This window comes from Lactobacillus colini, from assembly GCF_017874575.1.
In the GTDB taxonomy this organism is placed as follows: Bacteria; Bacillota; Bacilli; order Lactobacillales; family Lactobacillaceae; genus Lactobacillus; species Lactobacillus colini.
Genome location: NZ_JAGGLU010000004.1, coordinates 57,672 through 115,342 on the forward strand (window position 1 = coordinate 57,672; position 57,671 = coordinate 115,342).

Annotated in this window: 57 protein-coding genes (2 of these 57 cut by a window edge); 6 read left to right on the plus strand and 51 right to left on the minus strand. The window is 34.6% G+C overall.

Annotation, left to right across the window (positions count from 1 at the left end; translation table 11 throughout):
- The 7 genes from yihA to rpsO form a co-directional block, all read right to left on the minus strand.
- Positions 1-308, minus strand: the 5' portion of a protein-coding gene (gene yihA, locus J2Z60_RS04615; protein WP_209686506.1) for a ribosome biogenesis GTP-binding protein YihA/YsxC. 277 nt of this gene lie to the left of the window's left edge; 308 of the gene's 585 nt are visible here — the first part of the coding sequence; the start codon lies at positions 306-308; the stop codon falls past the left edge of the window.
- Positions 308-1,561, minus strand: coding sequence for an ATP-dependent Clp protease ATP-binding subunit ClpX (clpX, locus tag J2Z60_RS04620; RefSeq protein ID WP_209686507.1), 1,254 nt, complete (start codon positions 1,559-1,561; stop codon positions 308-310). The genes yihA and clpX overlap by 1 nt, the downstream gene beginning before the upstream one ends.
- Before the next feature lie 153 nt (positions 1,562-1,714).
- Complete coding sequence (tig, locus tag J2Z60_RS04625) at positions 1,715-3,046, minus strand: trigger factor (protein WP_209686508.1); 1,332 nt, start codon at positions 3,044-3,046, stop codon at positions 1,715-1,717.
- A 227-nt stretch (positions 3,047-3,273) separates the two neighbouring features.
- A complete protein-coding gene (gene tuf / locus J2Z60_RS04630; protein ID WP_209686509.1) occupies positions 3,274-4,464 on the minus strand; it encodes an elongation factor Tu in 1,191 nt (396 codons plus the stop codon).
- Positions 4,465-4,639: 175 nt separating this feature from the next.
- The gene (locus tag J2Z60_RS04635; protein ID WP_209686510.1) at positions 4,640-5,500 is read right to left on the minus strand and encodes a hypothetical protein; all 861 of its coding nucleotides are present in this window, start codon (positions 5,498-5,500) and stop codon (positions 4,640-4,642) included.
- Positions 5,500-7,290 (minus strand): ribonuclease J, encoded by a 1,791-nt coding sequence (locus J2Z60_RS04640; protein ID WP_209686511.1) that lies wholly within the window; start codon positions 7,288-7,290, stop codon positions 5,500-5,502. Before J2Z60_RS04640 ends, J2Z60_RS04635 begins: the two co-directional genes overlap by 1 nt.
- Positions 7,291-7,454: 164 nt before the next feature.
- Positions 7,455-7,724, minus strand: a complete 270-nt coding sequence (rpsO, locus tag J2Z60_RS04645) for a 30S ribosomal protein S15 (RefSeq protein WP_209686512.1) — start codon at positions 7,722-7,724, stop codon at positions 7,455-7,457.
- A 196-nt stretch (positions 7,725-7,920) separates the two neighbouring features.
- Between rpsO and rpsT the strand changes: the two genes are divergently transcribed.
- Positions 7,921-8,184 (plus strand): 30S ribosomal protein S20, encoded by a 264-nt coding sequence (gene rpsT, locus J2Z60_RS04650; RefSeq protein ID WP_209686513.1) that lies wholly within the window; start codon positions 7,921-7,923, stop codon positions 8,182-8,184.
- A 63-nt stretch (positions 8,185-8,247) separates the two neighbouring features.
- Here the strand turns inward: rpsT and holA are convergent, their stop codons facing one another.
- From holA to typA, 9 genes are all read right to left on the minus strand, one after another.
- Positions 8,248-9,237, minus strand: coding sequence for a DNA polymerase III subunit delta (gene holA, locus J2Z60_RS04655; RefSeq protein WP_209686514.1), 990 nt, complete (start codon positions 9,235-9,237; stop codon positions 8,248-8,250).
- On the minus strand, positions 9,234-11,237 hold the full coding sequence (locus J2Z60_RS04660; RefSeq protein WP_245328718.1) for a DNA internalization-related competence protein ComEC/Rec2: 2,004 nt from the start codon (positions 11,235-11,237) through the stop codon (positions 9,234-9,236). The genes holA and J2Z60_RS04660 overlap by 4 nt, the downstream gene beginning before the upstream one ends.
- A gap of 244 nt (positions 11,238-11,481) precedes the next feature.
- The gene (locus tag J2Z60_RS04665; RefSeq protein ID WP_209686516.1) at positions 11,482-12,174 is read right to left on the minus strand and encodes a helix-hairpin-helix domain-containing protein; all 693 of its coding nucleotides are present in this window, start codon (positions 12,172-12,174) and stop codon (positions 11,482-11,484) included.
- A 67-nt stretch (positions 12,175-12,241) separates the two neighbouring features.
- On the minus strand, positions 12,242-13,267 hold the full coding sequence (locus J2Z60_RS04670; protein ID WP_209686517.1) for a SepM family pheromone-processing serine protease: 1,026 nt from the start codon (positions 13,265-13,267) through the stop codon (positions 12,242-12,244).
- Positions 13,268-13,747 (minus strand): pantetheine-phosphate adenylyltransferase, encoded by a 480-nt coding sequence (gene coaD / locus J2Z60_RS04675; protein WP_209686518.1) that lies wholly within the window; start codon positions 13,745-13,747, stop codon positions 13,268-13,270.
- A 2-nt stretch (positions 13,748-13,749) separates the two neighbouring features.
- Positions 13,750-14,298 (minus strand): 16S rRNA (guanine(966)-N(2))-methyltransferase RsmD, encoded by a 549-nt coding sequence (gene rsmD, locus J2Z60_RS04680; protein ID WP_209686519.1) that lies wholly within the window; start codon positions 14,296-14,298, stop codon positions 13,750-13,752.
- Positions 14,295-14,630: a DUF2129 domain-containing protein gene (locus J2Z60_RS04685; RefSeq protein WP_209686520.1), complete on the minus strand. Its 336-nt coding sequence runs from the start codon at positions 14,628-14,630 to the stop codon at positions 14,295-14,297. The genes rsmD and J2Z60_RS04685 overlap by 4 nt, the downstream gene beginning before the upstream one ends.
- Complete coding sequence (locus J2Z60_RS04690) at positions 14,630-15,820, minus strand: FtsW/RodA/SpoVE family cell cycle protein (RefSeq protein WP_209686521.1); 1,191 nt, start codon at positions 15,818-15,820, stop codon at positions 14,630-14,632. Before J2Z60_RS04690 ends, J2Z60_RS04685 begins: the two co-directional genes overlap by 1 nt.
- A gap of 108 nt (positions 15,821-15,928) precedes the next feature.
- Positions 15,929-17,794 (minus strand): translational GTPase TypA, encoded by a 1,866-nt coding sequence (gene typA, locus J2Z60_RS04695; RefSeq protein WP_209686522.1) that lies wholly within the window; start codon positions 17,792-17,794, stop codon positions 15,929-15,931.
- A 271-nt stretch (positions 17,795-18,065) separates the two neighbouring features.
- Here typA and def point away from each other — a divergent pair, with 271 nt between their 5' ends.
- The 4 genes from def to J2Z60_RS04715 all read left to right on the plus strand — a co-directional run bounded on the left by def (position 18,066) and on the right by J2Z60_RS04715 (position 21,699).
- Complete coding sequence (def, locus tag J2Z60_RS04700) at positions 18,066-18,620, plus strand: peptide deformylase (RefSeq protein WP_209686523.1); 555 nt, start codon at positions 18,066-18,068, stop codon at positions 18,618-18,620.
- A 170-nt stretch (positions 18,621-18,790) separates the two neighbouring features.
- Positions 18,791-19,018 carry a DNA-dependent RNA polymerase subunit epsilon gene (locus J2Z60_RS04705; protein ID WP_209686524.1) on the plus strand — a complete coding sequence of 76 codons (228 nt, stop codon included), beginning with the start codon at positions 18,791-18,793 and terminating at the stop codon, positions 19,016-19,018.
- Positions 19,018-20,703, plus strand: a complete 1,686-nt coding sequence (rnjA, locus tag J2Z60_RS04710; protein ID WP_209686525.1) for a ribonuclease J1 — start codon at positions 19,018-19,020, stop codon at positions 20,701-20,703. Before J2Z60_RS04705 ends, rnjA begins: the two co-directional genes overlap by 1 nt.
- A gap of 54 nt (positions 20,704-20,757) precedes the next feature.
- Positions 20,758-21,699, plus strand: coding sequence for a diacylglycerol/lipid kinase family protein (locus J2Z60_RS04715; RefSeq protein ID WP_209686526.1), 942 nt, complete (start codon positions 20,758-20,760; stop codon positions 21,697-21,699).
- Between the two features lie 34 nt (positions 21,700-21,733).
- On the opposite strand, the gene recD2 is transcribed toward J2Z60_RS04715, so the two are convergent.
- The 26 genes from recD2 to J2Z60_RS04845 all read right to left on the minus strand — a co-directional run bounded on the left by recD2 (position 21,734) and on the right by J2Z60_RS04845 (position 47,119).
- Positions 21,734-24,091: an SF1B family DNA helicase RecD2 gene (gene recD2 / locus J2Z60_RS04720; RefSeq protein ID WP_209686527.1), complete on the minus strand. Its 2,358-nt coding sequence runs from the start codon at positions 24,089-24,091 to the stop codon at positions 21,734-21,736.
- Positions 24,078-24,722 carry a tetratricopeptide repeat protein gene (locus J2Z60_RS04725; RefSeq protein WP_209686528.1) on the minus strand — a complete coding sequence of 215 codons (645 nt, stop codon included), beginning with the start codon at positions 24,720-24,722 and terminating at the stop codon, positions 24,078-24,080. Before J2Z60_RS04725 ends, recD2 begins: the two co-directional genes overlap by 14 nt.
- Complete coding sequence (locus tag J2Z60_RS04730; RefSeq protein ID WP_209686529.1) at positions 24,722-25,381, minus strand: histidine phosphatase family protein; 660 nt, start codon at positions 25,379-25,381, stop codon at positions 24,722-24,724. The genes J2Z60_RS04725 and J2Z60_RS04730 overlap by 1 nt, the downstream gene beginning before the upstream one ends.
- Positions 25,382-25,491: 110 nt before the next feature.
- A complete protein-coding gene (mnmA, locus tag J2Z60_RS04735) occupies positions 25,492-26,619 on the minus strand; it encodes a tRNA 2-thiouridine(34) synthase MnmA (RefSeq protein WP_209686530.1) in 1,128 nt (375 codons plus the stop codon).
- A gap of 16 nt (positions 26,620-26,635) precedes the next feature.
- Complete coding sequence (locus J2Z60_RS04740; protein ID WP_209686531.1) at positions 26,636-26,971, minus strand: DUF1831 domain-containing protein; 336 nt, start codon at positions 26,969-26,971, stop codon at positions 26,636-26,638.
- 61 nt (positions 26,972-27,032) lie between these two features.
- A complete protein-coding gene (locus J2Z60_RS04745; RefSeq protein WP_209686532.1) occupies positions 27,033-28,190 on the minus strand; it encodes a cysteine desulfurase family protein in 1,158 nt (385 codons plus the stop codon).
- A gap of 123 nt (positions 28,191-28,313) precedes the next feature.
- Positions 28,314-29,012, minus strand: a complete 699-nt coding sequence (locus J2Z60_RS04750) for a 5'-methylthioadenosine/adenosylhomocysteine nucleosidase (RefSeq protein WP_209686533.1) — start codon at positions 29,010-29,012, stop codon at positions 28,314-28,316.
- 13 nt (positions 29,013-29,025) lie between these two features.
- A complete protein-coding gene (locus tag J2Z60_RS04755) occupies positions 29,026-29,301 on the minus strand; it encodes a hypothetical protein (RefSeq protein ID WP_209686534.1) in 276 nt (91 codons plus the stop codon).
- A complete protein-coding gene (locus tag J2Z60_RS04760; protein WP_209686535.1) occupies positions 29,294-29,857 on the minus strand; it encodes an NUDIX hydrolase in 564 nt (187 codons plus the stop codon). The genes J2Z60_RS04755 and J2Z60_RS04760 overlap by 8 nt, the downstream gene beginning before the upstream one ends.
- Positions 29,858-29,864: 7 nt before the next feature.
- On the minus strand, positions 29,865-30,083 hold the full coding sequence (locus J2Z60_RS04765; protein ID WP_209686536.1) for a cold-shock protein: 219 nt from the start codon (positions 30,081-30,083) through the stop codon (positions 29,865-29,867).
- Positions 30,083-32,872: an isoleucine--tRNA ligase gene (ileS, locus tag J2Z60_RS04770; RefSeq protein ID WP_209686537.1), complete on the minus strand. Its 2,790-nt coding sequence runs from the start codon at positions 32,870-32,872 to the stop codon at positions 30,083-30,085. The genes J2Z60_RS04765 and ileS overlap by 1 nt, the downstream gene beginning before the upstream one ends.
- Positions 32,873-33,088: 216 nt before the next feature.
- Positions 33,089-33,952, minus strand: a complete 864-nt coding sequence (locus J2Z60_RS04775) for a DivIVA domain-containing protein (protein WP_209686538.1) — start codon at positions 33,950-33,952, stop codon at positions 33,089-33,091.
- Positions 33,953-33,956: 4 nt separating this feature from the next.
- Positions 33,957-34,754 carry a YlmH family RNA-binding protein gene (locus tag J2Z60_RS04780; RefSeq protein WP_209686626.1) on the minus strand — a complete coding sequence of 266 codons (798 nt, stop codon included), beginning with the start codon at positions 34,752-34,754 and terminating at the stop codon, positions 33,957-33,959.
- A 10-nt stretch (positions 34,755-34,764) separates the two neighbouring features.
- Positions 34,765-35,058 (minus strand): YggT family protein, encoded by a 294-nt coding sequence (locus J2Z60_RS04785; protein ID WP_209686539.1) that lies wholly within the window; start codon positions 35,056-35,058, stop codon positions 34,765-34,767.
- Entirely contained in the window at positions 35,058-35,486 is a 429-nt protein-coding gene (locus J2Z60_RS04790) for a cell division protein SepF (RefSeq protein WP_209686540.1), read from the minus strand. The genes J2Z60_RS04785 and J2Z60_RS04790 overlap by 1 nt, the downstream gene beginning before the upstream one ends.
- A gap of 18 nt (positions 35,487-35,504) precedes the next feature.
- The gene (gene ftsZ / locus J2Z60_RS04795) at positions 35,505-36,842 is read right to left on the minus strand and encodes a cell division protein FtsZ (protein ID WP_209686541.1); all 1,338 of its coding nucleotides are present in this window, start codon (positions 36,840-36,842) and stop codon (positions 35,505-35,507) included.
- Between the two features lie 15 nt (positions 36,843-36,857).
- A complete protein-coding gene (ftsA, locus tag J2Z60_RS04800) occupies positions 36,858-38,240 on the minus strand; it encodes a cell division protein FtsA (RefSeq protein ID WP_209686542.1) in 1,383 nt (460 codons plus the stop codon).
- Positions 38,241-38,312: 72 nt separating this feature from the next.
- Positions 38,313-39,176, minus strand: coding sequence for a cell division protein FtsQ/DivIB (locus tag J2Z60_RS04805; RefSeq protein WP_342590243.1), 864 nt, complete (start codon positions 39,174-39,176; stop codon positions 38,313-38,315).
- A 7-nt stretch (positions 39,177-39,183) separates the two neighbouring features.
- The gene (gene murG / locus J2Z60_RS04810) at positions 39,184-40,302 is read right to left on the minus strand and encodes an undecaprenyldiphospho-muramoylpentapeptide beta-N-acetylglucosaminyltransferase (RefSeq protein ID WP_209686544.1); all 1,119 of its coding nucleotides are present in this window, start codon (positions 40,300-40,302) and stop codon (positions 39,184-39,186) included.
- Position 40,303: 1 nt separating this feature from the next.
- Positions 40,304-41,686, minus strand: coding sequence for a UDP-N-acetylmuramoyl-L-alanine--D-glutamate ligase (gene murD, locus J2Z60_RS04815; RefSeq protein ID WP_209686545.1), 1,383 nt, complete (start codon positions 41,684-41,686; stop codon positions 40,304-40,306).
- Between the two features lie 9 nt (positions 41,687-41,695).
- Positions 41,696-42,655 (minus strand): phospho-N-acetylmuramoyl-pentapeptide-transferase, encoded by a 960-nt coding sequence (gene mraY / locus J2Z60_RS04820; RefSeq protein ID WP_209686546.1) that lies wholly within the window; start codon positions 42,653-42,655, stop codon positions 41,696-41,698.
- A gap of 21 nt (positions 42,656-42,676) precedes the next feature.
- Positions 42,677-44,836 carry a penicillin-binding protein gene (locus tag J2Z60_RS04825; RefSeq protein ID WP_209686547.1) on the minus strand — a complete coding sequence of 720 codons (2,160 nt, stop codon included), beginning with the start codon at positions 44,834-44,836 and terminating at the stop codon, positions 42,677-42,679.
- Positions 44,836-45,204 carry a cell division protein FtsL gene (ftsL, locus tag J2Z60_RS04830; protein ID WP_209686548.1) on the minus strand — a complete coding sequence of 123 codons (369 nt, stop codon included), beginning with the start codon at positions 45,202-45,204 and terminating at the stop codon, positions 44,836-44,838. Before ftsL ends, J2Z60_RS04825 begins: the two co-directional genes overlap by 1 nt.
- 22 nt (positions 45,205-45,226) lie before the next feature.
- Positions 45,227-46,174, minus strand: a complete 948-nt coding sequence (gene rsmH / locus J2Z60_RS04835) for a 16S rRNA (cytosine(1402)-N(4))-methyltransferase RsmH (protein ID WP_209686549.1) — start codon at positions 46,172-46,174, stop codon at positions 45,227-45,229.
- A gap of 2 nt (positions 46,175-46,176) precedes the next feature.
- Positions 46,177-46,608 (minus strand): division/cell wall cluster transcriptional repressor MraZ, encoded by a 432-nt coding sequence (gene mraZ, locus J2Z60_RS04840; RefSeq protein WP_209686550.1) that lies wholly within the window; start codon positions 46,606-46,608, stop codon positions 46,177-46,179.
- Positions 46,609-46,780: 172 nt separating this feature from the next.
- Positions 46,781-47,119: a DUF3397 family protein gene (locus J2Z60_RS04845; protein ID WP_209686551.1), complete on the minus strand. Its 339-nt coding sequence runs from the start codon at positions 47,117-47,119 to the stop codon at positions 46,781-46,783.
- Between the two features lie 110 nt (positions 47,120-47,229).
- Here J2Z60_RS04845 and J2Z60_RS04850 point away from each other — a divergent pair, with 110 nt between their 5' ends.
- The gene (locus J2Z60_RS04850; protein WP_209686552.1) at positions 47,230-47,349 is read left to right on the plus strand and encodes a DUF4044 domain-containing protein; all 120 of its coding nucleotides are present in this window, start codon (positions 47,230-47,232) and stop codon (positions 47,347-47,349) included.
- Positions 47,350-47,415: 66 nt separating this feature from the next.
- On the opposite strand, the gene mreD is transcribed toward J2Z60_RS04850, so the two are convergent.
- The 9 genes from mreD to J2Z60_RS04895 form a co-directional block, all read right to left on the minus strand.
- A complete protein-coding gene (gene mreD, locus J2Z60_RS04855; protein WP_209686553.1) occupies positions 47,416-47,952 on the minus strand; it encodes a rod shape-determining protein MreD in 537 nt (178 codons plus the stop codon).
- Complete coding sequence (mreC, locus tag J2Z60_RS04860; RefSeq protein WP_209686554.1) at positions 47,952-48,803, minus strand: rod shape-determining protein MreC; 852 nt, start codon at positions 48,801-48,803, stop codon at positions 47,952-47,954. The genes mreD and mreC overlap by 1 nt, the downstream gene beginning before the upstream one ends.
- Positions 48,804-48,852: 49 nt before the next feature.
- Positions 48,853-49,854 (minus strand): rod shape-determining protein, encoded by a 1,002-nt coding sequence (locus J2Z60_RS04865; protein WP_342590244.1) that lies wholly within the window; start codon positions 49,852-49,854, stop codon positions 48,853-48,855.
- 126 nt (positions 49,855-49,980) lie between these two features.
- A complete protein-coding gene (locus J2Z60_RS04870; RefSeq protein WP_209686555.1) occupies positions 49,981-50,604 on the minus strand; it encodes a JAB domain-containing protein in 624 nt (207 codons plus the stop codon).
- Positions 50,605-50,641: 37 nt separating this feature from the next.
- On the minus strand, positions 50,642-51,322 hold the full coding sequence (locus J2Z60_RS04875; RefSeq protein WP_209686556.1) for an HAD family hydrolase: 681 nt from the start codon (positions 51,320-51,322) through the stop codon (positions 50,642-50,644).
- Position 51,323: 1 nt separating this feature from the next.
- Positions 51,324-52,565: a bifunctional folylpolyglutamate synthase/dihydrofolate synthase gene (locus J2Z60_RS04880; RefSeq protein ID WP_209686557.1), complete on the minus strand. Its 1,242-nt coding sequence runs from the start codon at positions 52,563-52,565 to the stop codon at positions 51,324-51,326.
- Complete coding sequence (locus J2Z60_RS04885; protein WP_209686558.1) at positions 52,565-55,204, minus strand: valine--tRNA ligase; 2,640 nt, start codon at positions 55,202-55,204, stop codon at positions 52,565-52,567. The genes J2Z60_RS04880 and J2Z60_RS04885 overlap by 1 nt, the downstream gene beginning before the upstream one ends.
- Before the next feature lie 263 nt (positions 55,205-55,467).
- Positions 55,468-57,186 carry a cell division protein gene (locus J2Z60_RS04890; RefSeq protein ID WP_209686559.1) on the minus strand — a complete coding sequence of 573 codons (1,719 nt, stop codon included), beginning with the start codon at positions 57,184-57,186 and terminating at the stop codon, positions 55,468-55,470.
- Positions 57,187-57,369: 183 nt separating this feature from the next.
- A protein-coding gene (locus J2Z60_RS04895; protein ID WP_209686560.1) for a pseudouridine synthase crosses the window boundary here: on the minus strand, positions 57,370-57,671 show its end. The gene runs 409 nt beyond the window's last position; 302 of the gene's 711 nt are visible here — the last part of the coding sequence; its start codon lies beyond the right edge, outside the window; its stop codon occupies positions 57,370-57,372.

Sequence of the window (57,671 nt, forward strand, 5' to 3'; positions counted from 1 at the left end):
CGTGTTTCAAGGTAATCTTGAATCATCTCACCAAACTTCTCACGTTGCTTTTTAGAAACTTTAGCATAGCCATAACCAGGAACATCAACTAAATATAGTAGATTGTTTACTTTGTAAAAGTTTAAAGTCTGTGTCTTGCCTGGCTGCTGAGATGTTCTAGCAAGCTTACGACGATTTACAATAGTATTAATTAAACTTGATTTTCCTACGTTAGAACGTCCTGCTAAAGCAAATTCAGGCAAGTCATCATTAGGGTACTGTTTTTCAGAAACTGCACTAATAACAAATTCACTATCTGTAACCTTCATTATTTAGCCGCCTGTTCTTCAAGATTACCTTTGTAGCTAACTTCTGGTTTAGCATGGTTAAGGATAACATCCTTATTAATTGTAACTGTATCAATAGAATCATCACTAGGAGCCTTGTACATTATGTCCATCATTGAATTCTCAATAATAGATCTCAAGCCCCTAGCTCCCATATGGCGACTTAAAGCCAAATCAGCAATTGCCTTCAAGGCATCATCAGTAAATTCTAAATCAACACCATCTAAACTCATTAAACGTTGGTATTGCTTAGTTAAGGCATTTTTTGGCTCAGTCAAAATTCTTACCAAGGATTCTGAGTCTAATTTGTCCAAAGTAGAGATAATTGGAATGCGTCCAATAAATTCTGGTATTAAACCAAACTTGACTAAATCTCCAGTAGTAAGATAATCTTGCCACTTAGAGGCATCAACTTGATTTAATTCATTTTCAGCACCAAATCCTATTGTCTTTTTACCTAAACGGTTTTTAACAATATTTTCAATACCGTCAAAAGCTCCACCCACAATAAACAGAATATTAGTAGTATCCATTCTAATCATTTGTTGCTGTGGATGCTTTCTGCCGCCTTGTGGTGGGATAGATGCAATTGTTCCTTCTAAAATCTTCAATAATGATTGCTGAACACCTTCACCTGATACATCGCGAGTAATTGATACATTTTCTGCCTTTTTAGAAATTTTATCAATTTCATCAATATATATAATTCCGCGCTGAGCACGTTCAAGATCATAATCAGCATTTTGAAGCAGCTTTAATAAAATATTTTCTACATCTTCACCAACATAGCCAGCTTCTGTTAAGGTAGTCGCGTCTGCAATTGCAAATGGAACATTTAAAATTCGAGCTAAAGTTTGGGCTAAATAGGTCTTTCCAGACCCCGTAGGCCCAATTAATGCAATGTTGGATTTTTGTAGCTCAGTTCCATCATCAATATCCATTTGACTGATTCTCTTATAGTGATTATAAACCGCAACTGATAACACGCGTTTAGCACGGTCTTGACCAATTACGTATTCATCCAATTGCTTTTTAATCTCCATAGGTTTAGGAAGATCTTTAGTTTCTTTTAAAGAGTCTGCACGTAATTCATCGTCAATGATTTTTTGGGAAACTTCAATACATTCATTACAAATATATACACCATTTCCTGCCACAATTTTTCTTACTTGTGATTGTGATTTACCGCAAAAAGAGCATCTTACTTCTTCCGGTTGAGTGACATCATTAGTCAAATTATATGACCCCTTTCTTACTCAACTAACTAAAAGATAGTTTATCATTTTTACACAATAAGGTAAAAAAATAGAATTCTTGGTTTTAGTTTTCATTATAAAAGGGCGACTATTCAGTCGCCCTTTTATTAACTTCAAATTGGCAAGAACTAACTATTTATCTTCTTTTTCAGTTGAAGATTTTTTTGATGATGCTTTCTTCTTGGCAACTTGCTTAGCCTTATCAGTAATTAAATCAATAGCTTTTCTTACAGCGATATCATGCTTAAGCATATCATCAGTCAAAGTACGACGTACAACCTTTTCATCCATGTTGTAATCATGTGCTAAATCTTTGATTTCTTGCTTAATTTCATCTTCAGTTGCATCAAGCTTTTCTTTAGCAACAATAGCTTCTAAGACAAGGTTAGTCTTAACACGGTCAGCAGCATCCTTAGCGAATTGTTCACGCAATTGAGCTTCAGTAGTACCAGTTAATTTGAAGTAAGTTTGTGGGTCAATTCCTTGACGTTGCATATTACCTAAGTATTGATTCATTTGAGTGTTGATATCGTCTTGAATCATTGCATCTGGAATTTCATCAATTTCGGCATTATCAACAGCACCACGAATAGCAGCATCTTGAATAGCATCCTTAGCACTATCTTCTTTTTGCTTCTTTAAATCCTTCTTGATTTTGTCTTTTAATTCATCAAGTGATTCAACGCTGTCATCAACATCCTTAGCAAATTCATCGTCTAACTTAGGCAATTCTTTAGACTTAACTTCATGAATCTTAGTAGCAAAGTGAGCTTCTTTACCAGCTAAATCTTTAGCACCGTAATCTTCTGGGAAGGTTACAACAACATCTACATCATCGCCGGCTTTATGACCAATAAGTTGATCTTCAAAACCTGGAATGAAGGTACCTGAGCCTAATTCTAATGAGTAGTTTTGTGCACTACCACCATCAAATGGCTTGCCATCAACAGTACCCTTGTAGTCAATAGTTACAGTATCACCCTTAGCAGCTTCGCCGTCTTTTAATACTAATTCAGCATTTTGTTCACGACGCTTATCTAATTCAGCATCAACATCTTTTACTAATACACGGGTACTTTGCTTAGGAACTTCAATCCCCTTGTAGTCGCCTAGTTTAACTTCAGGCTTAACACTAACAGTAGCTTTCATAACCCAATCTTTACCTGCATCCATTGAATCAGGAACAATTTGTGGTTGACCTACTGGATCAATACCTGCTTCTTTCACAGCACTGCTGTAAACATCTGGTAAAACAATATTTAAAGCATCTTCATAAAGAGCTTCTTCACCATAGTATTGATCAAAAATAAGACGTGATACGTGACCTTTACGGAAGCCAGGAACACGTAAATTCTTCTTTACACGTTTAAAAGCTTGATCTAAAGCCTTTTTTACTTGATCTTGTGAAATTTCAAAAGTTAATTCGCCGGTTGTCTTGCCGGTCTTTTCCCATTTTACAGACATTAATAATACCTCCGATGTCAAATTTGGGTTGCTCTTGCACACTCAACTATCTTACCTTAAATACCGCCAAAACACAAATTCACAGCGGTTTTTTATGCTAAATTTATTATAAAGATTTTCAAATAATAAATAATTTATAGTTAAAATTTATTACACTTATATAAAATAATTTAATGTATAAAAAAAGACATGTCCAACGACATGTCTTTCTCCAATCCATTAAAGGATTAGTCAAGAATTTCAGTTACTTGACCGGCACCAACAGTCTTACCACCTTCACGGATAGTAAACTTAGTACCCTTTTCAATGGCAACTGGCTTGATCAATTCAACAGTGAATTCAACGTTATCACCAGGCATAACCATTTCAGTACCTTCTGGCAATTCAATCTTACCAGTTACGTCAGTAGTGTGGAAGTAGAATTGTGGACGGTAATCTGAGAAGAATGGAGTGTGACGACCACCTTCATCTTTGTTCAAGATATATACTTGACCCTTAAAGTTCTTGTGGGTTTGAATTGAACCAGGTGCAGCTAAAACTTGACCACGTTCAACTTGGTCACGGTCGATACCACGAAGTAATACACCAACGTTATCGCCGGCTTCACCTAAGTCAAGAGTCTTGTGGAACATTTCCAAACCAGTAACAGTTGACTTTTCAACCTTGTCAGTTAAACCAACGATTTCAACTTCGTCACCAACTTTAACAGTACCACGGTCGATACGACCAGAAGCAACAGTACCACGACCAGTGATAGTAAATACATCTTCAACTGGCATTAAGAATGGCTTGTCAGTGTCACGTTCTGGAGTTGGAATGTATTCGTCAACAGTTTCCATTAATTTTCTGATAACGTCTTGTTGTTCCTTGTCACCTTGAAGTGCCTTCAAAGCTGAACCACGGATAACTGGTACATCATCACCAGGGTAATCGTATTCAGTTAACAAGTCACGAACTTCCATTTCAACCAAGTCGATTAATTCTGGATCATCAACTAAGTCAACCTTGTTTAAGAATACAACGATGTATTGAACACCAACTTGACGAGCAAGTAAGATGTGTTCACGAGTTTGTGGCATAGGACCATCAGTTGCAGCAACAACTAAGATAGCACCATCCATTTGTGCAGCACCAGTAATCATGTTCTTGATGTAGTCTGCGTGGCCTGGAGCGTCCATGTGTGCGTAGTGACGGTTAGTAGTTTCGTATTCAACGTGAGCAGTGTTGATAGTAATACCACGTTCTTTTTCTTCTGGAGCTGCGTCGATTTGTGAGTAATCTTCAGCTTTTGCTAAACCATCTTCTGCCAAAACAGTAGTGATAGCTGCAGTTAAAGTGGTCTTACCATGGTCAACGTGGCCGATAGTACCAATGTTAACGTGCGGCTTAGTTCTTTCGTAATGTTCTTTTTCTGCCATTTAAAATGACCCTCCTGTAAATATTTGCAAGAAGTCCGTTGAGTAAGTAACGGATAATTCTCTGTTGATTATTATACTACTTTCAAAGGCAAATGCATAGCCTGTACCCCTTTGAAAATATCCTCTATTGATTATACTAGATAAGACAAAAAAGTAAACCTTTTTTGCTCAAAACTTAATCAAAACTATTATTTATTAATTCTTCATAAGACATATATTGGTAGACTTTATCAAGTAGGTTTTGATTTGTACCGCCGTGTTTATTTTCTAGATAATGGCGAAAATCATGAGTAAATTGATCTGGATCGGAAATATAATCATGCAATTTAGGATAAAGCATTCCTAAACAAATATTCAATTCACCTATCATTAATTCAATTTTATTTGGATCACGTCTTAAATAGTCAGCTAAACTTGCACAGCATTCTTGATAGATGGGATCTTTTTGCAAAAGTACAGTTTCTTTAGGAATAAAGAATTTATTTTCACCCATTATAGAAACCGTCACTTCTTTATCGTAACCTAATTTTATTAGGTCTTCACAAAAAGACAATTTTAGAGCAAAACTTTGAGTAGGATCAATAAGTAGACTTTGAGCCAATTGAATGAAATTAGCCTTACTTAGACGATATAGTTCGTGATAATCTTGCTCGCTAACTGACCTTAATTCCTTGAAGTTTTTCATTAGAGATCGTTGAGTACGTTCACTAGCTGGAAAAATATTCACATCTATTTTTTTGCCACTTAAATTTTCTATTTCTAAAGCTTCAATATTGAAATCTAAACCCTTTAATATTTTTAAATATAAATTATAGGTTCTAGAATCTGAAAATAAGTCTGGCTCTTCTTTTATCAGAGTGTATGCTTGTTGAAATTTGTTTTGCTTTAACAATAAATTACATAGCTTATAAACAATTTCAGAGCTATATCCTATCCTTAAAGCTTCTAATAAATGCTGAATGGCATTATCTATATTATCTTTTTGAATTTCTAGATCAGCCAAACTTAATAAGTTGCTTTGACTAGCGTTAGGCATTAAGACTCAGCCTTCTTTAATTTGATTGTAACTTTTTTATTTGGTCTATGCTTTTTATCGTGCGAATCCTTAGTTTGCTTAAGGTTATCTTTAGCGGCATTTCTTTTTACCATTGCACGATGACGATTTTGATTTACCTCCATCACTACTGGCAAGACTACTGGTCGACGACCAGTTTCTTTATAAAGATATTTTTCAACTGCATTACGCACATCCTGCTTCAATTCAGTCCAATCAAAGCGCTTATTATTGAAATTATTATTAATTGCTTCCTTGATAACCTCTACTGATCCATCCATCAATGCATGATTAGCTTTAATGTAGACAAATCCACGCGTAGAAACAAGCGGTTTAGCAACTATCTTTTTCTTTTTGCGATCAATAGTTACTGCTGCGATAAAGATACCATCATCAGATAATACTTCACGGTCACGTAAAACAATATTGCCTACGTCACCTATTCCTGAGCCATCAATCATAATATCCTCTCCTGGGACTGGATCACTTAAATAAAAGCGACCTTTTTCCAAAGCTAAGGTATCACCATTCTTAGTAATAAAGATATTATGACGATCCATACCAGCTTGAATAGCTAGATTTTCTTGTATTTCAAGTAAACGATATTCGCCAATTACTGGTACTAAGAACTTAGGCCTCAAAGTATCAATTAATAACTGTAAGTCTCTACCCGTTGCATGCCCACTCGTATGACGATCAAGTCCTAGTTGCTTAACAGTTCCACCAGCTCGATAAACCATATCACTAGTTTGAGCAACCATAGTCTCTACTGAATGAGAAGGAGTAGTTGCAATAAACACTAAATCTCCCTTCTTAATCTTAATCATTCGGTGTCGATTAGTAGCCATCTTCTGCAATGACTTAAGCGGTTCACCCATTCTTCCCGTTTCAAGAATTACTAGCTCATCAGCTGGGATTTTTTTCAGATCTTTGCCGTGAGCTAACAATCCTTTAGGGACATCTAAGTAACCTAACTTCATAGCAGTATATACAATTCGACCAATATCACGACCAGTTAAAAATACCTTACGACCGGTCTTATAAGCTGCCGTAAAAATTTCTTGCACCCGATTAATATTAGAAGCCTTTGCTACAGCGACGATCCTACCATCATGATTTTGAAAAGTTTCTAAAATATATTTCTCAATAGATGTCTGCTGATCATTAGGAAATACTGCTTCAGCGTTAGTAGAATCTGCTAACAGTGCTAATACGCCTTTTTTAGAAATTTCAGATAACCTTACAAAGTCTGTCTTATATCCCTGTTTAGCTGATGGATCAAATTTAAAATCTCCAGTATAGACTATTTCGCCTTCTTGAGTAGAAATATCAATTCCTAAAGAATCCGGTACTGAATGTGTTGTTGAAAAAAATGATACTGTAGCATTTTTAAAGTCAATTTCTGTATCAGCATCAATTATATGAAATAAATCATTCTTTCGATGCTTATTTTCACGTTGAACAGCAATTTTTGCTAATTCGACCGTTAATTTTGATCCAAATACTGGAATATCATAGTAGCGCAGAATATAAGGAAGCGCGCCAATTGAGTCTGCATGTCCATGGGTTAAAAAAATACCCGCAATGCGATCACCGTATTCTTTAAAGAAATCTAAATTTGGAATAACTACATCTATTCCAAGTAATGAGCTATCTGGATACTTTAGTCCTGCATCCATAATGAAAATTTCATCATTAACCTGAACAGCGTACATGTTTTTTCCATTTTCACGTACTCCGCCCAAAATCATTAATTTTATATTTTGTGCCATAAAATTTCTTCTTTCTAATAAATATTCAATTTTTTGTTATTAGGATCGGAATGATCAAAACGAAAGTTTATCTAATTAATTTTAGCATATTGTATTAGGTATTTAAAAGCATGAAAAAAGCCAGCTCAAATGAACTGACTTAGTGTGTGCAAAAAGTATTAATATTAACGACGTAAACCTAATTCTTTAATTAATTCACGGTAACGAGTAATATCCTTGTTCTTTAAGTAACGAAGTAAGTTACGACGGTGACCGATCTTCTTAAGCAAACCAACGTATGAGTGGTGGTCTTGCTTGTGAGCCTTTAAGTGGGCATTCAAGTTGTTAATATCATCAGTAAGCAATGCAATTTGTACTTCTGGTGAACCAGTATCGCCATCGTGGCGTGCAAACTTCTTGATTAATTCGTCTTTCTTTTCTTTAGTAATAGCCATTAGAAATAACCTTTCTTTCTTTTAAATTGCCATTAACAACGTTAACCGTCGGCAGCGAGGAAACAGCGTTAATGGTTCTGACAAGAATATATATTACCTGTATTTTTTTGAAAATGCAAGCTCAATTTTACTTGCACCTTTACCCTGTATTAAGTATAATTAATTGGTAAATCTGATTTTATCGAGGTGAATTTTGATGCCACAAATTAAACAAGCAATTAAGCGTGTTAAAACTAATGCAGTTGCTAACAAGCGTAATGCTTCTGAATTAAGTAAATTGAGAACCGCTGTAAGAAAGTTCAACGAAGCTGTTGAAGCTGACGCAAAAGATGTCCTCGATTTAGAAGTTAAAGCTGCTCGTGCTTTAGATAAGGCTGCAAGCAAGCACCTTATTTCTAAAAACAAAGCTAGTCGTGATAAGTCACGTATGGCTAAGAAAGTTGCTGCTAAGAAGAACTAATTTTAGCGAAAAAGTAATTAAAAAGACAAGAACACTTTATCGGTTCTTGTCTTTTTTGTTTATCTAAATATTTAGCAAAAATAACTTTAAAAATTCATTACCACGATAGGTTCCATTTTTATAATTAAAATCTAAGTCAATAACTTGTTTCATTAATTGCTTTAACTTATTTAACGAAACTCTATTTTGCATAGCAAACTTAACTCGATAAGGATTAGCTACCAGCTCTTTAGTTATTTGGTCCCTATTCCATCTTCTACTTTCTAAGACTTTCACACATAATAGAAACTCTATTTGACTTTCAAAAATTGCTACTAATTGTAGCGCATTATTGCCTTCACGCAAATGATCATTCAGACGTTGTAAGGCTTCGGAAGCATCACCTTTAAATGCCGTCAATAATATTTCGAAAATATTTTCTGATAAAGAGCGATCAATATTTTGCTCAACTATAGTCTCAGTAATTCGTTTGTCTTCGCCAGTGATATTTTTTAATTTAATATAATTACTCAATATCGTATCTAGAACTTGATCGCTACGCTGCAATAGCATTTGTAAGGCCTGAGAAGTAAACTGATAACCTTCCTCTTTAGCAATAGCCTTGATAACACCGCTAATTTCATAAGGTTTTAGAGTTGTATTTATTACATTTACCTGCTTGCTAATAATTTTTGTGATTTTTTTTCGTCGATCTAATTTTTCATAATTAGCTACAAATATCACTATATCGTCTAATTCATCCAAATGATCTAATACTTTTTCTAATTGTACAATTTTTTTCTTAAATTTCGCCGGTGATTTTGGCGTTAAGAAAAATGGATTCTTTACTAAAATTAGCTTACGCTGACTAAATAAAGATGATTCTGTTAATGTAGCAATTAATTCATCAATCCCATCTTCATTGCAGTCTATTGTAATAAACTCAAAATCATTAAACTTAGATAAATTACGATAATTTTTTGATAAATAATCATTTAAAAATGCATCCCCACCCTCAATTAAAATACTTTCTTTTTGAGGTTGAGATTGCCTAAAAAGTGTCAGTAAAGTCATTCTTTTTCCTTTTTTAAAAAAGTAGTTAATTTTTTATTGCCCAAAATAGAATAAGTCCAAGTTATTGTACCACTATCCTGAGTATTTAAATATGGGATACTTAACTTTTTTAGTGTATCTAAAGTTTCGGGATGTGGATGACCAAAGCGATTATTTCTCCCTGAAGAAATAAATACTACACTAGGATTAATACTATGCAAAAAATCAGTATTTGAGGATGTCCGACTACCATGATGTCCCAATTTAAAGTAATCAACCTTTAATAGTGGATAGTGCTCAAGTATCTTCTTTTCACCTTCTTGGTCTAAATCCCCTGTCATTAGCCATTTCTTTTGACCTATTTTAAAGAACAGAGACAGTGAGTCTTTATTTTCTCCTAATCCTTCTTCAAATGGATATACTACATTAAAAACTATTCCCGGTTCTACTACCTTATCACCTGCTAACAATGGTACTAACTTAGTATGTTGGATCTTACCTCTTATTCTTTTTTGGAAACTCAAATTATTTGTAAGCCCCTTAGCAAAATAGAGCTTCTTTACTTTAACTTGTTTTAGTAAAGGAGCCAAATCACCAATGTGGTCAGCATCTTGATGAGAAAGAAAAACTCCATCTATCTTATCTATCCCTTGAGCATGTAATAGTGGGATGGTAATTCTATTAAGTTGAGGATCATTCTTAGCAAAATTGCCGAATCTTAACTTTCCACCCGTATCAATTAGATAAACTTTTCGCTTTAAAGGTGTTGTAATTAGAATACTATCACCTTGACCTACATCAATAAAAGACACCTGACCATACAAAGGAAAATGTATTAAAGTAAAATAAATACCATAAGCGCCAACTAAAATTGATAATAACTTTCTGTTAATTTTCTTACTTTCAAAATATATTAGAAATGACAGAGTAATTACCAAAATAATTATTGTTTGCCACCAATTTATTTGACCAAAAGTTACCTTTCCTAAGTTAGTTTTTGCTAAGTAATCAATAAACATAATGATATTTTTAAAGATACGCTCAATTATATCTACCAATCTTGGTAAAATTGGAAAAATTACTACCGCTAAAAAAGTTAAAGGCAACAAAACAAAATTAAAAATTGGCACAATCAATAAATTAAAAACAGTTGTTAAAAAGTTTACTTGATAAAAATAGTGTAAAACAATAGGTAATATCAATAAATTCAATAAACTACCTTGTTTTAACTGACTAGTATTTTGGGTCAATTCTAGCCCCAATACCAACAAATAACTCAAAATAGCACCAGTTGATAAAAATAATCCTGGATTAATAAACAAATGCGTTAAAACAACTACTCCTAATTTATCAATACTAGTAATTGGAATCTTTTTTTGATTAAAAAGAACCCCATAAATATAGCTTAAGCTCGCTCTTACAAATCCTGGCTGAAAGTTTGAAAAAAATACCTCTAAAATTAAAAATATAATACAAGATACTATTATCTCACTTTGAACCCTTTTAAAAACTGTCGCTAATATTGCAATTGCACTCGTATATAACGCTACATGTAGCCCAGAAATACTCAGCAAATGAATCACACCTAAATCACGATAATTATTGAGAATATCTTTATTATCTTTAGATGGATTCTCAGCTAGGATCATCTCACTTGCAAAAAATGATACCAATTTAGGTAGACTTCTCAAATAATTCTGAATTTTAAAACGAAAGTAATGCAACTTATCAAAAAAAGTTTGCTTTTTTAAAACTATGCGGTAATTACTAATTTTTAAACGGTAATTTATCTTTTTGCTTTTATAATACTGAGCAAAATCGAATTCTCCAGGATTAGTAGCTGGTTCAACCTGGCTAATATCAGCTTTCAAATTAGCTAAATATAAACTTTTACCAGATTTAATTAATCTTTCAAGTTCTGAATTAGTTTTCAAGGAAATTAAAACGCGCTGCTTCCCTAAACAAGCTTCTCCCGATAAGAAATGATCTGATATTTTTATTTGATCACAGGTAATCTTCAATGGTTTATTCAGATCCAGCTTTAAAACTTTACTTTTCTGTTGATATGAAAGTAAACAAAATAGCGCTACTATCATTAATGCACTTATCTTCAACTTGGGAAACTTATAAATTATCAGGCAAGCCAAATATAATAAAAGTATCGTTACTACCAAAAAATGCGCTAAGCTCTTAGTTTGAAAAAATAGAAAAGATACAATTATACAAAAAGCGGCCGTCAAAAATATGAAACCAGGTTGTAAAAAATTATAATTCCAATTGATCTTTGAGCTTTGCAAGAGTCTTTTCTCCAATACCGGATATTTTGGTTAAATCTTCTAGCGATTTAAAACTGCCATTCTGCTCACGATAACTAATAATCTGCTGAGCACGTTTTTCGCCAATTCCAGAGAGCTTTTGTAAATCTTGAACCGATGCGGTATTAATATTTATTTTTTCACTTGCATTGTTAGATGAGGATGCTGCTTCTGATGATGAAGCAGATGTTGCATTTGTAAGTGAGGCATTGCTTTCAATCTTTTCGCCTTTATAAGGAACATATACCTTATCTTGATCTTTTAATAGCAAAGCCCGGTTAACAGTTTTTAGATTTGCACGCTTAGTTATTCCGCCGGCAGCTGCTAGCAAATCATTCAAACGTGCACCGTTTTTTAATGTATATACCCCTGGGTGTTTAACTGCACCTGAAATGTCACAAGTTACTGTGGTAGACTGAGTTTGGCTAGGATTGTTAGAACTTGCTGTATCACTCTTTTCAATATTATTTACATTCTCATTATCGTCTTTTTTACTAGCTTGTTCAGTTACTAATTCAGAATTATCTACACTACTTTCTCTATTATTTTGAAAATATAATAATCCACCTATTACTAACAAAACAATGACAACTACATATTTCTTTTTTTCGATAAGATATTCTTTTAATTTTTCGAAATCCATATTTAATCACCTCACTATACTTATACGCAAAAACACGATGATATTTTTTCAATCATCGTGTTTTTTCTTATTTTTTTAAATATTTTAAAGCATCGTCAAAATTAGCTACCGGAATAATTTTCATCTTAGTATGAATTTTTTTAGCAGTTTTAACTGCTTGTGCATAGTTAGTTTCACTCTTTTTAATACCAACAGGTCGATCAGTCGGCGCAAAGAAAATTTTTATTCCCTGTCTACTTGCGGCAACAACTTTCTTATCAATGCCACCAATCATTCCTACTTTGCCATTTTCATCAATAGTCCCTGTTCCCGCTATTTTTTGATTGTTACTTAAATTCTGTTTAGCAAAAATCTGATAAAGTTCAAGAGTAAACATTAATCCAGCTGATGGACCACCAATCCCATCAACATCAATTTTAATTTTTGGCTTAGTAATAACCTCGGTATGATCGACCAATTGGATACCGATTCCATTTTTATTAGTGGTTTTTAAATGTACAACTGACCCAGTAAGCTTGATGTATTTTCCATTACGTTTAACCACTATAGCAATTTTACTTTTAACTTTTTGCTTTTGAATATAAGCTATCAATTCTTTAGTTGATTTAAACTTATGTCCATTAACCTTGACAATAGTATCACCTATTTTAAGTTTGTCTTTAAAGGTAGAGTTAGGCATAACATTCATCACATAGACGCCCAAATATTTTTTACTATGGTATGCACCAGCCTTTTTAGCTGCGTAATACTTAGCATTGTTTTGACTACTTTGCATGTAATACTGCTGCATTTGATTATATGCTTCAGTACCTTGTCTTCCCATCAATTCATCTTGAGAGTAACGAGTTTCATTTTGATTAAAAAAGCTAGCCAAGTAATCTATTACTACTGCTCTTCGCTCACTTACCGTAACTAAATAAAAATTAGGATTCGCTCCTTTAGCGGGAGATTTAATATATTGACTTACTTGATCCGCACTCCCTGGCGCTTCAATATAATAATTAGTTGGCCACAAGCAAATTACAACTACTGCTAAAAAAATCGCTAATCCTAATAGCCATTTTAGTAGTTTAGACTTATCATGTTTTTTCATTTATGACCACTTTTTCTTTAATGCTTTAGCAACTATATTAGGTACTAATTTAGATACATCCCCACCAAACATGGCTGTTTCCTTAATCATACTTGAAGAGATAAAACTATTCTCTGGACTAGTTAAAAGCAAAACAGTATTTAACTCTGGAGCCAAAGTTTTATTAATTGCAGCTATTTCTCTTTCGTAATTAAAGTCTGCATCATTGCGCAATCCACGCACAATTGCACTAGCTCCAAGTTCACGAGCAACATTAACTGTCAAATCAGCTGGTCTAGATATTACTTCTACTTCAGGAAAATTCTTAAAAACATCACTAGCAAGATGTAAGCGCTCAGTTTCAGAGAATAAATATTTTTTATTAGTGTTAGTCATAATTACAAAATATACTTTATCAAACATTTTGCTAGCAATTCTAACCGTTTCTAAGTGTCCATTTGTAATTGGATCAAAACTACCTGGAAAAATAGCTTTTGCCATTGTTATTTCCTCTCAAAAATTTTAACTTTTGTTCTTCCTAAATGATGATTTTTTATCAATTCGAATCCACTTACATTCGGCAGATCAGTATGTTCATCAGTTTCAGCTACTATCCAAGCATTTAAGTTTAACAAGTTATATTTAAGTAACAATTGCATAATTTTGATAATTTTTTCTTTAGCATATGGTGGGTCTAAAAATACTAAATCAAATTTTCGTCCTTTTTCTGACAAAATTTTTAATGCAACTGTATCTCGCATCTTTAAAATATCAAACTTATCTGGTTCTTTTGTTAACTCAACGTTTTTTCTAATGATGCTACATGCCTGACCACTAATATCTATCAATACCGCTCCATCATAGCCGCGTGATACAGCTTCAATACCTAATGCACCACTACCAGCATATAAATCTAGCACTTGTCCACCATCAAAGAACTGCCCCATAGAATTAAACAATGATCCTTTGACTTTGTCACTAGTTGGACGAGTGGCATTGCTTTTTAAAGTATACAGATTCCTTTTAGCATACTTCCCTGCTATAACTCTCAAAATCTGATCTCTCCTCGCTCTTCAATTTCTTTTTCTGCTGCTTCTTTCAATTCATGTATCAGTTCTTCTTCATGTATTGGATTGAAATTTAGCTTTCCATATGATGAAAATTCAGCTTTTTTTACAAAATCACTATGATTCAAATCTTGAATAACTTTATCAGCCTGTTCTGCATTACAATACATGATTACATAGTTTTTTTTGCGTGAAAAGTAAATAATGTTTCCATAATGACGCAGCTTATATTGATTACTTGCCTTATCAATCCAAACCACTATTGATTTTCTTTTTTGAAGAGAATTATTTTCACTTTCTTGAAATACTAGTCCCATTATAGATCTTCCCTTGATGCTAATTTATTTTTGTTGAATTTTTCGGTTGCCGAAATATTTAAAACTAGACCAACACCTGCTGTCAATACCATCATAGAAGAACCACCGTACGAAATAAATGGTAAAGTTACACCAGTGATTGGCAACAATCCTGCTACTGCTCCAACATTGAACAAGGTTTCAGTGAAAATCATCGTCGCTACACCAAAGCAAACTAATGAATTAAACTGGGATTTAGCATTTACACCCACTTCCATGATGCGCCACATTAAGAAAAATAATAATCCAAGTATTAAAATTGCACCAATCGCACCAATTTCTTCTGAAATAATAGAAAGAATAAAGTCCGTATATGGCTCCGGCAAATAACCACGCTTTTGCATACTATTGCCGATTCCAACTCCAAATAAACCGCCATTATGTATTGCATAATATGAGTTAACTAATTGAGCTCCACCAGTCTTTTCTAGTTTAAAAGGATGAGCAAATGCGAGAAACCTTTGTAGTTGGTATGAATTTTTCATAAATGATGGTGCAAAATTAATCATTAAGAATAAGGTTAATATAATCAATACTAGTAAAACGACTAACCATTGCACAGCCTTGTTAGTTGGTATGCCAGATACCAGATACATTACAAAGATAATCATAAATAATATAGCTGCACCACCAAAATCTGGTTCTAAAATGACTAAAAAAATCATTATAAAAGAAATAACTGTAGGACCAGATAGATTACTCCATATTTTCCCCGGAATTAATTTTCCATATCTTCGAGCTAGCATATGCGCTAAGTATAAGACTAGCGACAATTTAGCTATTTCAACAGGTTGAATATTAATAAAGCCTAAATTTATCCAACCGACGGCACCATTAACTGCGGCCTGGCCATGAGTGATTATCTTTAAAAGTACCAGGAAAAGTAATAACAAAAAAGAAATAGCTAGATAGCTTAAAATAAACTTTTTACTTTTAAAAATTCTCATACTTATTACTAGTGACGGCAAGCCCAAAATTATTACAGCAGCTGCAAAATAAATCATTTGTCTAATAGCATATACATTGGCTTTAAATCCATTTACTAATAAAATATCAGAACTTGCAGAATACACCATGACTATGCCTAAAGCACAAAGCAATAAATATGGTACTAAAATTGTATAGTCCATGTTTTTAAACTTTTTACGCACGTTCCTTGTTCTCCTTTTGATACATATCTCACTTATTATATCACTCACTTAAGGCAATAAAAAAAGTAGCTAAGACAATCTTAGTTACTTTTTTATAATTATTAAACGTTATTTTGAAGCTTTTTGACGTTTCTTATCAGCTTTTTGACGTTCACTAGTATTCAAAATTTTCTTACGTAATCTAATATTAGTTGGTGTTACTTCACAGTATTCATCATCGTTCAAGAATTCAATGGCTTCTTCCAAAGTCATCTTCTTAGGTGTCTTGATAGCAGCGGCATGGTCCTTACCAGCAGCACGGGTATTAGTTAAATTCTTACCTTTAGTTACATTAACTGCAATGTCACGTTCACGAGAAGACTGACCAACGATCATACCTTCATATACTTCTACACCAGCGCCGATGAATAATACACCACGTTGTTCAACTGATTGAAGAGAATAAGTAGTTGACTGACCTTGATTAATTGACACAAGTGCACCATTACGACGACCTGGAGCCCAATTCTTAACGATCGGCTGATATGAATCAAAAGTATGGTTCAAAATACCATAACCAGCAGTTTGTGACATAAATTCATTGTTGTAACCAATCAAACCTCTTGATGGCACTAAGAACTCAAGTCTAGTTTGACCATTACCAGTTGGAGTCATGTTCTTCATTTCACCCTTTCTTTGAGAAAGTGAATCAATAACTGACCCTACATATTCATCTGGCGTATCAACTTGTACAGCCTCAAATGGTTCACATAATTGACCATCAATTTCACGATAAATAACCTTAGGACGAGAAAGCTGTAATTCAAATCCTTCACGACGTAATTCTTCAACTAAAATTGATAAGTGCAATTCACCACGACCAGAAACAGTCCAAGCATTAATTTGATCTGTTGGTTCAACCTTCAAAGATACATCAGTACGAGTTTGACGAATCAAACGATCCTCTAACTTCTTAGGAGTTACTTGGTCACCTTCACGACCAGCAAATGGTGAGTCATTCGCTACAAAGTCCATCTGCAAAGTTGGTGGATCAATCTTAAGAACAGGTAATGCTTCTGGTTGTTCAGCTGAAGCAATAGTTTCACCTACGAAGATGTCATTAATACCACTAATGGCAATAATATCTCCAGCCTTAGCTTCTTTAATTTCATTACGCTTCAAGCCGAAGTAACCGAATAATTTAGTTACGCGGAAGTTTTGGGTTGAACCATCACGTTTCATAACAGTGATATTGTCGCCCACCTTAACCTTACCACGATAAATTCTACCAACACCAATACGACCAACATAATCATCCCAATCAAGCATAGTGATTTGGAATTGTAGTGGATCATTAGAATTATCAATAGGTGCTGGGATGCTCTTGATAATAGTATCAAAAATAGGATCCATAGTTTCTTCTTGCTTGCTTGGATCAGAGTCATATGATGAAGTACCATTCAAAGCACTTGCATAAACAACTGGGAAATCAAGCTGTTCATCATTAGCACCTAATTCGATAAATAATTCAAGAACTTCGTCTAAAACTTCCTTTGGACGGGCACCTGGACGATCAATCTTATTAATGACAACAATTGGCTTAACTCCAGCTTCCAAGGCTTTCTTTAGCACAAAACGAGTTTGTGGCATAGTACCTTCATATGCGTCAACTAACAATAAACAACCATCAACCATGTGCATGATACGTTCTACTTCACCACCAAAGTCAGCGTGTCCTGGAGTATCCAAGATGTTAATAGTGGTGTCACCGTATTTAACAGCAGTATTTTTGGATAAGATAGTAATACCACGCTCACGCTCAATAGCGTTAGAATCCATCGCACGATCTTCTAAATTCATGTGTTCTGATAAAGTATCAGATTGTTTTAATAATTGGTTAACTAAAGTAGTTTTACCATGGTCAACGTGCGCAATAATGGCAATGTTTCTAATATCGTCTCTTCTTTGCAAAAGAAATTCCTCCCCGAACTTCATAAAAAAACTGTGACTTCAGTCACAGCCCTTTTATGCAAAAATAAATAATGCAGTTTGATGAAGCTTTTAGTTCTTATAGTTTCGTTTCTCGATTTTATCAAAAATAAGGAAAAAGGTCAATGCTTAGGCACTAGACATTTGACTTTTAATCTTTAATTTTAATAATATTTATTCTAGCACATAATGAAAGATTATTGCCGACTTTAATTGCAATTGCTATAGTAAAAGTGCTATACAATTAATGAATGTATTTAAAGAAGGAGTTTTTATTTTGATTTTAATGCATGACATTGTCCGCGATGGCAAACCTGTTTTACGTAAAGTAGCTCAACCACTTACCTTTCCATTATCAGATAAGTATAAAAAATTAGCTGATGACATGATGGAATACTTAATCAATTCTCAAGATCCTAAAATTGCCGAAAAACATCAGCTACGCGCAGGTGTAGGATTAGCTGCACCACAAGTTGGTGAAGGTGTTCAGATGGCAGCCCTTTTAGTTCCAAACGATAAAGGAGAGATCATCTTTAAAGAAACTTTTGTCAATCCCAAAATCATTTCAGAATCAGTTAGAAAAGTTTGTCTTGCAGAAGGTGAAGGCTGCTTAAGCGTTGATAAAAATATCGAAGGCTATGTTCCTCGTCCTGATAAGCTAAAAATTCGCTATTATACTGTTGACGGTGAAGAAAAGACTATCCGCTTAAAAGATTATCCTGCAATCGTAGCTTCTCATGAAATTGATCACCTAAATGGTCATCTCTTCTATGATCGAATCAATAAAGAAAATCCATTTACTTTAGATGAAGATACTATTGTTATCTCTTAAAAATATCCATAAGGCTCCAAAAGCCTTATTTTTTTACATTTATTGCAGATTTTGAAGCTATACTTAAACTGTGATTTATGATAGAATACTGATAACTATTGAATTTTTTACCTTATGATTTAAAATTCATTTTCGAACGTTTAACAATAAAAAATTAAGGAGATTAAATCATGATCTACAAAGTTTTATATCAAAAAGACCAGATCGTTAATCCGCGTAGAGAAACTACTAAAACACTCTTTTTAGAAGCTGACAATGTTGTGCAAGCTCGTACTATGGTTGAGGACAATACCCCCTACAATATCGAACTCATCCAAGAGCTAACTGGTAATTCCCTTGCTTATGAAAAGCAAAGTCCCAACTTTAAACTCACAACATTTGGCTCTGACAACGACTAATGAGCGTTAAGTTAAAGAATAACGAAGTCGGCATTTTTGCTATCGGGGGGTTAGGCGAAATTGGCCGCAATATGTACTGCGTACAATTTCAAGATGAAATTGTTATTATGGACTGCGGTATCAAGTTCCCTGAAGATGATATGTTAGGTATTAATTATGTAATATCAGATTATTCATACCTAATAAAAAATAGAAAAAAAATCAAAGCGCTAGTTGTTACTCACGGACATGAGGACCATATTGGCGGTATTCCCTATCTGTTAAAAAAGATTCCAGAAATTCCTGTTTATGCAACTCCGTTTGCACTATCCCTTATCAGAGGTAAACTCGAAGAACATGGAATTTTAAATACAAGTGAATTGCATGAGGAACATGAAGATACTGTTTTAAAGTTTCCTAAGCTTTCAGTAACATTTTTCCGTACAACTCACTCAATTCCAGATACTTTAGGAATAGCTGTTCATACACCACAAGGCGCTGTACTATTTACTGGTGACTTCAAGTTTGACTTAACACCAGTAATGAATCAACCTGCGCCTGACTTTCAAAGAATGGCCCAGCTAGGCAATGAAGGTGTATTAGCATTATTGTCAGACTCTACTAATGCAGAAGTTCCAACATTTACTAAGTCTGAAAGATTTGTTGCTAAGTCTTTGCATAATATCATCAATGGTATTGAAGGAAGAATTATCTTTGCAACTTTTGCTTCTAACCTTTATCGTGTTTCAACTGCTATTAAGGCAGCTGTCGATAATGGACGCAAGGTAGCTATCTTTGGTCGTAGCATGGAAAATGGTGTTCAAAATGGTATTGATTTGGGTTATCTTTCAATTCCAGATGGAACTTTAGTTGATGCTTACACTATTAACCATACTCCACCTGAAAAGGCCATGATCTTATGTACTGGTTCTCAAGGTGAACCATTAGCTGCTCTTTCCAGAATTGCTGATGGTACTCATCGTCAAATTAGTATTCAACCAGGTGATACGGTCATCTTTTCTTCCAATCCTATCCCTGGAAATACTACTAGCGTTAATCACTTAATCAATAAGTTATATCAAGCTGGTGCTAATGTTGTTCATGGGAAGATTCATAATGTTCATACTTCTGGACATGGTGGTCAAGAAGAACAAAAGATGATGATTGAGATTACTAAGCCTGAATACTTTATTCCTGTTCATGGTGAATATCGGATGCAAGTTATTCATACTGAAACTGCTCAAGCCACTGGTATGTCCGCTGACCACACCTTTGTTTTAAAAAATGGCGACGTCCTAGCACTTACTAAGGATTCAGCCAGACTTGCTGGTCATATAAATATACCAGATGTATTTGTAGATACTTCTGGTAGTGCAGATGTAGGCAATGTAGTCGTACGCGATCGTCAGATTTTAGCCGAGGAAGGTTTAGTAGTTGTTGTCGCAACAGTTGATTATAAGCATCAACGTGTTCTAGCTGGGCCAGATATCTTAAGTCGTGGATTTGTTTATATGCGTGAATCAACTGAGTTAATCAACCAAGCGCAAAAGCATGTCTACCATATATTAAGATCTGAAATGGCTAAAGAACCACAACCTAATGAAAGAGAAATCAAAAAGGCTATTATAGAGAATCTACAAGATTTTCTATATTCTAAGACCGAACGTCGTCCAATGATTTTACCAATGATTATTGAGAAAAAGTAACATTAAAAAGCCTAATTATTGGGCTTTTTTATTTTTAATAATTTAAATAAAACTATGAAAAAAACTATCCATCTTCTTGTCAATTTGGTATCTGGAAATAATAAGGGAAATAAAGAATTTTCCTTAATACGTCAAAAATTGAAAGAAAACCATATAAATACTACAACTTCAATTTCTAAGTATCCTGGACAAATAACTGACCTAGCTAAAGATGCTGCAGAAAAATACGGAAAGCTTCCATATCACTATTTACTAGTAATTGGTGGTGACGGTTCTTTAAATCAGGCTCTCAATGGTGTTAAAAAATCACAAAATCCTAATACACCTATTGGTTACTTCCCTGCTGGTACTGGCAATGACTTTGCCAGAGCTACTAAGCTTTCCCATCAGATCAAACAGTTAGTTTCACACATTAAAGTAGGCCCCAAAACTTATAAAATTGATTGCGGTCACTACATTGACAATAATAGCGGAAAGGATAACTATTTTGTTAATAATTTAGGTATTGGATTTGATGCTTTTATTGTTCATTTAGCTAATAATTCATCAATGAAAAAGAAACTCAATGACTTGCATATCGGAAGTATGATATATGTTTTGCATACTTTTAAAGTTCTACAAAAACAAGATACTTTTTCTACTAGTGTCAAAGTTAACGGTAATTGGCATCACTTTTCAAATACTTATTTTGTAACTACGACTAACCATCCCTACTTTGGCGGAGGAGTAGCATTATTGCCAAATGCCAGTATTCATAATCATAAGTTAGATACTGTTGTCGTCGAAAAAGTTTCTAATATAAAGTTTTTGTTTCTTTTAGCAAAGCTATTTATTAATGGTTCGCATGTCAATGATCCTCACTTCCATTACTATGAAGCAGAAAAACTAACTGTTAAAACATCTAATCCTGAATATGGTCAATTAGATGGTGAAGAATTGCAGAATCAAAACTATAATCTAAATTTTGAAATTAGTTCTTTTAATTTATGGGCTTAATAAAAATGGCATTCCAGATAGAGTGCCATTTTTATTAGTTTCTTTTTTCTAATTTAGTACTTTCCATACCAATCATCGGATCTATCTTACCTGAATAGATCAACTCTGGGGTTAAAATAGCTTCTTCGGCAAGAATTGCCGCTTCCTTTTTAGGATTGGCAGTCTTTAAATCTTGAGAATTAATTTCTAAAATTTGCCGGATTTTGTCTGTAAGACCTGTTTTACGATTGTTTCCCGGTGTATTTAAGGCCATCAGATAGGCTTGCTTTTCTCCTACCATTACTAAATTCTTTTCAGCACGCGTAATAGCAGTGTACAAGAGATTACGTCTTAACATCACATAATTTTGCATAGTCAAGTTTAAAATAATTAATGGAAATTCTGACCCTTGCGACTTATGAATTGTAATTGCATACGCCCTAGTTAAATCTGATAGATCTCGTAAGTCAAACTTTATTTCACGTCCATCAAAATCAGCTATTAAACAATTGGCTGTCCGATTTTCGTCAATTCCAATAATTTTGCCAATTTGACCATTATAAATATCTTTTTCCGGATTATTCTGTAATTGAAGTACACGATCCCCTATTCTAAAGACTTCACCATGTACTTCAATTTTTTTATGGTGGTTTTCAGGAGGGTTCATAATAGTCTGAACAATATCATTCAGACTATTAATTCCACTTTGACCATTATACATTGCTCCTAAGACTTGAATATCGTCCTTATCAAAGCCACGTTTTAAAGCTAAAGTTACTATTTGATCAATTGCTTGTCCTACCTGACTAGAATTACATGGAATAAAAGAATAATTTTTAGTTTTTTCAAAAATTATTTCTTCTCCCTTACCATTATTAATGGCATGAGCCAGAGTAATTATTGATGATTCATCGCCTTGTCTATGAATCGTTTCTAGTTTAGTTGTTGGAAAGGCTTGGGAAGCTATTAAATCGCCAAAAATATTCCCAGCTCCTACTGAAGGTAATTGATCCTGATCACCAACAAAAACTATTCGCTTGGTATCTTGAATCCCTTTCAGCAATAACTTAAATAAAAACATGTCAACCATTGACATTTCATCAATAATTAAAATTTCACCATTTAATTCATTTAAATCCTCTGACTCAGTATTTTTATTGTCTCCAATACCAATGCCTAATAATCGATGAATTGTTTTAGCATCAATATTAGTAATTTCACCCATTCTTTTAGCAGCACGTCCAGTTGGTGCAGCTAATAAAAAAGGAGTATCTTCACTATAAATAGCGGCAGCAGGAATATTTTCTAATTCTCTTAAGCACAACAAAATACCATTAATAATTGTCGTCTTACCTGTACCCGGTCCACCTGTTAAGATTGAGATTGGATTATTTAAAGCATTTATAATTGATTGTTTTTGAGTATCATCATAGCTAATGTCTAGCTTTTCTTCAGCATGTCCAATTGCTTTAGTAATTTTAGAATTTGAATACTTTTTAATCTTTTGTCGGCTATCTACAACCCGCTTTAATTCACTTGCTATCTCAACTTCAGTTTTAAAAATGTTACTTAAAGCAGCATTTTCATTATCGACAACTAACTTATTTTCTTTTTGTAATTCATTAATACTGTTAGCAATTACATCATATTGATTAAATTCAATTAAATTCGCTGCTGAATCAAGTAAGGCCTCTAATCCAATATAAGTATCGCCATTTTGGACTAAGGCATTTTCAATAACTTGTAAAATTGCTCCCTTAATTCTTCTTTTATCATCAGGTTTAATCCCTAATTCTCGACCAATCTTATCTGCAGTTTTAAAACCATATCCCGATACATCCCCCACCGGTTCATATGGATCTGCCTCCAAACGTTGCAAAGCATCGCCATGATATGCTTTATATACATTACCTGCAACGCGTTTATTAATCCCATATTTAGCTAGTTTTAGGACTATTTCTGAATAGGAATCCATACTATTAATTCCTGATAGCAGGCTATCTTTTTGCTTTTTAGTCAGACTTAAAGTAGAAATTTTTTGTGGATTTTCTTTAATTACATCTAATGCATCCATTCCTAGTCCGGCTATGATTTTTTGAGCAGCCTTTTTACCAATACCAGGGAATTTATCAGAACTTAGATACTTTAACAAGCTACCTTCTTCATGTGGTAGCGCTTGTTTATATGACTCAACTTTAAACTGCATCCCAAATTTAGGGTGAACAAATAAACTTCCCTCAAATGTATAGATTCCTTCAAGCTGAATTTCACCAAAATTACCCGTAACTCGAATTGTTTCTTCATCGTAATCTTTCAAACTACCAATGATTTCAACATCCATAATTTTAAAAAGATTCTGACTATTTTCAAAAACGATATTATCTATTTTACCGGTGAATTCAGTTTTTTCCATTTTTACCTCTAATCATCTGCATTAAAGCTGAGTACTGTTTTTGAGCATTAGCAAAATAAGCTGGATCCTTTTGCTTAGATAAGTCAAAATATTTTTGAGCTAGATCACGATCTTGATCTAAAACGGTTAATCCTAACAAAAAATTAACCTTGGCAGTTCTTTTATCAGAACTTATACGTTGATAGCTAGTGTTAGCCTGTTGTAAGTTACCCAAGCTTAACCAAATATCTCCTAATAATTCCAAAGTTCTTTCATCAATTAATTTAATTGTCAAAGCATAAGCTAAAGCTTTTTGATATTGACCTAGCTTCATAAATACTAAAGCTTTTTGGTATAAAGTTTCATCATTATTAGGCAGAGTATTCAATAAAGCTATTGATTTTTGATATTCACCCTGCATATAGTAACAAACAGCTATATTATATGTTAATTCTCCCGGCTTATCTACTAAAGACTGTGCTTTTTGTAATAATTCTAAAGCTTGATCAGGAGAATTTTGCTCAATTAGATAGGTCGACAATTGCAAGTAATTATCGACGCTTTTAGGATGGCTATCAATTTCTTTGATTAACAGATGAATCGCATTCTCTGTTTTACCAGAATTGTATAATTTTGCTATTTTCTTATTCATTAAATTGTATCCCTACTTGAAATTTTACGATCAAGATATGAAGTTTCATTCCAAAGCTTCTCTTGGAAACTCTTACCTTCATCATTAGTTTCTAAAATGGTCAAACTTGTATTAGTTAAACCTCCACGCTTCCTAATATCAGCAATCTTATACCCTTCTAATGAGCGAATTAATGCACACAATGCAGCACCATGACTAACTAATAATACCTTGTCATCATGTGCTGGATATCGCTTTACGATCGAATTAATTAAATCTTCTCCTCGTGCAATCATATGTTCAAAACTCTCACCATGAAAGCCTGTCGGATCATATCTATCAGGTTCATACCTAAAGGCCTTAATTTGTTCCGGGTATTTATTTTCTGCATCTATAAACTTCATTCCCTCTAAATCGCCCAAATTAAATTCCTTCAACCTATCATCAACTACAACGGGAACAGTAACACCCATATCATCTCTCAAAGCTACAGCAGTAGTCACTGCTCGCTGAAGTGGACTAGCATAAAAAGATCTGAATTTTGTGCCTTTAAGATAATTAGCTAACTTATTGATGTCAACATAACTTTCTGGTAAAAGCGGAGAATTGCCACTTCCGCCTTGATAACGACCCTCTAAGTTCCACTTTGTTTTTCCATGTCTTACAAAATATAGTTGCATTTTTTAACTCTCCATTCTTATAACTAATTATAAAATTTTCATAGAAAAATTAACAGTTGAACACAAAGAAAAAGAGCTTTTCACTTAACTAATGAAAAGCTCTTTCTTAATTATACTAACTGTAATTGCTTAGCATTCTTATAAGCCCTGTCAATGGTTGCACCGCCAAGACATTCCTCACCCAAATAAAATACTATAGCTTGACCTGGAGTCACTGCACGAGCCGGCTCATCAAAGTCAACAGTAACAGTATTATCCGCAACATGATAGTGCATTGTAATGGCTACATCTGGTTGACGGTATCTAAACTTGGCTGTACACTTAAGATCAAAATCATGATCTGGTAAACCAGTAAAGAATGAAACATCACTAGCTTCTAGACTATCACTATATAAAAGATCACTGTCATAACCCTGCTCAACGATCAATTCATTCTTCTTTAAATCTTTACCAACTACAAACCATGGTGCAGTAGACTCCTTAGTGGAACCTAAACCTAAGCCTGAGCGCTGACCAATGGTATAATACATAAGTCCGGCGTGTTCACCAACTACATTGCCATCTGGAGTTACCATCTTACCACTTTTAGCTGGTAAAAACTCACTCAAGAACTTCTTGAAGTTGCGCTCGCCAATAAAGCAAATACCTGTTGAGTCTTTCTTTTTAGCAGTAGCAAGACCCGCAGCTAATGCAATTTCTCGAACTTGGGGTTTGGTTAAATTCTGAAGCGGGAACATAACCTTGCTAAGTTGATCTTGAGAAAGTTGATTTAAAAAGTAAGTCTGGTCCTTATTACCATCTTTTGGACGCATCATGTGCGTTACGCCTTCTTCGTCAACTTGAGTTCTAGCGTAATGTCCCATCGCAATATAATCTGCATTTAATTCCATCGCAAAATCTAAAAATGACTTAAATTTAATTTCTTTGTTGCACATTACATCCGGATTAGGAGTTCTACCCTTCTTGTATTCATCTAAGAAATACTCAAATACCCTCTCCCAATATTCTTTTTCAAAATTGACAGCATAGTAAGGAATACCAATCTTGTCAGCAACTTTTTTTACATCTTCGTAGTCTTCAGTTGCTGTACAGACACCTGAATCATCTGTATCGTCCCAATTTTTCATAAAGACACCGACAACATCATAGCCTTGTTGCTTGAGTAAAAGAGCTGAAACAGAAGAATCTACTCCTCCACTCATACCAACGACAACTCTGATTTTGCTGTTATCTACCATTAAATTTTTCCTCCTCTTAACAAGTAGTAATAATTTGACGATCCTCAAGATCCTTTAAAATAAAGTCTAATAATTCTACCATTGGTGCCAATTGCTTGTTTTTAAAGATATTTACTTTTTGCAAGCCATTAATATCAGTTACCACCATTGTCAAATGATCCATTGCTTCATTTAAAGTCATCTTTAATTTACAAGTCGCATTATAGGGCGATTCATTATACAAAGGATGCTCATAAGTATAATTCCCTCTCTTAGTCCGCTTAAATCCCGCATCAATTAAAGCATAATTCTTGATTTCAGGATTAATTGTAAACTTACGACTATCACCGTTAATAATTACTGTATTTGCCATATTAATTCTCTTTCATATTAAGTTTAACTTACATTTTATAAGTGTCAAATATTTGTTCTTTTTATTTTTTAGCTAAACGCTGGCACATTTTCACTAAATCATTAGCGAACTTGATCACTTCTTCATCAGTAGTATATCTACCAAACGATACCCTAATTGATTCAGATAATCTTGGTGAGTCTGCTCCATACATAGCAGTTAAAACATGCGATGGGTTCAATGAACCTGCAGTACATGCAGATCCTCCCGATACAGCATCCCCAACTAAGTCCAAATTAGTCAAAGCAGAATAAGTTCCTATTCCTTTAAGCCAAAGATTCAACACATGGTGCGATACCTCACCTGAAGTTGAGCCGTTGACATCAAATTCAATATTTTCTTGTTTTAGCGCATCTAAAATAATATTTTGAAAATGAGTGTACTTTTCTTGTTGAGCTGCCTTATCAATCTCTTTCATTTCACTAACAGCTACGCCAAAACCAGCTATTCCGGGGACATTTTCTGTACCTGGGCGACGCTTTAATTCTTGTTCGCCACCAAGTAATAGATCAGCAACATCTAAGCCATCTCTTTCATATAAAAATCCTAAAAACTTAGGCCCGTTTATCTTATGTGCTGATGTAGATAATAAATCAATATTCAATTCTTGAACATCTACGTCTAAATTACCATATCCTTGAACATCATCAACATGAAAATAGGCATTAGACTCTTTAACAAGTTGTCCAATTTTCTTTAAAGGCATAATTGAACCAACTTCATTATTAACTGCCATGATGGAAACTAGAATAGTATCTGGTGTTAATTCATCTTTTAATTGATCTAAAGAAATATGACCACTTTTATCGACATCAAGATAGACTACCTGATAACCTTCCTGTTGCAATCTAGTCATTGGATTTAATACTGATGGATGTTCTATCTTAGTAGTAATAATCTTTTTTCCGATATTGTTACGTGCACGCGCTGTACCAAATATAGCATTATTATTACTTTCAGACCCACCTGACGTAAAAATAATTTCTTTATCTTTAGCATTTATTGATTGGGCTAAAATATGGCGTGCTTGCTCAACACTATGGCGTGCTGTACGACCAAAAAAGTGCTGACTAGAAGCATTACCAAAATCATCAGCCATTTCTTCACTAATTTTACTTACTACAGCTGGCGACATCGGAGTCGTTGCTGCATTATCTAAATAGATATTTTTTCTATTCATAAAAAGCTTGTCCTTCTATCTATTTTAGTTATGAGTTCTATCTTACATTTCGTAAGTATCAAGTGATCTATTAATTATAACATAAAAACAGAGAGCACGCTTATGCTCTCTGTTCTCAGTTATTTAAAGTAGCTCATCTTCTAAATATGAAGTAATTACATTAGCAGCTTTCTTGCCAACTTCTCTAACAAAAGTATCAAAGTCCTCATCCGCACTTTCATCACCATTGTCAGAAATTGCCCTTAAAGCTACTAGTGGTGTATTAAAATGATATGCTACCTGGGCAAAGGCAGCTCCTTCCATTTCTACACCAACAGCATCAGGAAAATTCTTTTTAATTTCATCTTTTTGATTTTGAGAAGATATAAATGAATCCCCAGTTACGATTAGTCCTTCTTGATAAGAAATTTTATTCTTTTCTAAAAATTGAATAAATTTCTCTCTTGCAGGACTATTTAATTCATAACGTGCTGGCTCTTGTGGAATCTGTCCCTCAACATAATTGCCCGCACTGGTATTATGGGCATCATGATAGGTAAACTGACTTGGTAAAATTAGATCTTTTTTGTGAATACTTGATTTAAGAGACCCAGCTGAACCGGTCATAAAAATTAAATCAATGTTTTCATTGGCAAGTAAATTAGTTAAATTCATCGCTGCATTTACTTTACCTATCCCACTTAATCCGAGGTAAATATCATTTCTATTTACAGAAAAATGTTCGAACTCTGTTGAACCGAACATTTTTTTATCTGCAGATTGAAAATGACTACCGTAAAATTCAGCTTCTTCAGCCATAGGTACGATAATTGCTATTTTCATTTTTAATCCTTTATTATAATTTAAACAATGCAAACAATACGCCTATAATTAAAATTATTACGATGAAAATCGCCCAATTAAGCTTTTGTTTTAATTTTGAAACTTTTTCTTCAGATGAAGGCTCAATACTGCTATCTGGGTCTTCTTTATTTCTTTTAAATTCAGGATTGACATCTACTTCATCGTAGCTATCAATTTTATTATCTGGCAATGTTTTTTTGGACTGCCATAACTTAAATATTTTCTTGTGACGTTGACTTTTACGATAATCTGATCTTTTTTCAGTCATTATTTTGTTTACCTGTCAAAAGCATATTTTCCCAAAATAGAATTGCCATGATTGTCTTACCATCTATTATCTTACCTTGGGCTAGCAATTCCTTTAACTCACTTAAGCTATACCACTGCCTAGTTAAAAACTCATCTTCATCTAAAGGGCGCTTGTTCTCTAGCTTAGTTAAAGTATCGCAGTAAAATAAGTAAAGTTTCTCATCACAAAAACCAGGTGAAGAATTAAACTCTGTGATCTTTTCCCAGAATTCAGCCTTATAGCCACCTTCTTCATTTAATTCCCGCTTCATAGCATCCAGTGGAGATGCATCCGTTTCATCTATTAAACCGGCTGGAATTTCTAGTGTAACTTGCTTAATCGGCTCTCGCCACTGCTTGACTAAAAGCATCTGCTTTTGGTCATTAATAGCGATGACCGCACTTGCATCTGGATGTTTTACTACTTCACGAGTTGCCGTTTTCCCATTAGGAAGACTAATTGTTTCAACATTTAAATCAATTAATCTCCCCTCAAAAATTGATTTATTGGAAATTTCGGTTTCTCTAAGATCCATTAACTAATTACTCCTTTTGACTATGGTCAACATATACATTAATGCATTGTAGTCCCTTTTTTCCTTGTGCTAATTGGTAGTGAACCCTTTGACCCACATCTAGGCGCTTATATCCATCCTCTTTAATTGACTTATAAAAAACAAAATAAGCAGAATGGGTTAGATCATCTTCAATAAATCCATACGCAGAATTAGCATCAAATTGTTTAACAACACCTGTACGCATTATTCTTCAAAACCTTCTTTAACTGCCTCAGGATAATTGACAGCAACGATTTGAGCACAACGTTTACACAATTCTGGGAATCTTGCATCAGCACCAACATCAGTAGTGGTTCTTCTACATCTTGGACAAACTTCACCCTCTGCATGTTTAACTACAATGGCGCCGCTTGCAAATTTTTCTGCATTTTCAGGTGCTTGATTGTCAGAAATAGTTAATTCAGAAACAATCAAAATTTGACGAATATTAGCATTTAACTTGTCAATTAAGTTCTTAACTTCCTCAGTTGGATAGATAGTTACATGTGCTTCAAATGACTTACCAATAATCTTCTCATTACGAGCATTTTCTAGAGCCTTCAAGACATCTGAACGTAACTTCATGAAATCTTTCCAGTTTTCTAAAAGGTCTTCTTCATTATCAAAGTGTGTAACTGTTGGCATATTAGCTAGTTGAACGTAATCTTCGGATTCCTTTAAATAGCCCCAAACTTCTTCCATAGTATGTGGCAAAATTGGTGTCATTAACTTAGTCAACTTGACTAAGACGTCATAAATAACTGTTTGCATTGAGCGACGTGACTTACTGTCTTCGCCATCAATATAAAGAATATCCTTTGCAAAATCAAGATAGAAAGCTGATAGATCGTTGGAAATAAAGCTAAATACCTTTTTATATACACTATTGAAGTCAAAGCTGTCATATGCCTTTAATACTTCTGCAATCAAGTAATTAAGTTTAACTTCCATATATTGATCTACACTTGCCATGTCTTCGTATGAAACACTATTGTTCTTAGGATCAAAATCACTAGTATTAGCCAACATATAACGCATAGTATTCCTGATCTTACGATAGCTTTCTGCAGCTTGTCGTAAAATATCTTGAGATACAGCAACATCAGAAGTAGTATCAGCACCAGCAACCCATAGACGAATAATCTCTGCTCCCATTTGTTTAATAACATCATTAGGTGAAATTACATTACCTAGGGATTTACTCATCTTGTGACCTTTATCATCTAAAACAAATCCTTGTGAAAGAATTTGTTTATATGGTGCTTGACCAGTTACAGCGACTGAAGTAATTAAGCTTGAATTAAACCAGCCACGGTATTGATCACTACCTTCAAGATACAAATCAGCTGGGAAACTTAATCCATTGCGGAGTTTCATTACTCCAGACCATGATGTACCAGAATCAAACCAAACATCTAAAATATCGGTTTCTTTTTTGAATTTACCATTTGGTGAATGTTCAGATGTGAAGCCCTCCGGCAATAATTCCTTAGCAGTGTGGGTATACCATGCATTAGAACCTTCTTTTTCAAAGATTTTAGCAATGTGTTCAATAGTTTCTGGCGAAACGATTGCAGTTCCATCTTCAGCATAAAAAATTGGAAGAGGGACACCCCAAGCACGCTGACGTGAAATTACCCAATCGCCACGATCCTTAATCATATTGTAAAGTCTTGTTTTACCCCACTCTGGAATAAAGTTAGTATTTTGAATTTGATCCAAAATTTGGTCGCGGAACTTAGAAATAGAAGCGAACCATTGTGTAGTTGCCCGGTAAATAACAGGCTTCTTAGTACGCCAATCATGTGGGTATGAGTGAGTAAAGAAGCTAAGTTTTAATAAAGCTCCAACTTTTTCAAGTTTTTCACTGACCACTTTATTAGCATCGTCATAGAACATACCAACTAAATCAGGATCAGGTATTTCTTTAGTAAAGCGTCCTTGAGCATCCATTGGACTAAATACTGGTAAGCCGTAACGTTGAGCTACATTGTAGTCATCTTCACCAAAACCACTAGCAGTATGAACTAAACCGGTACCATCATCAGCGGTTACGTGCAAAGCATTCATTACTAAACTATCTTGATCATAAAGTGGATGCTTAGCAACCATGCGATCCATTTCTGAACCGCGTAGATGTTGAACTACCTTATAATTCTTCCAGTCCAAATCTTCAGCTACCGCATTTAGGCGATCAGAGCCCACCACATAACGCTTATCTCCTACTTCAACTACAGAATAATCAAATTGAGGATTTACAGTTATACCTTGATTAGAAGGAATAGTCCACGGAGTAGTTGTCCAAATTACAAAGTATGTATTCTTTTCATCTAGAATTCCCTTGCCATTCTTAACGGGGAAAGCAATGTAGATAGATGGTGATTTTACATCATGGTACTCCACTTCTGCTTCAGCTAAAGTAGATTCGCTTGACCATGACCAGTAAACAGGCTTTTTACCCTTATAGATATAGCCCTTTTCAAACATCTTACCAAATACTCTAATTTCTTCAGCTTCAAATTCAGGCTGTAAAGTAATGTAGGGATGCTTCCAATCAGCCATTACACCCAAGCGCTTAAAATCAGCCATTTGCTTTTCAATTTGTTCTTCGGCAAATTGACGACATAATTCACGATACTTAGCCCGATCCATAGTCTTGCGATCAATGCCGTTTTTAGCTAATTGTTGTTCTACTGGCAAGCCATGTGTATCCCAGCCAGGAACATAAGGTGCATAATAGCCATTCATATTCTTATAACGAACGATAATATCCTTAGAAATCTTGTTTAAGGAGTGCCCCATATGGATATTACCATTTGCAAATGGAGGACCATCGTGTAAGTCAAAGCGAGGCTTACCTTCGTTTAATTTTAATCGTTGTTCATATAAGTCATTGTCTTCCCATTCTTTTTGCCACTGTGCTTCACGGACTGGGAGATTGCCGCGCATTTTAAACTTGGTCTTGCCCAAATTCAAAGTATCTTTAACTTTCATATTTTTCCTTTCTAAAATAAAAAAAGCTCCTCCCTACTAGGGCGAAGCTAAAAGTTCGTGGTACCACCTAAATTGAACATCTCTGTTCCACTTAACTTCATGTATCGTATGAAAAACGTTTAAATCCATTGGCAGCTGATCAACTTTCAACATTGTTAATCTTTCACCATCTATTAACTCGCTAAATTGTCTACTTGTTTTACTGTCGATTTAAAATTAATTGTTATCATCAGAATCATCATCTGGAAAGATGATAGTCGGTCCATTATTATCAGAGGACCTTAACTTAGATTCTCTCTCATCTCTATTAACTGAAGTAGTAGTATTATTACTACTATCTCCAATTAAAATTTTAGGTCCATCAGAATCATCTAAACCTGAATCAGATTTTACTTCATTTGGGGTAGTTTTGTCAATTTCTTCGGGATTATTTTCTTCATCAGCAGCTACTGCATCATCCTCAGCAGCAATTTCCTCATCATCAAGATCCATTATCTCACTATCATCATCTACCGCAATTGGCTGCGATCCATCTGCAGGATATAATCTTGACCGACCATAATATTCATCTAGTTGTTGTTGCCAAGTGTCATCATTTAAACCATCTAATTCATCTTGGAGTTTAATTTGAATTTCTTGTCTAAATGAAGCAACTTGTTGCTTTAATAATTCATAATCTTTACTCAAAGTACTATACTGTTGTTTAATATCATCATTGTACTTGCCAGCTGAGTCTCTTGCCTTACTTAAAATTTCATCTGCCTCTTTTTGAGCACTTTCTTTAATTTCCTTTGCTTCTTGATTAGCTTGTTTCTGCAGTGTATCCGCATGTTGTTGAGCAGAAATTAGAGACTGATTCAATGATTCTTTAATTTTATTGTATTCTGAAACTTGATTTCTTAAAGCTTCATTTTCACTTTTTAAAGAGCTATTTTCATTCTTTAAATCGGAATTTTCATCTAAGACATCACCATATTCATTGACAATTTGATCTAAAAATTTATCTACTTCTTCTTCATCATAGCCCTTAAACTTTTTTTCAAAGACTTTATCATGAATCTCCATTGGTGTTAAAACCATAATTTCACCTTTTCTTTGACTGCCAAATTTTATAAATAATCTTCATTTTACCTTTTTTAGTAGCAATAATATCTAAAATTTTGATACGTCCGAAGTGTTGAATACTCAATACGTCGCCTATATTGATAATTATATGCGATTCTACCGCATCATGCCAATTTAATTTAATGTTATTATTAGCAAGTGCCGTTTTTACTTGGCTACGACTTAAATTAGTCACTGCACTAACAACAGTATCTAAACGCATCGACACACTAATTGCTTCTTTTTCTTGACTATCATCTTTAACTTGCAAAATATGTTGAGAGTCAATCTTTTTTATTTTTACTTTAGTGCGACCAATTTTAGTTATTTGTTCAGCAAAAAAGTTAGTCAATTCTTTTTTTACAAAAAACTGCCACTTACCTTCTCCATCAGAAATAATATCTCCAAAAGTATTAATCTCAACCCCTAAATTCGTCAATACACCTAGAATTTGACTATGTGTTATCGTATCCCACTTTTGGTTATATTCAATTTCTAAGCATACAATTTCAAAGTCTTGGACACTATAAGGCGTCGTCCAATCACAAAGAAATAATCTTTTTTTCTCAGCTTTATCATAGCCGCCATATTCATATACTTGGCCGTAGCCACCGACAATTTCTTTAAAAATATATTCTTCTCTAGGATTTAAAAAATCAGTCAATATTGGTTCATTTTGAAATAAAAATCTATTAAAAAAACCGACGTAACGATCTACAATCGGTTTTTCTTTGATGTCAAAATGCTGATAAAAACTACTTGCTTGTCTTTTTTCAATCATTTTAATGCTAAACTACTAATCTAACTATTATTTCTGCTATCCAAACTAATATATAATTATTTATAAAATAGATTACTAATAATGCAATTATCGGAGCAAAGCTCAATCCTGCAATTGGTGGAATAAATCTTTCAAATAAATCTAAATATGGTTGGACAATTCTAGCTAAAATTCGACCTGGTTGCGTATCTAATAAACTAGGAATCCATGTCAACAATGTATAAATCACGATTAAAAACGCATAAACATTTAACAAAGTTGAAACTATCCTAAAAAGCCAGCCAATTATAGTCAAAATCATTATTCAATATTATCTTTCTTTTCAACTAATTCAGCAATTTTTCCATCGGTTTCAAACTTAGGAGGAGTCGCAAGAAAAATTTTATCACCTACTCGTTGAATTTCACCATTTAAAGCGTAAACAGTCCCGGTGATAAAATCAACTATTCTACGTGCTTGTGCATCATCCATACGAGCAAAATTAATAATTACTGCTTTATTATTCAATAAATTTTGTGCAACTTCTTTGGCATCTGAGTAAACACGAGGTTCTTCTAAGACAATCTTACTAGTAGGAGTACCTGCTGAATTGATTGAAACCACATTTCCACGTCTTTCATTATTTTGAGGTGCTTCTTCATTGACGGTTTCTTCACCTGGCTCAATGTCATCTATTTCTTCATCTGAACCATCGATACCGAAAAAGCGACCTAATTTATCGAACGCCATAAAATTCTCCTCTCTAAACTAGTTTTTACGACGATGTTTAAAGAATGGAATATCACTTGAATCGTCATCTACACTAGTTTCAATTTGTGAAATACTACTTTGTTCATCTGAACTAAATGAATCAAAACTATCTTGATCTTGTGCTTGTGGCTTTTGAATTGGCTGTTCAGGACGATTACTCTTAGCAGTATCTTGCTTCCATACACTAGTTGGATCTAATAATGCATCAGAATTATCAACTGCTCTACTTTCTTCATGCTCAACTGGTTGAGTAGGTGCTTGGTCCTGCTTAACCGGAGCTACCTTGTCAGCAGATGAATTATCGGCTGAATCAGCAGGAGTAGTTGAAGTACGTCTAGCAGGACGGCGCATTGGCTGGCGAGAAGCTTCTTCTTCAACCTTAGAATCAATACCGGTTGCAATTACAGTAACAACCACTTCATCACCTAAGTTTGCATTTATTGAAGTACCAAAGATAATGTTGACTCCATCACCAGCAGCTTTAGATACGATATCAGAAGCATCTTGAGCCTCAAACAAGGTTAGATCTGGTCCACCTGTAATGTTGAGTAAGACTTGTTTAGCACCGTCAATAGAAACTTCTAATAATGGTGAAGAAATAGCAAGTTTAGTTGCTTCAACAGTCCTATTTTCACCACTAGCACGACCGATTCCCATTAGCGCAGCACCCTGGTTTTCCATAACTGTCTTAACGTCAGCAAAGTCCAAGTTAACGTAGTCAGTTGAAGTAATCAGGTCAGAAATACCTTGTACACCTTGGCGTAATACATTATCTGCTTCTTTAAATGCATCCATCATTGGGGTCTTTTTATCAACCATTTCAAGCAATCTGTTATTAGCAATAATAACCAAAGTATCTACATATTGTTTTAATTGGCTAATTCCTTCAGCTGCATTCTTTGATCTCTTAGGACCCTCAAAAGTAAATGGACGAGTTACAACACCAACTGTTAAAGCACCAGTCTCGCGTGCAATTTTAGCAATGACCGGTGCTGCGCCAGTACCAGTACCACCACCCATTCCGGCAGTAATAAAGATCATATCTGCGCCCTTCAAAGAGTCTTCAATTGTTTGCTGACTTTCCTCAGCAGCCTTTTGCCCAACTTCAGGGTGAGAACCTGCACCTAATCCTCTAGTCAATTTAGGTCCAAGTTGAATCTTATTCTCAGCCTTATTACTATTTAATGCTTGTACATCAGTGTTAGCCGCAATAAAGGATACTCCTTGTACACCTTCATCAATCATACGGTTAACAGCGTTACCACCTGCACCACCAACACCGATTACTTTAATGACTGCATTTTTATTGTCATCAGAATCGAAAGTAAAATCCATTACTAAACCACCTTATTAATCAAAGAACTTTTTAAAGAATTCTTTGAATCCTTTTTTGTTATCTTTTTTAGTCTTTTTAACACCTTCATCCGTCATTCTCGGATTAACAGATGCCACCTTGTTATTATTATAATCTTCTTTTTCGACTATTTCACTACTAGTTGCCTGACTTTTGAAAAACTTGTTTTCTCTAGGTTCTGAGTCCGATGTATGAGGAACTGCCGGCAATACATCTCCACCATAAATTACACTATTTACCAAATAATCAATATCATCTAAGTTATAAGCATAATTTACTACACCAAAGCCTGCGGTATACATCGGATTACGTAATCCCATTTGATCAGGCTGAAAGATTCTAGTCTTTATGTTAAAGCTACTCTTAACTAAATCGTCTATTCCTTGCAAGGCACTTGTGCCACCAGTAATCACAACGCCACCTGGGAGCGTGAAGGCATCATGGTCATTCAAGCCCTTCCCTACACGAGTAAGAATCTGATCAATACGTGCATTAATTATTTCACTAAGATATTCTTCATCAATCATCTTAGGAGCACTTTCACCAACAACCTTAACTGGAAATTGATTATCAGCAGACGTTAACTCTGGATCAGAGTAGCCGAATTCAATTTTTATTTTCTCAGCTTCCTTGCGAGATGTATTCAAAACTGCAGAAATATCATTGGTAATATCGATACCACCTTCTAAATCAATCGTAGCGTATTTAATCTTGTTTTCATGAATGACTGTTGCAGTAGTCGTTCCGCCACCTAAATCTAGAATAATTGCACCAAATGTCCTCTCTCCTTCATCTAAAGCGATGCTTGCAATCGCTAAAGGAGTTGGTACGAAGAAGTTATTTTGATATCCTGTTTTTTCAATAGCTTTACGAATATTATGTAAATCAGCAGTTGGTGCAGTCAGTAAAATACCATGCACCTCTAAAGAATGCGCTATCATTTTGCGCGGATCATCAACATCAGTTCTGCCATCAATTAAAAACTTACTTGGCAAGAATGCAATTGGCTGCCTGCCATCCTTCAATGCAGCGCTAATAGCAGCTGATAAGACACGCTTAACATCATTATCGCCTACTTCTTGACCTTGCTCGCCAATATTAATTAATCCAGTAGCATTTTCGAGTTGCAACAAGCCCACAGGAATCCCTGTTACAATTCTAGAAATCTTAGAATTAGTTTTTTGTGCTACTTTTTTTAATGCTCCAGAAATACTAGCCGCTGTTTCATCAATATCAACAATCTTACCATGTCGCATACCTGAAGTGGGTTCATTGGCAGCACCAATTATGCGTAATTCTTTTGATGAAGTATCGGCTACAACAGCTTTTACACTTGTTGTGCCTATATCTAGGCCAACAAGTAAATTCGATTTATTCAAGACAATGCCCCCAAAAAAATATATCTTTATTTAAGATTTTAACATAACACTTATACTTGCGTATAGTTAAAGTTAACCTGTTAAACCAGCTAATTTCTTTTCTTTATCGGTCATCTCACGACTAAAGGCTCCAATTTCAAAGTCAATGACCGATGGTTTCTTTAGTTGTTCTTTAATAGGGATGTAATACTTATTCATTTTATCAATAATAGTAGAAACATTACCAATAACTATATTATTATCTTTCATCACCAAAATAATTTGTGTTGACCGTTCAGTATTACCGTCAATCATCTTTACTTTGTTTTTAATACTTTCCGATAAGTGTGAATAAATTTTTAAATCTTCTATCAATTGATAATGACTACTATAACCCTCAAATATTGGTTTAGAATGATCAATTTTTGAAGTTGAAACATAATGAGTACTCAATTTCCCATCAGACAAAATTTGGCGATAACCATCTTTTTCATGAACATAACCAATTGCGGGTCGTTGCTTTATTTGGATCACTAAATTATTCATACTTCTTACATGAAAACCGACACTTTTTACTTCTGGAAAATATTTCTTTAACTTATCATTATATTTATTTTTATTAAAAAGAGTTGATATAACTTTGTCTTGCGCTGTAATGCCAGTAACTTTAACAATTTGATTACTATTTATTTCACTTGCTCCTAAAACTCTAACACTCTTTACATTGGAAATAGGAGAAATAAAATAACCTAAAACAAGAATAAAACCTAGCGAAACAAAAATAATTAGACCTAATCTTGTTAAAAGCGCCCGTCGTCTTTCAGCCTGTAATTTTTTTAGTGAGGCAGAGACCTTCTTCTTTCTCCCATTAGGAGATTTATGCTGATAATCAAGCCATCCCGATATTTCCTTTTTGGGATTTTTCCTTGTTATATTTTTGTTAGCCAATTGCCTCACCTACCTTTTAGTTTTCTTTACTTGCGATTAAATCTTGCATTACCTTTATTACTTGATCAGAAGCATCAGGAACTCCCATTTTTTTAGATGCTACACTCATCTTTTTAGCATATTCAGTATCAAGTAATATATGATCTATTGACGAAACGAAATTATTGGGATTCAAGTCATTTTCTGCAATAACTAAAGCACCACCAGCCTTCTCCATGTCTAGTGCATTCTTCATTTGATGATTATGAGTAACATTAGGACTTGGAATTAATATAACTGGGACTCCTAATGCAGTAAATTCTGCTAAGCTCGTTGCACCTGAGCGAGAAACTACACAAGTCATTTGTGGTAATAAGCCGGGCATGTTCTCAATATATGGCACCACTTTAATATTATCGCCTAATACTTGATTGGCAAGGCGTTGTTTAATGCCTTCATAATATAATTGACCTGTTGCCCAGATTATTTGATAAGGCTTAATTTCTAATTCCGGTAAAGATTTTTCAACAATATTATTAATTGCTAAGGCACCCCTTGAGCCACCAAAAATGAGAATAGTTGATACTTGTGGATCTAATCCCCATTTTTTTTGAATATCAACTTTTTCTGCATTGAGCCCTAAAACTTGTTGAGAGCGAGGATTACCTGTCTTAACTAGTTTTTTCTTTTCAGAAAACTGTTGAGCCGCATCATCAAATGTATAGCATATTTTATTCACATAATGACCCAAAAACTTATTTGCTAAACCAACTACGGAATTAGACTCATGAATGACTGTTGGAATATGCATCTTAGCCGCTTCATAAACAATCGCCCCAGAAACATAACCACCAGTTCCGAAAACTATATCTGGTTTAAAATCTCTAATAATCTGCTTTGCCTGCTTAGTAGCTTTGATAAATAAATCTATCGTTTCAAAATTTTTTAAAATATGTCGTCTATCAAAGCCCTGAATCTTTAAGGTCTTAAATGGAACTCCTGCTGCAGGAACGATTTTAGATTCTAACCCTTTTTGTGTTCCTACAAAAAGAATGTCATTATCAGTAACTAACTTACGCTCTTTAAGACGCTCAATTAACGCCATAATTGGATAAATGTGACCGCCAGTACCGCCACCAGAAAAAATAATTCTCATTTTATTTTGTCTTTAATTCCTTTACAAATTGTACAAAAAAGTCGCCACGTTGTTCGAAAGTATTAAACTGATCCCAAGACGCACAAGCAGGTGAGAATAATAAAACATCGCCTGGGCTAGTTAACTCATATGCCCTAGGAACAGCCTCTTGCAAGGTATTAACGATAACAATATCCTTAATACCGGCTTTCCTTGCAGCATCAGCTAATAAATATCGCGTTTCACCATATAAAACAATTGACTTAACATGGTCTTTAAACAATGGTACCAAATCATCAAATGTAAAGCCACGATCTAATCCTCCAGCAATCAATACTTCTGGCTGGTTAAATGAGGGAATAGCTACTGAAGCGGCTTCAATATTTGTTGATTTAGAATCATTATAAATTTTACGACTTTCATAAGTCATTACATATTGAAGACGGTGTTTAGCCCCAGCAAAACTAGATAATACAGTTTGAATATCATCGTCGTTAGCTCCCATAATCTTAGCAATGGCAATAGCAACCAAACTATTTTGTTGATTGTGAATACCTGGGATTTTTATATCATCAATTTTCATAATTTTATGATCAGTATGACTTTCCAAATATTGTTTACCAATGAAATAGTCAGCGGCTGTATCAGTTTCAGAAAATGTAATTATCTTTGCCTTAGTCTTTATTTTTTCTTTAGCTAGAATGTCTTTTTGGTCATAGTTAGCAATTAAATAGTCACTTTCATCTTGTGATTGGGTAATTCGTAACTTAGCATTAACATAATTTTCAAAAGTTTTATGGTAGTCAAGGTGAACGTTATTATATATATCTACAATAGCTGCAACCTTTGGTTTAATATCAGTTACACCCAATAATTGAAAACTTGACATTTCAACAACTAACAAATCATCAGCAGTTGCTTTTTCAACTACCTCGGAGATAGGTACTCCAATATTCCCAACTGCATATGCATGATGACCCTTAGAAGCTAGATAATGATCCATAATTTGTTGGGTAAGCATAACCGTTGTCGTCTTACCATTTGAACCAGTTACACATACATATGGCGCTTCACTAACTGCAAGAGCTATCTCTGGTTCAGTGATTACAGGGATATTCATAGTTTGAGCTTTTTGAACCATAGGATTTTCATATGGAATTCCTGGATTCTTTACCAGATAATCAAAATTTTCATTATCAAAAATCTCTACTGGATGATATCCTGAAATAACGCGAATGCCTAATTCTTCTAACTCAGAAGCTTTTTTATCGCTACTTAAATCCTTCTTATCATTTAAGGTTATTCTAGCGCCTAGTTTTAATAAAAGCTTTGCAACTGCGAAGCCACTCTTACCTAATCCTAAAATCAAAATGTTTTTGTTTTCATATGTTTTAATTTGCTTCATTTTACTTAACTAACCCCAGATTACAAGATAAATAATACTTCCAATAAGACCCACAATCCAAAATACAATATCTACTTTCCATTCTGACCAACCTAACATCTCAAAATGATGGTGAATTGGTGTCATCTTAAAGATACGCTTTCCAGTGGTTTGGAAAGATATAACCTGTAAAATTACACTTGCAGTTTCACAAACAAATACAATACCAATTAATAATAACGACCACGGATGGTGTAACAGTATTGACACAGCAGCTAAACCACCACCAAGTGCCAATGAACCAGCATCGCCCATAAAAATTTTAGCTGGTTTATGATTAAAAATTAAGAAGCCAACTAATCCACCAATAACGGCCATAGTAAAGATAACTACAGCCCAGTTATCCTGTCTGTATGCCATATAAGCATAAGTCCCGTAAGCTATGATAGATAATCCTGTTGCCAGACCATCTAAACCATCAGATAAGTTGACTGCATTTGAAAAGCCAACCAACCAAAATAAAATAAATAAGCAGAACAAAACTACACTAGTTACAATGCCAAAGAATGGTACGTAAATACCAGTATTAAAATGATCACTAAATGCAACCAGAATAATGACTGCTGCAATAATAATTTGACCTAGCAACTTTTGCCATGCTCTTAATCCTAAATTACGCTTATAAAATAACTTAAGACCATCATCCAAAAAGCCAATCAAGCCATACCCGAAGAAGGCAATTATTAAAATCCAAATTGACTTATTGAAGTTATGTTGCCAAAAACCTACCCAAATTGCAGAAATAATACTTGCTAAATTAAATACTACTCCTCCCATTGTTGGGGTACCGGATTTCTTTTCATGCCATTTTGGACCTTCATCACGAATTTGCTGTCCTTCATGGTGCATTCTCATAAAACCAATAAACAATGGTAGAACTATTACCGTTAATGCAAAACTACTTACAAACGGTATCAAACTATATTGCATTTTTTGCTCCTTTAACTTTTTTTACTTTAAATTAACTTTTAGTTTACTGCGTGCATTAATTACTTTACCTGCTTTGATACTTTGCTTTGATACGGAACCTCTACCCGAAATAGAAATTGGAATTCCCGAACTTGCGCTAAACGTTTCTACTTCTGTTCGACTCCAACCATTCATATTTGGACATTTAATTGTGCCGCCAGTAAATAGAAAAATTTTAGAATTTAACTCAACTTTAGAATTATAATTCAAAGATTGACGTAAAACTTGGTTTCCGTTACCAATTACTTCAACTGATAGACCGCTACTTTGGGCTTCAGATTTAGCCTTAGAAATTTTTTTACCATTTAATTGAGGGACTGTCACTGACTCAGCTGCAGACTTAATATCATCATCCTCTGCACTAGTAATTACGCGTGACATTAGAGGTTTAAAAATAGAAGCTAACATTGTTTCAGCAGACTTACCCATGTTTCTCGGCTGACGAATAGTAATATAGACACAGTAACGCGGATTCTTAAGTGATGTTATACCTACAACAGAAAAAATATAATTTTTCTGGCCTTTAAGATAGCCACCACCAGGAGCTGCAATTTGTGCAGTACCCGTTTTTACGCCAATACTTTTACCAGGTATTTTATAAGCTGTACCTGTACCATAGTTTTTATTAATAGTATCCTTCATAGAACTAAGAATTACCTTTGCCGTCGATGCTGAAAAAATAGGTTGGCCGACTTTTTTAACTTTATAACTAGAAAGTGTTTTTCCTGTTGGGGAGGTAATCTTATTAACAAGTTGAGGTTTGATCATTTGACCATTATTAGCAACAGAGCTGAATGCTTGCATCATTTGCATTACATTCACATTTACCCCCTGACCAAATGAAGTAACAGCTCCATCTAAGCGACTAGTAATTGACACTAAACCAGGATTTTCACCAGGTAAGGTTATACCTGTTTTTTGACCTACTCTGAATTTCTTTAAATACTTCTTCCAAGTCTTAAGCCCCATCTTTTGTTCTAAATAAGTGAATCCTACATTACTTGATCTTGGAAAAGCCTGACTAAATGGAATTGTTCCCCAACCGACATTATTCCAGTCGTGAATTGTTGCATCCTGAACTCTAACCGCACCTGAACGGTAATATGCATTAGGATTATAGTTACCACTTTGAATAGCTGAAGCATAAGTCAAAATCTTAAAAACAGAACCAGGCTCATAGGCATCTTGAACTAAAATATTACGCCAGTTTGAATTTAATCCCTTCTTGGTCTGGGGATCAAAAGTTGGTCGCTGCGAAGCAGCCATAATTTGACCGGTCTTCAAGTCCTCAACTACTGCAGTCATTGTTTTGGGATCGTATTGTTTTTGAACTTGGTCCATTAAAGACTCTAAATATGTTTGCAATTGCGAATCTATAGTTAAGTAAAGATTATCCCCATCTTTAGCAGGTTTATAAATATGATCGCTATTAGGCATTTGATAATTATCTGCGTCTACAAGTGCTTGCCGATAGCCATCTGTTCCAGATAATTGCTTATTAAAATATTGTTCAATACCCATTGTTCCAACTAAGTTAGTAGAACTAGTATTCTCAGTAGAACTATGCTTAGGGGTTACCAGTCCAACAATATGGGAAGCAAACCTACCATTAGGATAGAGCCTTGAAGGAGTTTCAACGAACTTAATTCCGGGTAACTTCATCTTCTCTATTTCTTGCTTTTCGGAAAGACTTAAGTTAGATCCTCCTGCTCCGAATTCAACTTGATAAACCTTTTGCTTAGGATTTAGATATTTATATATCTTTTCTTCACTAATTGGTAAAACTTTTGCTAGTTCTTTTGCAGTCTTATGTTTATCGACAACATACATTGGCTTATCATGATAATCTATTGAGGTCTTGTCCAAAATTGCATAAATTGTAAAAACATGTGAATCTTCTGCAATAGTTAAACCATTCTTATCATAAATGGTTCCTCTTGTTGCTTTGATTACTTCATTTCTTTGGTAAAGCTCTTTAGCTCTCTTGGAGAGATCTTCACCAGAAACACGATTAGAAATACCAATATATAAAAATCTTCCTACAAACACAAGAAAAACCAAAGCTAAGACTATTTGAAGGATTCTTCCCACTGTAAAGCGATAGCCGTAGGCTTTGGATATACTTTTTTTACTTTTCTTCATTAACGAACATTCCTAAGATTATTTTCAATTGAGCTTAAACCTTGTTGACGAGCAATTTTATTCATTCTCTTAGTAGAGGTCATTTCACCAATTTCTTGGCGTAAATCAGTATTACTTGACTGCTTTGAGCTAATTTTTTGTTCAATATTTGCTAAATCATGTTGAGCACTAGTTTGAGCTACAGTAGCTGAAACTAACAAAAACATCATTCCTAAGCTTAATAAAGCGCCAACTACAATAATAAATTTTTCTAACCTACTAACCGGAACCTTGCCGGCATTAAGAACAATCTTTTGCTGTGGCTGCTCAGTCTGTTGATTTATATTTTGAGTATTATAATTATAATTTCTTGCTGAGCTATCAGCCATTTTTTTCTCCTTAAATACTTACTTATATTTTTTCTGCTACTCTTAATTTTGCACTGTGTGAGCGATTATTGTGCTCAAGTTCAGCCTCAGTTGCCATAATCGGTTTACGACTAACTAAGTGTAAAATCGGCTTACTATCCTCAGGTGCCATTGGCATTCCACGTGGAATCTCCACTTCAGAATATTTTTTAAATAATTTCTTGACGATTTTATCCTCATGAGATTGAAAGGTGATAACACTAATTCGACCACCAGGTTTTAAAATATCTACTGCTTCTTTTAGCGACTCTTTTAAAACATCTAACTCTCGATTCACTGCTACTCTAATAGCCTGAAAGCTCTTCTTAGCAGGATGACCACCGTTACGACGTGCATAAGCAGGAATTGCTTCCTTGATAATATCGACTAGATCAAAAGTTGTTTCAACTGGACTTTTTTGACGATGGTCAATAATTTTTCTAGCAATTTGACGAGAAAACTTTTCATCACCATATTGATACAAAAGGTCACTTATCTCTTTTTGTGACCAAGTATTAACAATCGTATAGGCATCTAATTCTTGGCTTTGATCCATTCTCATATCTAATCGTGCATTAAAACGGTAAGAAAATCCCCTCTCTGGTTGATCAAACTGAGGAGATGACACACCCAAATCATAAAAGATACCATCAATTCTATCTTGAAAACCTAACTTATCTAGGTTCTCCTTTAAATGGCAGAAGTTATCATGAACTAGGATCAATTTTAACTTGCTATCATCTTGCAATTCATTACTAAAATTATCCTGTGCTGTCTTGATTGCATATTCATCTTGATCAAAACCAATCACAGTTCCATAGTTCAGCTTACTTAATAAATATCTTGTATGACCACCGCCACCAAATGTTGCATCAACATATATGCCGCCATCTTTAGGATTTAAATTATCAATAGTTTCGTGTAATAAAACACTTGTATGCTTGAATTCCATAATTAAAAGTCAATGTCGTCCAAGTTCTCTGCGATGTCATCATAGTCCTCACTAGCCTGATCAGAAAACTTCTGCCAGCGTTCAGCACTCCAGATTTCGATTCTATTAGAAACGCCGATAATAATACACTCTTGCTTTAAATCTGCATACTCTTTTAAAGTTGAAGTTAAATTTACGCGTCCTTGCTTATCAAAATTAGTTTCCATCGCACCTGAATAGAAAATGCGCATAAAATTTCGTGCGTTTTTTCTAGTCAGTGGAAGTTGGGCCAACTTAGTTTCTATCTTCTGCCATTCACTAATCGGATAACCGAAGATACAACCTTCCATTCCACGGGTAAATACAATAAGATTACCAATCTGATTTCGAAATTTCGCCGGAATAATTAGTCGGCCTTTGTTATCCAGATTGTGGTGGTATTCACCCATGAACATGGATTAACCCCCTTTCATGAATAATTTACCACAATTCCCCACTTTCTACCATAACGATAGTAAATTATTTTATTAATTGTTAAAAAAACTTATACTAATTTTTTGACAAAAGAAAAAGCCCTGTAAATCTATACTTCACAAGGCTTTCATAAAGTTAGAAAATTTCAAGATTTTAGTCCAAAAGTAACAGAACTATCAAGCCAATATACCAAAAAACTGAGCACATAACTAAATAGTCCCATAAAATTCTAATTGTACTTCCCATTGAAATATTTTTGTTGCGAATAGCGATAAAGACAGCCACAATTACAACCAAGATAAAATATACCCATAATCCATAAGGTAAGAACGTCGGCTCTTTTTTATAATTTGTGATTAGCTGACAAGCCACAATAAAAAAGAATGGTAAGACATCATATCCTTTAAATTGAGCCTTAGGAAATATCCTTCCCAAAGCTCCTGCACTCAGAATACCAATTACAGGTACAAGAAAAATCCACAAAAGTTGCATTATCAATTCCTCCATCTGTTTAATTTTACCTTATTTTTATTTTATATGGAGTCAAAATTGCAAATTGTGTTATCATACGCTAGAATGAATTCAACTAGGAGGCACAATTAATGCGTAAAAAAAAGAAAAAGTCACCCTTTCAAAAATTAACTATCGTTATGGCTTGGCTAATGGCTATTATTACTTTGGCCGGTGTCCTTGTAACGGTTATCCAATTCATGTTTCAATAGTTCTAACTAAAAAATGCCGATAATCAGCGTTTGTATTCGACAACGAAGATTATCAGCATTTTTTTATCAATAAAATCTATTTTCTGGTTTAAGGAAGGGATATTTGTTAATGAGCCAAATCCAAAAACTATATGTTATTAAGAAGATAATTAAACACATCCCCCAACTTGGTAAAATACTCATCAACAAACTAGATATTGGCAAGCTTATTGTTCCAGCTATACTGTAAGCTAAGAATAAATATGCATCCAATAGAAGATATGCTGCTAAACTTACCATTAACCTAGCCCAAAATATCTCTGGTAAAAATCTAGCAACACTCTTAGCTAAGAAATATACCGCTGGGAACGCTACCGTATAAACACCTAAAAAGCCTAAGTAATATAGATCAGCAACAATTCCTATTCCAAAGACTAGCCAGATATTAGAGTCATTGCGATCATCACATAATCCCATTAATACTATGCCGATAATGGTGAACCAGCAACTTGCTCCATAAGTACCTTTAAAAATAATTCCTTGAGCATAAAAGGCAATTACACCATCTAAAACTAAGGCAACCAATAAGGCAATTGCGACATACCACTCACGCAAAATACGCATTAATCGGCCACCTTTCTCTTAATAACAGTAATAATAGATGGACTATTGATGTTACCAGCAGGTTTGATTTCAATTACATCAGATAAGCCGTAACTATCTCTAGTTGTTTTCTTTACTGTACCTACTAGCAAACCTTTAGGGGAGCGACCTCCCATTCCGCTAGTATAGACACGTGTGCCCCTCTTCAACTTGCGACCATCAACCACTTGGGTGAAAGCTAATTCATTTCCGCTTGTAACAGAAATAATTCCGTGCACTTTTTTTCCATCTGCGGCATCTGCTTCAACTGCAAAGCGATTAGCTGACTTATCTGTACTTGTTATCAGTTCTACTTTAGAAGAAGTACGATTAACCTCTACAATCCTACCAATCACTCCTGGTCCTGACATGACTGCCATATTCTTTTTAATACCTGACTGGGCTCCTTGGTTAATTATTAATAAGTCTGACCAGGTATCTGGTGAACGAGAAATTACTGAGCCATTAACAATATTGTAATCAGATAGAGTACTTTTTAGCTTTAATGCTTGCTTTAGCTGCGTATTTTCATCCTCAAGCGCACTATTACGTGCCTTAGTTTGAGCAAGATTATCAATCTGCTTTCTTAAATGATCATTTTCATTTTGGGTATCAATTAAATCCTGTACACTATCTATACTACCAGTAAACAAGCTAACAGGCCATTTAACTACTCGAGCCACAATTGCGATTGTATCGTTACCTAATTTTTGAACAAAAGTCGGTGCTGAACGGCGATTTCTTAAATTTACAGAAATTGTCAACATACTCAAAATTACTATAACTACAATAAAAGTGGCTAATATTTTTTTGTTTTTAAAAAAGTTCTTCATCTAGATACAATTCCTAAAAAAGAAAAGCCGGCATCAAGCCGGCTTATCATTAACGTCTTTTACGCATAACTTCAATATTCTTGAGAGACTCACCGGTACCAATTGCAACACAATCAAGTGGATCTTGGGCTATAAATACAGGAACCTTAGTTGCATCAGAAATGATAGCAGGAAGATTCTTAAGTAATGCTCCACCACCAGTCAAGACAATACCATGATCAATAACGTCAGCTGCAATTTCTGGGGATGTTTCTTCAAGAGTCTCTTTGATAGCCACAATAATGCTTTGTACAGATTCTTGAATAGCCTTAGCAACATCAACTGCTTCAATATCAATTGACTTAGGCAAGCCAGTTACTAAATCACGACCACGAATACTCATTGATTCAATTTCTTTAGCCTTCTCTACAGAGGCAGAAGCTACTTGAATCTTGATTGCTTCTGCAGTTCTCTCACCAATTAATAAGTTGAAGTTTTGATGAATATAATTAGCAATCGCACTACTAAACTTATCACCAGCAATTCTTGTCGAGCGAGATGAAACAATGCCACCTAATGAAATAGTAGCAACATCAGTAGTACCACCACCAATATCAACAACCATTGATCCAGTTGGGTCCATAACAGGAAGCCCAGCACCAATAGCTGCAGCAAATGGCTCTTCGATAACGTAAGCTTCTCTAGCTCCCGCCACTCTAGCCGCATCAATTACAGCTCGCTTCTCAACTTCAGTAACGCCTGATGGCACACAAATCATAACTGCGGGCTTTGAGTTGCCGACAGTTTTTTCCATGAAATATTTAAGCATGGCGGCAGTGGTATCGTAATCAGCAATAACTCCGTCCTTCATTGGTCTGATAGCTCTAATAGAACCTGGAGTTCTACCAATCATTTCTTTAGCTTCAGAACCAACTGCAATAATTTCACCGGTTTGGGTATTTTTAGCCACAACTGAAGGCTCACGCAAAACAATACCCTTACCTTCAATATAAACAAGTGTGTTGGCAGTTCCCAAATCAATACCTATGTTTTTAGATCCTAATCCAAACACGCCAAATCTCTCCTTAATAATTGTTATTCTTTTTATTTAGCCTAAATCGTATCTCTTTATTTAGTCCATGCTATTATAGCATACAAAATTAAAAGTTTGACTTAAGAAAAGACAATTAATAAAGCCTTAAAGAAGTTCCGCCTCTCTAAAACTAAAATAATCAGTATCAGAAACCACGAAATGATCCAAAAACTCTATTCCCATCATCTTACTTGCCTGCTTGACTTTATTAGTAAAGTCAATATCTTGCTTAGATGGGTTATCATCACCACTAGGATGATTATGCGCCAAGACAAAGGAACAACAATTATATATTACTGCCCTGCGAAAAATATCACGCGGATGAATAATTGAGCGATTCAATGTTCCTTCACAAATCATTTTTTCTGCAATTACTTTATTTTTGGAATCAAGAAATAGTGCATATACTTTTTCTTGTTCACTACCACAGAACTTATCTTGCAGATAATAACCCAATTGGGCACTTGAAGTGAACGCTTCGATCCTCTCATTATGGAGTCTCTTAATGCGATGAACTAGCGACTTTACACACAGTGCTAATTCTTCATCACAATCAGGACCTGTCACAAAATCCCATAAATCATTAAGTGATCTGATATTTTTAGCTGTTGCCTTTTCTAAAAGCCTATCGATACTATCGATCTCTCTTTGCTCCATCACCTCTTTTAATTTGGCAATTAATTGCTTGTCAGTGTGAAGTAAATAATGGTTGTCTTCGTATAAATTCATTGTTTGAATTCTCCTTTCACCATTATTTACGCTAAAACTAGCTAATTATTTTTAAAAATTCAAAAAAATTTTTTAATATCATAGTTGCATTCTTCTTATCCAACTCTGTCGCTGGCTTTAGGTCAGGAATCATAACACATTTTAAACCTGCAGACTTTGCCGCAGCAACGCCAGTGGAAGAATCTTCAAATACCAAGATATTATTTTTTGGAATTGATATTTTTTCTTGTGCTAGCAAGTAAATATCAGGGGCAGGCTTAGCTTTAACATGCTGTCTTTTGACATCATCATAACTTAAGTGGAACTCAAAGTAACTCCTAGTTTTAGTCACTTGTAAATTATGTTCAATAACCCGCTCATAATTACTAGATGCAATTGCTAGTTTCACATTAGCTTGCTTAAACTTATTTAAAGCATCTTGAACACCGGGACGCAACTTTAGTTTACCTTCATCAGTCCATTTTTCAACCAAGTCATCAGTACGCTTAATGAAGTCGTCACGTTGGCTTTTACTTTTAAAATATTGATGATAGAACTTTTCCATTGCGCTAACGCTAGCTCCTACCAATTTTAAATAAGAATCTTCAGGAATAGCTAACCCATCTTCTTTAGCAGCTTGAATATTAGCCTGCCAATATAAATATTCAGAATTTACTAATAAGCCATCCATGTCAAAAATGATACCTTCTATATCATCTTTAATTCCCTGTACTTTCATATTAATTACCTTCCAAATAGTTTAAAACAGCGCCAACCAAATAAAACGAGCCAGTTATAACTAAAGTATCATCTGCATTTAGTTCTTCTTTAGCAGTTTCAAAAGCCTGTCGATAATCAGAAATATACTCCGATTTCTCTTGAATATTTAATGGGAAGTCTTTCTTTTCAGCGGCACGAGGATAATCTATCCTAGTTAAAATAATTCTTTCATTTGGCTTAAACAAAGCAAAGACTTCTTGCAAGTCTTTATCCTTCATCATTCCAATCAAAAAATGCAATTGTCCTGAGGTATGCTTCCTAACAAAGGTTAATAAATTACTTACAGCCTGGATATTATGAGCACCATCTGCAATTATTAAGGGTGTTTCATTCAAAATCTGATACCGTCCTGGAATTTGAGTTTGATTAATTGCTTGCTCTACTGCTATTTTTGGTAATCTAAAGCCCAATAAAGAGAAAGCCTTTAGACTAACCGCAATGTCATAGCTTTCTACTAAGGGTCGCAGATTAAACTCATAATAATCGCTATCATGATAATAGATCTTTTCTCTGGATTGTACTTTAAACTGCTTCCCTAATTCATATACAGAAGAATGCTCTAACCTAGCCTTACTTAATAAAATATCCCTTACATTACTAGGAATATTCCCTAAAACAAGAGGCTTATTTTTTTTAATAATACCACTTTTTTCATGAGCAATATCCTGGATAGTTGGGCCAATAATCTTTTCATGATCTAGTCCTATAGTCGTTATCACACTAACTTCCGGTACAATTACATTAGTCTTATCATGCTCACCACCAATACCAACTTCAATGACAGCATAATCGCATTTTTTATAAGCAAAAAACCAGAATGCTAAAGCAACTTCAAATTCAAAAGTAACCAAATTAAAGCCTGGATCCTGTCTACGAATATCCCTAATTGCATTAGACACCTGTTTAAAACCAGTAACCAGTTCTTGATTACTAATATCTTGACCATTAACTTGGATACGTTCATTAAACTTCATAATGTATGGCGATACAAAAAGGCCGGTTTTTTGACCAGCCTTTTGTAATAAATTACTCAAGTAATAAGAAGTCGATCCCTTGCCATTAGTACCTGTTACATGTATGGTCTTAACTTTATCTTGAGGATTATTTAATTTATGTAAGATCTTACGAATATAGGACAAGTCATTTTTTTCATGTAAATGTGGCAAGTGTTCAATCTTTTCAATGACTTCTTGATAATTCATTAGTGACTATCCTTTAATTCTTGAATACGTTGACGAACACCTGCCAGTTGACTTTCGTAATCTGCTAACTTGGTCTTTTCCTTTTCAATGACTGCTTCTGGTGCATGAGCTACAAATCCTTCATTAGAGAGCTTTTTATTTGCGCGTTCAACTTCACTCTCAAGGCGTTTTTCTTCTTTTTCCATTTTGGCAATTTCATCATCAACATTTACCAATTCAGTTAATGGAACAAAAATCTGGGCACCTGAAATAACTGCTGTCTTAGCAAGCTTAGGAGCTTCAATATCAGTAGCAACTTCTAAAGTCTTAGGATGCAAGAAGTTCTCTACATATTCAACATTTTCGTCTAGGATATGCTTATTAGCTGCTTCATCTAGCTGAATTAGAATATCAATCTTAGATGACATTGGTGCATTAACTTCCATACGAATATTACGTACTGCCTTGATTACTTCAATCAAGAAGCCCATTTCTTCATCAGCCTGCTTATTATCGAATTCCTTGTGGATAACTGGATAATCAGCAACCATGATACTCTCGCCATCATGTGGCATTGATAACCATAGTTTTTCAGTTACAAATGGCATAATTGGATGCATCAAACGTAAAATTTGATCTAAAATCCAAATCAAGTTCTCTTGCTTGCGAGTCTTTAATTCTTCATCGTCGCCATTTAGAGCAACTTTAGAAATTTCAATATACCAATCACAGAAGTCATTCCAAATAAAGTTATATAGTTCACGACCCGCTTCACCAAATTGATATTCATCAAATAAACGGGTAACTTCAGCAACAGTGTGGTTCAAACGATCAAAGATCCACTTATCTGCTAAATCAAACTTATCAGTATCTGGCATGTGAGCAGGTTGAGCATCTTCTGGCAAGTTCATAATTACAAAACGACTTGCATTCCAAATCTTGTTGATGAAGTTCCAAGCAGAATCCATCTTAGTATAGCTGAAACGAGTGTCTTGACCAGGAGCAGTACCATTAAGCAAGAACCAACGAAGAGCATCAGCACCATACTTATCAATAACGTCCATTGGATCAATTCCGTTACCAAGAGATTTACTCATCTTGCGGCCTTGTTCATCACGAATTAAACCGTGTAGGACAACATCTTTAAATGGACGCTCTTTAGTAAAGTGAAGACTTTGGAAGATCATTCTGGAAACCCAGAAGAAGATAATATCATAACCAGTAACTAGGGCATTAGTTGGGAAGTAACGCTTAAAGTCGCTACTTTCAGTGTCAGGCCAGCCCATAGTAGAAAATGGCCATAAAGCACTTGAGAACCAAGTATCTAAGACATCTGAATCTTGTTCCCAGTTTTCAATATCTTTAGGAGCCTCTTCGCCTACGTAGGTTTCACCAGTCTTCTTGTTGTACCATGCTGGAATTCGGTGTCCCCACCATAATTGACGAGAGATACACCAATCATGAACATCACTCATCCATTGCTCTAAAGTATGCTCAAATCTGTCAGGAACGAAGTTAACTTTGCCTTCAGCCTTTTGGTTTTCAAGAACTTTATCTGCCAACGGCTTCATCTTAACAAACCATTGTTTAGAAAGACGAGGTTCAACTTGAACTCCAGAACGCTCTGAGTGGCCTACTGAGTGAACAATTGGTTCAACTTTAATTAGGTAACCTTCTTCTTTAAGGTCTTTAACTAATGCCTTACGAGCTTCAAAGCGATCCATACCAGCATATTTACCAGCTTCTTCATTCATGGTACCATCATCATTCATAACGTTAATTCTCTCCAAATTATGACGGTTACCTACTTGGAAGTCGTTAGGGTCATGAGCTGGAGTAATCTTAACCAACCCAGTACCAAATTCTGGATCTACGTGTTGGTCTTCAATAATTGGAATATGACGACCAACAATTGGCAAGATTAGTTCCTTACCAACAATATCCTTGTATCTTTCATCACCAGGAGCTACTGCTACTGCAGTATCACCAAACATAGTTTCTGGACGAGTAGTGGCAATTTCTACGAATCCTGAACCATCAGCAAATGGATACTTAATGTGGTAAAAGGCACCATTATCATCTTTGTGAATAACTTCAATATCGCTTAAGGCTGTCTGAAGAGCTGGATCCCAGTTGATAATATATTCACCACGGTAGATAAGTCCTTCATTATAAAGCTGAACGAAGACCTTCCTAACAGCCTTAGAGAGTCCCTTATCAAGGGTAAATCTTTCTCTAGAGTAGTCTAAAGATAAACCAAGCTTAGACCATTGGCTCTTGATGATACCTGCATATTCATCTTTCCAATCCCAAACTTGCTTCACAAAGGCTTCACGCCCCATTTCATGGCGATCTTTACCTTGGGCGCGAAGCTTAGCTTCAACTTTAGCCTGAGTTGCAATACCAGCATGATCCATTCCTGGAAGATATAAGGCATCATAACCTTGCATACGCTTATAGCGAATTAAGGTATCTTGAATAGCAGTATCCCAAGCATGACCTAGGTGCAACTTACCAGTAACATTTGGTGGCGGGATAACAATTGAATATGGGTGAGCTTTCTTATCACCTGATGGCTTGAATAAATCTTCATCAAGCCAAGTCTGATATCTACCCTTTTCAACCTCTGTTGGGTTATATTTAGGTGCTAAATCTGTCATTAAAATTCCTCCATAAAAAAAGCCCCAGACATAATGTCTAGGACGATTCACTAACCGCGGTACCACCTATATTAAGTGCATTAGCACTTCTCTTATAAGCGATAACGGTGCTGAAGTGTCCGAGTAGACCTACTTAAAGTTCAATCTACTAGCTAATCAAGCTACTAGTTACTCTCCAGCCTCTCAGCGTTGTGACCTTTCTCTGTTAATGAAAGTAACACCTCTTGATTGTTGCTTTGTTTATGATTATAGCATTTTACTAGCTAAGAAAAAAGATGCTTACTTCGATGAAAAGATTTTTTAATACCATAAACTAACAACCATAGCCAAGATAAGATGCTAAGCCACATTAAGATCCAAAACCAAGTTGGAGCTATAAAATATAATATAGCTGAATTACTACCAACTCCACTTTGAACATATGGCTGATAAATCTTATTCTTAGTTACATCGGTTGCATCTTTGCCATTAACTATTAAATGCGATTGACTATACATCACAATCGGTAAGTAACGTTTCTTAGTATTTTTACTTTGCCAAAAAAGATATAACCTATCACCTTTAACCTTATACTTATAATACTTTAGTTGCTTTAGTACTTGCTGTTCAAAAATATCATTAGTTGCTGATGTCTTAGCTGGTAAGTAATCAGGTTGCGCTCGTAATGATAGGTCTAGTAATTTTCGACTATTAGTTTTATACAGAATATTTCTGAACTGAACACGATCCTTCGGCATCTTATAGTAATTACCATTGGTAATTACTTTACTATCATTAAGGTATATGTCAACAAAAAACTTATTGTAATTTCTGGTAATCGCGACATTTTGCTTTACCATTAAGATTAATACAATAAACGCTAATATCTTTGCCTTGAGACCATACTTTAAATTCAGGTGCGTTAATGTAATACCAATTGCCATAAAAATCAACGGCCATATTCCTATCGATAAGCGATATGGGAATTGAATCGAAGCCCTAAACTTTGGATATTTAGCCTGAAGTCTAAACCAAGGCATTAAACGTGAAGCAACAATCAGCCAAAATACCGCAACACTTGTAGCTAAAGTATTAAGAGGTATCTTCTTAAAATGAAATAGAATATATACTGCCTGTAAGATAATTACTATTGCAGTACTCAATAGAAGTGCAGCATGAAAGTTCTGATCAGAAACTATCTTAAAAGCATATCCTCTTAAAGAGTGAGCATTCGGTAGAGCTAAATTATTACTACGATAAAGTAACAACATTGCACCCCAAATATTCGCCGTTAGCAAAATTGCAAGCCCGATAGACTTTAAACAAGATATAATCATTTCTTTCTTGTCAATAGTCTTAATTAATCCATAAATAGCAAACGGAATAATCGTAATGGTTAACATCAAAGTTGACCACAAGTGTATTTGAGCTATGATAGACATTATTAGCGCTAATTGTAGCCAATGAATTGGGCGCTTGTGGTCTTGAACCATATTCACAGCCTGAATGATCACTAGTGGTGCTAATGCACCGCCCCAGCCCATAAAATTAAATCTTTCAAAAGAAACAACAAAGTTGCTCTCTGTGTAAATTAAGCTCAATAATAAGGCAATCCACTTATTAGTCTTAACCTTCAGGCTTAACTGATACATTGATATGGCACCAATAAGATGAACAGCTATAATTGATATAATCTCAAACCGATACCAAGTACCACATATAAGTAGTAATATTCCATTTAAATAAGCAAAAAATGGTCCATAAATTGCATTGAACACGCGACCAGTACGATACAGACCATAATTCATCTGAAAATAAGAATAATTTCCAGTTTTAATCTGCGCCATTGCATCATAAAAACGCTGAAAATGAATCATTGTATCACTACCAACAACCGTCGCTCGATTAACTAGTTGATAGCTGATACCATATATAATTACTAATAGCATAATTATATACGGTAAACATGCTAATATATAATTTTTAATTTTATCTTTTGGCACTAATCCATTTCTCCTATTTTTAATTTTCTCAAGATTAGTGTACTACAGTTTAGAAAATCTAAAAAATAAGCCTAGTTTATTTTTATATTGCATATAACTTCAAATGTTTAATCAATAACATCTTGTCTACTTGCATTTGTTAATAATCATTGAGCATTTGATCAAAACCTGATGAACTATCCTTCAGCGAATATGTTCAACTTCATCTAAGCTTAATTCACGATATTGACCACGTTTCAAATCTTTATCAAGTTTCAAATTGCCCATTTGTAATCTTTCAAGTTCTAATACCTTCATACCGCAAGCGCCGAACATACGCTTAATTTGATGGTACTTGCCCTCACTGATATTAACTTCGATCCTAGCTTGTTCTTGATCAGGATATTTTTCTAAAATAGTGAGTTCTGCTGGCTTCAATTTAGTACCATCAGCTAAAGACATTCCACTTGCAAATGTTGCTACAGTCCTCTCATCTGGCATCCCTG

Bases quoted from the DNA above. Each gene is read 5' to 3' on its own strand.
- tig (WP_209686508.1), bottom strand. From the start codon at position 3,046: ATGTCTGTAAAATGGGAAAAGACCGGCAAGACAACCGGCGAATTAACT.
- tuf (WP_209686509.1), bottom strand. From the start codon at position 4,464: ATGGCAGAAAAAGAACATTACGAAAGAACTAAGCCGCACGTTAACATT.
- J2Z60_RS04635 (WP_209686510.1), bottom strand. From the start codon at position 5,500: ATGCCTAACGCTAGTCAAAGCAACTTATTAAGTTTGGCTGATCTAGAA.
- J2Z60_RS04640 (WP_209686511.1), bottom strand. From the start codon at position 7,290: ATGGCACAAAATATAAAATTAATGATTTTGGGCGGAGTACGTGAAAAT.
- rpsO (WP_209686512.1), bottom strand. From the start codon at position 7,724: ATGGCTATTACTAAAGAAAAGAAAGACGAATTAATCAAGAAGTTTGCA.
- rpsT (WP_209686513.1), top strand. From the start codon at position 7,921: ATGCCACAAATTAAACAAGCAATTAAGCGTGTTAAAACTAATGCAGTT.
- holA (WP_209686514.1), bottom strand. From the start codon at position 9,237: ATGACTTTACTGACACTTTTTAGGCAATCTCAACCTCAAAAAGAAAGT.
- J2Z60_RS04665 (WP_209686516.1), bottom strand. From the start codon at position 12,174: ATGGATTTCGAAAAATTAAAAGAATATCTTATCGAAAAAAAGAAATAT.
- J2Z60_RS04670 (WP_209686517.1), bottom strand. From the start codon at position 13,267: ATGAAAAAACATGATAAGTCTAAACTACTAAAATGGCTATTAGGATTA.
- coaD (WP_209686518.1), bottom strand. From the start codon at position 13,747: ATGGCAAAAGCTATTTTTCCAGGTAGTTTTGATCCAATTACAAATGGA.
- J2Z60_RS04685 (WP_209686520.1), bottom strand. From the start codon at position 14,630: ATGGGACTAGTATTTCAAGAAAGTGAAAATAATTCTCTTCAAAAAAGA.
- typA (WP_209686522.1), bottom strand. From the start codon at position 17,794: ATGAAGTTCGGGGAGGAATTTCTTTTGCAAAGAAGAGACGATATTAGA.
- J2Z60_RS04705 (WP_209686524.1), top strand. From the start codon at position 18,791: ATGATCTACAAAGTTTTATATCAAAAAGACCAGATCGTTAATCCGCGT.
- rnjA (WP_209686525.1), top strand. From the start codon at position 19,018: ATGAGCGTTAAGTTAAAGAATAACGAAGTCGGCATTTTTGCTATCGGG.
- J2Z60_RS04715 (WP_209686526.1), top strand. From the start codon at position 20,758: ATGAAAAAAACTATCCATCTTCTTGTCAATTTGGTATCTGGAAATAAT.
- recD2 (WP_209686527.1), bottom strand. From the start codon at position 24,091: ATGGAAAAAACTGAATTCACCGGTAAAATAGATAATATCGTTTTTGAA.
- J2Z60_RS04725 (WP_209686528.1), bottom strand. From the start codon at position 24,722: ATGAATAAGAAAATAGCAAAATTATACAATTCTGGTAAAACAGAGAAT.
- J2Z60_RS04730 (WP_209686529.1), bottom strand. From the start codon at position 25,381: ATGCAACTATATTTTGTAAGACATGGAAAAACAAAGTGGAACTTAGAG.
- mnmA (WP_209686530.1), bottom strand. From the start codon at position 26,619: ATGGTAGATAACAGCAAAATCAGAGTTGTCGTTGGTATGAGTGGAGGA.
- J2Z60_RS04740 (WP_209686531.1), bottom strand. From the start codon at position 26,971: ATGGCAAATACAGTAATTATTAACGGTGATAGTCGTAAGTTTACAATT.
- J2Z60_RS04745 (WP_209686532.1), bottom strand. From the start codon at position 28,190: ATGAATAGAAAAAATATCTATTTAGATAATGCAGCAACGACTCCGATG.
- J2Z60_RS04750 (WP_209686533.1), bottom strand. From the start codon at position 29,012: ATGAAAATAGCAATTATCGTACCTATGGCTGAAGAAGCTGAATTTTAC.
- J2Z60_RS04755 (WP_209686534.1), bottom strand. From the start codon at position 29,301: ATGACTGAAAAAAGATCAGATTATCGTAAAAGTCAACGTCACAAGAAA.
- J2Z60_RS04760 (WP_209686535.1), bottom strand. From the start codon at position 29,857: ATGGATCTTAGAGAAACCGAAATTTCCAATAAATCAATTTTTGAGGGG.
- J2Z60_RS04765 (WP_209686536.1), bottom strand. From the start codon at position 30,083: ATGCGTACAGGTGTTGTTAAACAATTTGATGCTAATTCTGCGTATGGA.
- ileS (WP_209686537.1), bottom strand. From the start codon at position 32,872: ATGAAAGTTAAAGATACTTTGAATTTGGGCAAGACCAAGTTTAAAATG.
- J2Z60_RS04775 (WP_209686538.1), bottom strand. From the start codon at position 33,952: ATGGTTTTAACACCAATGGAGATTCATGATAAAGTCTTTGAAAAAAAG.
- J2Z60_RS04785 (WP_209686539.1), bottom strand. From the start codon at position 35,058: ATGATTTTGACTATAATTGGCTGGCTTTTTAGGATAGTTTCAACTTTG.
- J2Z60_RS04790 (WP_209686540.1), bottom strand. From the start codon at position 35,486: ATGGCGTTCGATAAATTAGGTCGCTTTTTCGGTATCGATGGTTCAGAT.
- ftsZ (WP_209686541.1), bottom strand. From the start codon at position 36,842: ATGGATTTTACTTTCGATTCTGATGACAATAAAAATGCAGTCATTAAA.
- murG (WP_209686544.1), bottom strand. From the start codon at position 40,302: ATGAGAATTATTTTTTCTGGTGGCGGTACTGGCGGTCACATTTATCCA.
- murD (WP_209686545.1), bottom strand. From the start codon at position 41,686: ATGAAGCAAATTAAAACATATGAAAACAAAAACATTTTGATTTTAGGA.
- mraY (WP_209686546.1), bottom strand. From the start codon at position 42,655: ATGCAATATAGTTTGATACCGTTTGTAAGTAGTTTTGCATTAACGGTA.
- J2Z60_RS04825 (WP_209686547.1), bottom strand. From the start codon at position 44,836: ATGAAGAAAAGTAAAAAAAGTATATCCAAAGCCTACGGCTATCGCTTT.
- ftsL (WP_209686548.1), bottom strand. From the start codon at position 45,204: ATGGCTGATAGCTCAGCAAGAAATTATAATTATAATACTCAAAATATA.
- rsmH (WP_209686549.1), bottom strand. From the start codon at position 46,174: ATGGAATTCAAGCATACAAGTGTTTTATTACACGAAACTATTGATAAT.
- mraZ (WP_209686550.1), bottom strand. From the start codon at position 46,608: ATGTTCATGGGTGAATACCACCACAATCTGGATAACAAAGGCCGACTA.
- J2Z60_RS04845 (WP_209686551.1), bottom strand. From the start codon at position 47,119: ATGCAACTTTTGTGGATTTTTCTTGTACCTGTAATTGGTATTCTGAGT.
- J2Z60_RS04850 (WP_209686552.1), top strand. From the start codon at position 47,230: ATGCGTAAAAAAAAGAAAAAGTCACCCTTTCAAAAATTAACTATCGTT.
- mreD (WP_209686553.1), bottom strand. From the start codon at position 47,952: ATGCGTATTTTGCGTGAGTGGTATGTCGCAATTGCCTTATTGGTTGCC.
- mreC (WP_209686554.1), bottom strand. From the start codon at position 48,803: ATGAAGAACTTTTTTAAAAACAAAAAAATATTAGCCACTTTTATTGTA.
- J2Z60_RS04870 (WP_209686555.1), bottom strand. From the start codon at position 50,604: ATGAATTTATACGAAGACAACCATTATTTACTTCACACTGACAAGCAA.
- J2Z60_RS04875 (WP_209686556.1), bottom strand. From the start codon at position 51,322: ATGAAAGTACAGGGAATTAAAGATGATATAGAAGGTATCATTTTTGAC.
- J2Z60_RS04880 (WP_209686557.1), bottom strand. From the start codon at position 52,565: ATGAATTATCAAGAAGTCATTGAAAAGATTGAACACTTGCCACATTTA.
- J2Z60_RS04885 (WP_209686558.1), bottom strand. From the start codon at position 55,204: ATGACAGATTTAGCACCTAAATATAACCCAACAGAGGTTGAAAAGGGT.